54 protein-coding genes and 4 tRNA genes (1 of these 58 only partly in view) are annotated in these 56210 nt (G+C 62.6%); 19 read left to right on the top strand and 39 right to left on the bottom strand.

Translation table 11 applies throughout. The features are described from left to right. The 7 genes from lysS to P5704_021610 form a co-directional block, all read right to left on the bottom strand. Positions 1-406: the 5' end (the start) of a lysine--tRNA ligase gene (gene lysS, locus P5704_021640; GenBank protein WOF78576.1), read on the bottom strand. The gene continues 1097 nt to the left of window position 1, outside the view; only the first 406 of its 1503 coding nucleotides appear in the window; it begins with the start codon at positions 404-406; its stop codon lies beyond the left edge, outside the window. Positions 407-469: 63 nt separating this feature from the next. Next, positions 470-1565 (bottom strand): peptide chain release factor 2 gene (prfB, locus tag P5704_021635; GenBank protein WOF78575.1). Its coding sequence is split into 2 segments (ribosomal slippage): positions 470-1492 and positions 1494-1565, totalling 1095 coding nucleotides; the frame shifts between segments, so codons are not numbered across the junction. A 124-nt stretch (positions 1566-1689) separates the two neighbouring features. Further along, positions 1690-2406, bottom strand: a complete 717-nt coding sequence (locus P5704_021630) for a tellurite resistance TerB family protein (protein ID WOF78574.1) — start codon at positions 2404-2406, stop codon at positions 1690-1692. A 42-nt stretch (positions 2407-2448) separates the two neighbouring features. After that, positions 2449-3558: an NADH:flavin oxidoreductase/NADH oxidase gene (locus tag P5704_021625; protein WOF78573.1), complete on the bottom strand. Its 1110-nt coding sequence runs from the start codon at positions 3556-3558 to the stop codon at positions 2449-2451. A 95-nt stretch (positions 3559-3653) separates the two neighbouring features. Further along, the gene (locus tag P5704_021620; protein ID WOF78572.1) at positions 3654-5747 is read right to left on the bottom strand and encodes a molybdopterin-dependent oxidoreductase; all 2094 of its coding nucleotides are present in this window, start codon (positions 5745-5747) and stop codon (positions 3654-3656) included. Between the two features lie 128 nt (positions 5748-5875). After that, a complete protein-coding gene (gene recJ / locus P5704_021615) occupies positions 5876-7591 on the bottom strand; it encodes a single-stranded-DNA-specific exonuclease RecJ (GenBank protein WOF78571.1) in 1716 nt (571 codons plus the stop codon). Between the two features lie 25 nt (positions 7592-7616). After that, positions 7617-8144, bottom strand: a complete 528-nt coding sequence (locus P5704_021610) for a winged helix DNA-binding protein (GenBank protein ID WOF78570.1) — start codon at positions 8142-8144, stop codon at positions 7617-7619. 190 nt (positions 8145-8334) lie between these two features. Here P5704_021610 and P5704_021605 point away from each other — a divergent pair, with 190 nt between their 5' ends. From P5704_021605 to P5704_021590, 4 genes are all read left to right on the top strand, one after another. Next, positions 8335-9084 (top strand): 5-oxoprolinase subunit PxpA, encoded by a 750-nt coding sequence (locus tag P5704_021605; GenBank protein WOF78569.1) that lies wholly within the window; start codon positions 8335-8337, stop codon positions 9082-9084. Further along, positions 9081-9788, top strand: a complete 708-nt coding sequence (pxpB, locus tag P5704_021600) for a 5-oxoprolinase subunit PxpB (protein WOF78568.1) — start codon at positions 9081-9083, stop codon at positions 9786-9788. Before P5704_021605 ends, pxpB begins: the two co-directional genes overlap by 4 nt. Then, complete coding sequence (locus P5704_021595; GenBank protein ID WOF78567.1) at positions 9785-10699, top strand: biotin-dependent carboxyltransferase family protein; 915 nt, start codon at positions 9785-9787, stop codon at positions 10697-10699. The genes pxpB and P5704_021595 overlap by 4 nt, the downstream gene beginning before the upstream one ends. A gap of 113 nt (positions 10700-10812) precedes the next feature. Beyond that, complete coding sequence (locus P5704_021590; GenBank protein WOF78566.1) at positions 10813-12033, top strand: NRAMP family divalent metal transporter; 1221 nt, start codon at positions 10813-10815, stop codon at positions 12031-12033. Positions 12034-12051: 18 nt separating this feature from the next. On the opposite strand, the gene P5704_021585 is transcribed toward P5704_021590, so the two are convergent. Then, positions 12052-12591, bottom strand: coding sequence for a YaeQ family protein (locus tag P5704_021585; protein WOF78565.1), 540 nt, complete (start codon positions 12589-12591; stop codon positions 12052-12054). A gap of 192 nt (positions 12592-12783) precedes the next feature. On the opposite strand from P5704_021585, the gene P5704_021580 reads away from it, so the two are divergent. Both P5704_021580 and bfr read left to right on the top strand, forming a co-directional pair. Beyond that, the gene (locus P5704_021580) at positions 12784-13002 is read left to right on the top strand and encodes a bacterioferritin-associated ferredoxin (GenBank protein WOF78564.1); all 219 of its coding nucleotides are present in this window, start codon (positions 12784-12786) and stop codon (positions 13000-13002) included. A 191-nt stretch (positions 13003-13193) separates the two neighbouring features. Then, entirely contained in the window at positions 13194-13664 is a 471-nt protein-coding gene (gene bfr, locus P5704_021575) for a bacterioferritin (protein WOF78563.1), read from the top strand. A 71-nt stretch (positions 13665-13735) separates the two neighbouring features. On the opposite strand, the gene P5704_021570 is transcribed toward bfr, so the two are convergent. Continuing rightward, positions 13736-14479: an FKBP-type peptidyl-prolyl cis-trans isomerase gene (locus P5704_021570; GenBank protein ID WOF81299.1), complete on the bottom strand. Its 744-nt coding sequence runs from the start codon at positions 14477-14479 to the stop codon at positions 13736-13738. A 364-nt stretch (positions 14480-14843) separates the two neighbouring features. Here P5704_021570 and P5704_021565 point away from each other — a divergent pair, with 364 nt between their 5' ends. From P5704_021565 to P5704_021555, 3 genes are read left to right on the top strand one after another with little or no spacing between them, the layout of a single operon-like run. Beyond that, positions 14844-15404: a DUF2478 domain-containing protein gene (locus P5704_021565; protein ID WOF78562.1), complete on the top strand. Its 561-nt coding sequence runs from the start codon at positions 14844-14846 to the stop codon at positions 15402-15404. 2 nt (positions 15405-15406) lie between these two features. Further along, positions 15407-16201 (top strand): class I SAM-dependent methyltransferase, encoded by a 795-nt coding sequence (locus tag P5704_021560; GenBank protein ID WOF78561.1) that lies wholly within the window; start codon positions 15407-15409, stop codon positions 16199-16201. After that, complete coding sequence (locus P5704_021555; protein ID WOF78560.1) at positions 16198-16725, top strand: nitrogen fixation protein NifQ; 528 nt, start codon at positions 16198-16200, stop codon at positions 16723-16725. The genes P5704_021560 and P5704_021555 overlap by 4 nt, the downstream gene beginning before the upstream one ends. 232 nt (positions 16726-16957) lie before the next feature. On the opposite strand, the gene P5704_021550 is transcribed toward P5704_021555, so the two are convergent. Together P5704_021550 and P5704_021545 are read right to left on the bottom strand one after the other, a co-directional pair. After that, positions 16958-17034, bottom strand: a tRNA-Asp gene (locus P5704_021550). Between the two features lie 13 nt (positions 17035-17047). Continuing rightward, positions 17048-17123: transfer RNA gene (locus P5704_021545), tRNA-Val, on the bottom strand. A 215-nt stretch (positions 17124-17338) separates the two neighbouring features. Between P5704_021545 and rdgC the strand changes: the two genes are divergently transcribed. Further along, positions 17339-18259, top strand: a complete 921-nt coding sequence (rdgC, locus tag P5704_021540) for a recombination-associated protein RdgC (protein WOF78559.1) — start codon at positions 17339-17341, stop codon at positions 18257-18259. Between the two features lie 36 nt (positions 18260-18295). Here rdgC and P5704_021535 read toward each other — a convergent pair whose 3' ends face one another. From P5704_021535 to P5704_021520, 4 genes are all read right to left on the bottom strand, one after another. Next, positions 18296-19708, bottom strand: coding sequence for an MFS transporter (locus P5704_021535; protein ID WOF78558.1), 1413 nt, complete (start codon positions 19706-19708; stop codon positions 18296-18298). Beyond that, positions 19705-20031: an AzlD domain-containing protein gene (locus P5704_021530; GenBank protein ID WOF78557.1), complete on the bottom strand. Its 327-nt coding sequence runs from the start codon at positions 20029-20031 to the stop codon at positions 19705-19707. Before P5704_021530 ends, P5704_021535 begins: the two co-directional genes overlap by 4 nt. Further along, positions 20028-20744 (bottom strand): AzlC family ABC transporter permease, encoded by a 717-nt coding sequence (locus P5704_021525; protein WOF78556.1) that lies wholly within the window; start codon positions 20742-20744, stop codon positions 20028-20030. The genes P5704_021530 and P5704_021525 overlap by 4 nt, the downstream gene beginning before the upstream one ends. Before the next feature lie 151 nt (positions 20745-20895). After that, complete coding sequence (locus P5704_021520; protein WOF78555.1) at positions 20896-21456, bottom strand: GNAT family protein; 561 nt, start codon at positions 21454-21456, stop codon at positions 20896-20898. 279 nt (positions 21457-21735) lie between these two features. Here P5704_021520 and P5704_021515 point away from each other — a divergent pair, with 279 nt between their 5' ends. Next, positions 21736-25203 carry a PAS domain-containing hybrid sensor histidine kinase/response regulator gene (locus P5704_021515; GenBank protein ID WOF78554.1) on the top strand — a complete coding sequence of 1156 codons (3468 nt, stop codon included), beginning with the start codon at positions 21736-21738 and terminating at the stop codon, positions 25201-25203. Between the two features lie 88 nt (positions 25204-25291). Next, complete coding sequence (locus P5704_021510) at positions 25292-26551, top strand: MgtC/SapB family protein (GenBank protein ID WOF78553.1); 1260 nt, start codon at positions 25292-25294, stop codon at positions 26549-26551. Here P5704_021510 and rmuC read toward each other — a convergent pair. Together rmuC and P5704_021500 are read right to left on the bottom strand one after the other, a co-directional pair. Further along, complete coding sequence (gene rmuC / locus P5704_021505; protein WOF78552.1) at positions 26548-28020, bottom strand: DNA recombination protein RmuC; 1473 nt, start codon at positions 28018-28020, stop codon at positions 26548-26550. The two genes, P5704_021510 and rmuC, sit on opposite strands and share 4 nt — an antisense overlap. Before the next feature lie 65 nt (positions 28021-28085). Continuing rightward, positions 28086-28433: an SEL1-like repeat protein gene (locus P5704_021500; protein WOF81298.1), complete on the bottom strand. Its 348-nt coding sequence runs from the start codon at positions 28431-28433 to the stop codon at positions 28086-28088. A gap of 545 nt (positions 28434-28978) precedes the next feature. Here P5704_021500 and P5704_021495 point away from each other — a divergent pair. The 4 genes from P5704_021495 to P5704_021480 all read left to right on the top strand — a co-directional run bounded on the left by P5704_021495 (position 28979) and on the right by P5704_021480 (position 33775). Further along, a complete protein-coding gene (locus tag P5704_021495; protein ID WOF78551.1) occupies positions 28979-31549 on the top strand; it encodes a YdbH domain-containing protein in 2571 nt (856 codons plus the stop codon). Between the two features lie 37 nt (positions 31550-31586). Continuing rightward, positions 31587-31778 (top strand): YnbE family lipoprotein, encoded by a 192-nt coding sequence (locus P5704_021490; protein ID WOF78550.1) that lies wholly within the window; start codon positions 31587-31589, stop codon positions 31776-31778. Between the two features lie 8 nt (positions 31779-31786). After that, on the top strand, positions 31787-32131 hold the full coding sequence (locus P5704_021485) for a YdbL family protein (GenBank protein WOF78549.1): 345 nt from the start codon (positions 31787-31789) through the stop codon (positions 32129-32131). Between the two features lie 96 nt (positions 32132-32227). Beyond that, a complete protein-coding gene (locus tag P5704_021480; GenBank protein WOF78548.1) occupies positions 32228-33775 on the top strand; it encodes a phospholipase D family protein in 1548 nt (515 codons plus the stop codon). A 112-nt stretch (positions 33776-33887) separates the two neighbouring features. On the opposite strand, the gene P5704_021475 is transcribed toward P5704_021480, so the two are convergent. The 5 genes from P5704_021475 to dapA all read right to left on the bottom strand — a co-directional run bounded on the left by P5704_021475 (position 33888) and on the right by dapA (position 39593). Further along, entirely contained in the window at positions 33888-36254 is a 2367-nt protein-coding gene (locus tag P5704_021475) for a DNA polymerase II (protein WOF78547.1), read from the bottom strand. Between the two features lie 161 nt (positions 36255-36415). Then, positions 36416-36505, bottom strand: a tRNA-Ser gene (locus tag P5704_021470). A gap of 126 nt (positions 36506-36631) precedes the next feature. Next, positions 36632-37501, bottom strand: a complete 870-nt coding sequence (locus P5704_021465; GenBank protein ID WOF78546.1) for a phosphoribosylaminoimidazolesuccinocarboxamide synthase — start codon at positions 37499-37501, stop codon at positions 36632-36634. 93 nt (positions 37502-37594) lie between these two features. Further along, positions 37595-38698, bottom strand: coding sequence for an outer membrane protein assembly factor BamC (gene bamC, locus P5704_021460; protein WOF78545.1), 1104 nt, complete (start codon positions 38696-38698; stop codon positions 37595-37597). 16 nt (positions 38699-38714) lie between these two features. Next, a complete protein-coding gene (gene dapA / locus P5704_021455) occupies positions 38715-39593 on the bottom strand; it encodes a 4-hydroxy-tetrahydrodipicolinate synthase (protein ID WOF78544.1) in 879 nt (292 codons plus the stop codon). A gap of 227 nt (positions 39594-39820) precedes the next feature. Here dapA and P5704_021450 point away from each other — a divergent pair, with 227 nt between their 5' ends. Continuing rightward, positions 39821-40381, top strand: coding sequence for a glycine cleavage system protein R (locus P5704_021450; GenBank protein ID WOF78543.1), 561 nt, complete (start codon positions 39821-39823; stop codon positions 40379-40381). Positions 40382-40402: 21 nt separating this feature from the next. Then, positions 40403-40876: a peroxiredoxin gene (locus P5704_021445; GenBank protein WOF78542.1), complete on the top strand. Its 474-nt coding sequence runs from the start codon at positions 40403-40405 to the stop codon at positions 40874-40876. Between the two features lie 32 nt (positions 40877-40908). On the opposite strand, the gene P5704_021440 is transcribed toward P5704_021445, so the two are convergent. Both P5704_021440 and P5704_021435 read right to left on the bottom strand, forming a co-directional pair. Then, a complete protein-coding gene (locus tag P5704_021440) occupies positions 40909-41985 on the bottom strand; it encodes an AI-2E family transporter (GenBank protein ID WOF78541.1) in 1077 nt (358 codons plus the stop codon). Positions 41986-42006: 21 nt separating this feature from the next. Beyond that, the gene (locus tag P5704_021435) at positions 42007-42258 is read right to left on the bottom strand and encodes a sulfurtransferase TusA family protein (GenBank protein ID WOF78540.1); all 252 of its coding nucleotides are present in this window, start codon (positions 42256-42258) and stop codon (positions 42007-42009) included. Between the two features lie 110 nt (positions 42259-42368). Between P5704_021435 and P5704_021430 the strand changes: the two genes are divergently transcribed. Beyond that, positions 42369-43799: a M48 family metalloprotease gene (locus tag P5704_021430; GenBank protein WOF78539.1), complete on the top strand. Its 1431-nt coding sequence runs from the start codon at positions 42369-42371 to the stop codon at positions 43797-43799. A gap of 40 nt (positions 43800-43839) precedes the next feature. Here the strand turns inward: P5704_021430 and nadA are convergent, their stop codons facing one another. The 15 genes from nadA to ruvC all read right to left on the bottom strand — a co-directional run bounded on the left by nadA (position 43840) and on the right by ruvC (position 56086). Then, positions 43840-44898: a quinolinate synthase NadA gene (gene nadA, locus P5704_021425; GenBank protein ID WOF78538.1), complete on the bottom strand. Its 1059-nt coding sequence runs from the start codon at positions 44896-44898 to the stop codon at positions 43840-43842. Between the two features lie 240 nt (positions 44899-45138). Then, positions 45139-46635 carry an acetyl-CoA hydrolase/transferase family protein gene (locus P5704_021420; protein ID WOF78537.1) on the bottom strand — a complete coding sequence of 499 codons (1497 nt, stop codon included), beginning with the start codon at positions 46633-46635 and terminating at the stop codon, positions 45139-45141. Between the two features lie 202 nt (positions 46636-46837). After that, positions 46838-46913: transfer RNA gene (locus P5704_021415), tRNA-Lys, on the bottom strand. Positions 46914-47022: 109 nt separating this feature from the next. Further along, positions 47023-47697 (bottom strand): 7-cyano-7-deazaguanine synthase QueC, encoded by a 675-nt coding sequence (queC, locus tag P5704_021410; protein ID WOF78536.1) that lies wholly within the window; start codon positions 47695-47697, stop codon positions 47023-47025. 57 nt (positions 47698-47754) lie between these two features. Continuing rightward, a complete protein-coding gene (gene queE / locus P5704_021405) occupies positions 47755-48396 on the bottom strand; it encodes a 7-carboxy-7-deazaguanine synthase QueE (protein ID WOF78535.1) in 642 nt (213 codons plus the stop codon). 120 nt (positions 48397-48516) lie between these two features. Continuing rightward, positions 48517-49329 (bottom strand): tol-pal system protein YbgF, encoded by an 813-nt coding sequence (gene ybgF / locus P5704_021400; protein WOF78534.1) that lies wholly within the window; start codon positions 49327-49329, stop codon positions 48517-48519. Positions 49330-49335: 6 nt separating this feature from the next. After that, a complete protein-coding gene (gene pal / locus P5704_021395; protein WOF78533.1) occupies positions 49336-49839 on the bottom strand; it encodes a peptidoglycan-associated lipoprotein Pal in 504 nt (167 codons plus the stop codon). 46 nt (positions 49840-49885) lie between these two features. Next, positions 49886-51187 (bottom strand): Tol-Pal system beta propeller repeat protein TolB, encoded by a 1302-nt coding sequence (gene tolB / locus P5704_021390; GenBank protein WOF78532.1) that lies wholly within the window; start codon positions 51185-51187, stop codon positions 49886-49888. Continuing rightward, positions 51184-52185: a cell envelope integrity protein TolA gene (gene tolA, locus P5704_021385; GenBank protein ID WOF78531.1), complete on the bottom strand. Its 1002-nt coding sequence runs from the start codon at positions 52183-52185 to the stop codon at positions 51184-51186. The genes tolB and tolA overlap by 4 nt, the downstream gene beginning before the upstream one ends. Further along, the gene (gene tolR, locus P5704_021380) at positions 52185-52625 is read right to left on the bottom strand and encodes a protein TolR (protein ID WOF78530.1); all 441 of its coding nucleotides are present in this window, start codon (positions 52623-52625) and stop codon (positions 52185-52187) included. The genes tolA and tolR overlap by 1 nt, the downstream gene beginning before the upstream one ends. Positions 52626-52636: 11 nt before the next feature. Continuing rightward, entirely contained in the window at positions 52637-53329 is a 693-nt protein-coding gene (gene tolQ, locus P5704_021375; protein WOF78529.1) for a protein TolQ, read from the bottom strand. 2 nt (positions 53330-53331) lie between these two features. Then, complete coding sequence (gene ybgC / locus P5704_021370; protein ID WOF78528.1) at positions 53332-53775, bottom strand: tol-pal system-associated acyl-CoA thioesterase; 444 nt, start codon at positions 53773-53775, stop codon at positions 53332-53334. 51 nt (positions 53776-53826) lie between these two features. After that, positions 53827-54879: a Holliday junction branch migration DNA helicase RuvB gene (gene ruvB, locus P5704_021365; GenBank protein ID WOF78527.1), complete on the bottom strand. Its 1053-nt coding sequence runs from the start codon at positions 54877-54879 to the stop codon at positions 53827-53829. 3 nt (positions 54880-54882) lie between these two features. Further along, entirely contained in the window at positions 54883-55488 is a 606-nt protein-coding gene (gene ruvA / locus P5704_021360) for a Holliday junction branch migration protein RuvA (GenBank protein WOF78526.1), read from the bottom strand. A 73-nt stretch (positions 55489-55561) separates the two neighbouring features. Beyond that, on the bottom strand, positions 55562-56086 hold the full coding sequence (gene ruvC / locus P5704_021355; GenBank protein WOF78525.1) for a crossover junction endodeoxyribonuclease RuvC: 525 nt from the start codon (positions 56084-56086) through the stop codon (positions 55562-55564). Between the last annotated feature and the right edge of the window lie 124 nt (positions 56087-56210).

The following is a 56210-nucleotide window of genomic DNA, read 5'->3' as shown; positions in this document are numbered from 1 at the left end:
TCATGTAGACGTACAGGTCGCCCTTGCCCGAGCGTGCCAGCGTGCCCTCGGCAGCGATGATGTCGCCCAGGTCGAAGTGTTTGACCGCCTCGACCTGCTCGGCCGGCAGGGTCTTGCGATCGACGTAGACCTGGATGCGCCCGCTCATGTCCTGCAGCACCATGAACGGCCCGCGGTTGAGCATGATGCGCCCGGCGACCTTGACCGGAATGGCCGCCGTTTCCAGCTCTTCCTTGGTCTTCTCGGCGTACTGTTTCTGCAGGTCGCCTGCATAGCGGTCGCGACGGAAGTCGTTGGGGAAGGCATTGCCCTGCTCGCGCACGGCAGCAAGCTTTTCCTTGCGCTGGGCGATCAGCTTGTTTTCTTCCTCTTGGATGGCGTGCTGGTTCAGCGGTTGTTCGCTCATTGCGGGTCGTCCCGGTCAAATCGTTTCAATGGGGTGCTTGCGGCTTGAGGCGTGCGGCTGCGCTCAGAGCCCCTGTTTGAGGCTGGCTTCGAGGTACCCGTCGAGGTCGCCGTCGAGCACCTTCTGGCAATCGCTGCGTTCCACGCCGGTACGCAGATCCTTGATGCGCGAGTCGTCGAGCACGTAGGAACGGATCTGGTGGCCCCAGCCGATGTCCGACTTGCTGTCTTCCAGCGCCTGAGAGGCGGCGTTGCGCTTCTGCATTTCCAGCTCGTACAACTTGGCCCGCAGCATCTTCATGGCGGTGTCCTTGTTGGCGTGCTGGGAACGTTCGTTCTGGCAGGCCACCACGGTATTGGTCGGCACGTGGGTGATACGCACTGCCGAATCGGTGGTGTTGACGTGCTGACCACCGGCACCAGAGGAGCGGTAGGTGTCGATGCGCAGGTCGGCCGGGTTGATCTCGATCTCCACCTTGTCGTCGATCTCGGGCGATACGAATACCGCCGAGAACGAGGTGTGGCGACGGGCGCCGGAGTCGAACGGGCTCTTGCGCACCAGGCGGTGCACGCCGATCTCGGTACGCAGCCAGCCGAAGGCATATTCGCCCTTGATGTGTACGGTAGCGCCCTTGATGCCGGCGACCTCGCCCTCGGACAGCTCGACGATCTCGGCGCTGAAGCCGCGCTTGTCGGCCCAGCGCAGGTACATGCGCAGCAGGATGTTGGCCCAGTCCTGGGCCTCGGTACCGCCGGAGCCAGCCTGGATATCGAGGTAGCAGCTGTTGGGGTCCATCTCGTGGCTGAACATGCGGCGGAACTCGAGCTTCTCGAGAATTTCGCGCAGGCGCTCGACTTCGGCCACGATATCGTCCACGGCGCCTTCGTCGTTTTCTTCGGCGGCCATTTCCAGCAGGTCGCGCGAATCGGCCAGGCTACCGGTCAGGTCGTCGATGGTTTCGACGATCTGCGCCAGCGTGGCGCGTTCACGGCCCAGGCTCTGGGCGTATTCGGGCTTGTTCCAGACGTTCGGGTCTTCGAGCTCTCGGTTTACTTCGACGAGACGATCATGCTTCTGATCGTAGTCAAAGATACCCCCGAATTGACAGGGTGCGCTCGGACAGGTCCTTGATGCTGTTGAGGATCGGGTTGATTTCCATAGGTAGGCAGCTCTCAATCGGACGGTGCAAAAGCCGGCGATTATAACTCAGCCAACCCGTGCTGACAGCCCGCTGGGCGTGCCGGTGGACTGTCAGGAAACGGATTTGCCCTCATGATGGCTGGTCAGGCACTGACACCACGTACCTGGCTTTCCAGCTCGCCTTTGAGTTGGGGATCGAGCCGCAGGCAGCGAGCCAGTTCGTCGAGGTAGGCACGCTCCATGAAATGCTCCTCGTCGACCATCAACACGCTGGCCAGGTACATTTCCGCAGCCATCTCCGGGGTGCTGGCGGCACTGGCCACGTCGGCCGGGTCCAGCGGCTTGTTCAGTTCGGCCTCCAGCCAGTGCTGCAGATCCGCATCGGCGAGCTTGCCCAGTTCCGCCTCGATCAGCTGACGCTCTCGGGCATCGACATGGCCGTCGGCCTTGGCCGCTGCCACCAGTGCCTTGAGAATGCCCTGGCTGTGGACCTCGACCTCTGCCGGCGGCAGGCGATCGATGGTCTGTGGCGTCTGCTGCTGCGTCCCGCCCTGCTGTGCCTGCCAGTTGCTGTAGGCCTTGTAGGCGAGCACCCCGAGTGCCGCCAGACCGCCGTAGGTCACCGCCTTGCCGCCCATCTTGCGTACCTTGCGGTTGCCCAGCAGCAGGCCCATGGCACCGGCTGCCAGCGCGCCACCACCGGTGCCCGACAGGGCATTGCCGAGCGAACCGGCGCCAACGCCGGAAAGCAGATCGCTCAAACCACCCTTGCCAGGTTTGCCACCTGCACTGGATTGCTGCTTCTGCAGCAGGTCCTGCCCGGACCTGAGCAGTTGATCGAGAAGGCCACTGGTTTTCATCGAAGTCCCCAAACGGATTGAATCAGGATTGAACAGCCATGCTCAGTCGAACGACTCGGGCACCTGACGGATCGGCGTTTCGCGATGGGCGGCACGCACGTACTGCGCCGGCCAGGCTACGGAGTTGTCGCGCAGGTATTCGGCGGCATGCAGCGGCCAGTACGGATCACGCAGCAGTTCGCGGGCGAGCAGGATCAGGTCGGCCTGGCCGGTGCGCAGGATGTGTTCGGCCTGCACCGCTTCGGTGATCATGCCGACCGTGCCGGTGGCGATGCCCGCCTCCTTGCGCACGCGTTCGGCGAACTGGGTCTGGTAGCCCGGCCCGACTGGAATATCGGCGTTGGCCGCGGTGCCGCCCGACGACACGTCGATCAGGTCGACGCCAATCTCTCTGAGCCGCCGTGCGAGCTCGACGGTTTCGTCTGCATTCCAGCCGTCATCGACCCAGTCGGTCGCCGAGAGACGGACGAACAGCGGCAACTCCTCGGGCCAGACCTGGCGAACAGCCGCCGTAACCTCCAGCAACAGGCGGATACGGTTGTCGAACGAGCCGCCGTAACGGTCCTGGCGCTGATTGGACAGCGGCGAAAGGAACTGATGCAGCAGGTAGCCATGGGCCGCATGCACCTCGGCGACCTTGAAGCCGGCTGCCAATGAGCGCTCGGCCGCCTCGACGAAGGCCTGCACGATGCCCGCGATACCGGCGTCATCCAGCGCCGTCGGCACGGCATGTTCAGGCGAGAAGGCAATGGTCGAAGGGCCAACCGGGGTCCAGCCGCCAGCGGCGATCGGCACGCTGCCATGCTTGCCGAGCCAGGGCCGCCAGGTGCTCGCCTTGCGCCCGGCATGGGCCAGCTGCACGCCGGCGAATGCGCCCTGCGTCTCGATGAAGCGGGTGATCCGCCGCAATGGCTCGACATGCTCGTCGGACCAGATACCCAGGTCGTCCGGCGAGATTCGTCCCTCAGGGCTGACCGCCGTCGCCTCGACGATCACCAGCCCGGCGCCACCGACGGCGCGACTGCCTAGATGCACCAGATGCCAGTCGTTGGCCATCCCGGCCTTGGCCGAGTACTGGCACATCGGCGACACGACGATGCGGTTGGGCAGCTTGAGCTGGCGCAAGGTAAACGGCTGGAAGAGCTGGGACATATCGGCCTCTACTGTCGTGGATGCGGATTGGACACCCGTCAGTAGAGACCGTTTCCGCGCCCATGCCCAGCCCGACGCCGGCGGAACTGTCAGCCTCAGGCGGCGCTGACCTGCACCGGCACACCGTTGAGCGCGGCATTGCCAGAAACGTCCAACTGGCGCTCGTCAGTCAGGTCGTTACTGCTGGCGCCAGCCTGCTGCCGGGCGATATCCATTTGCACGCCAGGACGGGCGTGCCCCCAACCATGTGGCAGGCTGACCACGCCAGGCATCATTTCCTCGCTGGCCAGCGCCTCCACCTCGACCACGCCGACCCGCGAATGTACGCGCACCCGCTGGCCATCCTGCAACGTCCGAGCAGCCATGTCCGCGGGGTTCATCAGCAGCTGATGACGCGGTTTGCCCTTCACCAGCCTCTGGTAGTTGTGCATCCAGGAATTGTTGCTGCGCACGTGGCGGCGGCCGATCAGCAACAGCTCGTCGGCGCCTGCCTGCGGCTGCGCGGCGAAGCGCTGCAGGTCGTCCAGCATGAGCGCCGGCGCGGCCTGGATGCGTTGGTTCGGCGTTTTCAGGCGCCGCGCCAGATTCGGTTTGAGCGGCCCGAGATCCAGCCCGTGGGGGTAATCCTCCAGTGCTGCCAGGCTCAACTTGTGCTCGGACTTGTCGCCATAAGGCCCGTGACGCAGCGCCAGGTCCATCATCTGCTGCGGCGGCATGGTGGGCTTGAGCTCGGCACCCACCCGCGCCGCGTAGGCCCTGGCCAGCCCGATGAAGATTTCCCAGTCGTGCAGTGCACCCTCGGGCTTGGGCAGTACCGGCTGGTTGAAGCGGGTGACGTTGCGCACCGCGAGCAGATTGAATGTCGCGTCGTAATGGTCGTGCTCCAGCGGTGCGGTCGGCGGCAGGATCACGTCGGCATAGCGGGTGGTTTCGTTGATGTAGAAGTCCACGCTAAGCATGAACTCCAGGCCATCCAGCGCCTGCTCCAGCTTGCGGCCGTTGGGCGTGGAGAGCACCGGGTTGCCGGCCACGGTGATCAGCGCACGTACCTGCCCTTCCCCAGGCTCGAGCATCTCCTCGGCCAATGCCGCTACCGGTAGTTCACCGCCGTACTCGGGCAGTTGCGAAACCCGACTACGCCAGGCGGCAAAATGGCCGCCCTTGGTGGTTTCCACCAGATCCACCGCAGGCTCGGTGCACAGCGCGCCGCCGACCCGGTCGAGATTACCGGTGACCAGGTTGATCAGCTGCACCAGCCACTGGCAGAGCGTGCCGAAGGCCTGGGTCGAAACGCCCATGCGTCCGTAGCAAACCGCCTTGTCCGCCGCCGCGAAGTCCCGCGCCAGCTGGCGGATCTGCTCGGCCGGAACCCCGCAACGGGCGCTCATCGCTTCAGCGCTGAAGGCGGCGATCGCCGTGCGCACCTCCTCGATGCCGTCCAGCGGAAGCTCGCTGGTACGCGTCAGGCCCTCTTCAAAAAGGGTGTTGAGCAGGCCGAACAGCAGCGCGGCGTCCTGTCCGGGGCGCACGAACAGGTGTTGATCGGCGATGGCCGCGGTCTCGCTGCGCCGCGGGTCGACCACCACCAGCTTGCCACCGCGGGCGCGGATCGCCTTCAGCCGCTTCTCCACGTCGGGCACGGTCATGATGCTGCCGTTGGAGGCCAGCGGGTTGCCGCCGAGGATCAGCATGAAATCGGTGTGATCGATATCCGGCACCGGCAGCAACAGGCCGTGGCCGTACATCAGGTGGCTGGACAGGTGGTGCGGCAGCTGGTCGACCGAGGTCGCCGAGAAACGATTGCGCGTTTTCAGCAGGCCGAGGAAATAGTTACTGTGGGTCGTCAACCCGTAGTTATGCACGCTCGGGTTGCCTTGGTAGATGGCTACGGCATTGCTACCGTGGTGTTCACGGATCTCAGCCAGGCGCTCGGCAACCAGTTCGTAGGCCTCGTCCCAGCCGATGGCCTGCCACTCGTCGCCGCAGCGGCGCATCGGGTGGCGCAGGCGGTCGGGGTCGTTCTGAATGTCCTGCAGCGCCACCGCCTTCGGACAGATATGGCCGCGGCTGAAGCTGTCGAGGGGGTCGCCCTTGATCGAAAGGATGCGCTCGCCTTCGGTCTGGATGGTCAGACCGCAGATGGCTTCGCACAGATGACAGGCACGGTGATGGACGCTGATGTCGCTCATTTCGGGTTCCCGCATGGCGCTGTTGTTGTCTCGCCACTCTAGGCGCGGCGGCGGCAGGCAACAATCGAACGTTCCGGCGGGGAATGCCAGCCGATTCAGCCAGCCTATCGTCGGCTGGCATGCATCGGTCAGCGCGGGGCGATATGCGCCACCATCAGCTGCACGCTTTCCTGGCCGCGATACTCGTTGACGTCGAGCTTGTAGGCCAGCTCCGCCCAGCGCACCGTCGGGTTCGGCCAGGTTTCGCGGTCGACGTTGAAGGCGATACCGTCCAGCGTCAGCGAGCCGCATTCGCTCTTCAGCACGAGTTTCAGATGGCGCTCGCCGACGATGCGCTGCTGTACCAGCTGGAACACGCCATGGAACATCGGTTCAGGGAAATGCTGACCCCAGGGCCCGGCGTTGCGCAACGCACGCGCCAGTTCCAGGTGGAACTCCTCGACGCTGAGCTGGCCGTCGGTGAGCAGCCGGCCGGTGAGATCGTCCTCGCACAACTGGCGGCGCACCTCGGCGTCGAAGGCGGCGGCGAAAGCGCCGAAGTTGGCTTGCGGCAACGACAGCCCGGCCGCCATGGCGTGCCCGCCGAACTTGCTGATCAAGCCGGGATGCTTGGCGGCGACCGCATCCAGCGCATCGCGGATATGAAAGCCCGGCACCGAGCGCGCCGAGCCCTTGAGCAGCCCGTCGCCAGCATCGGCGAAAGCGATGGTCGGGCGGTGATAGCGCTCCTTGAGGCGCGAGGCGAGGATGCCGATCACGCCCTGGTGCCAGTCCATCTCGAACAGGCACAGGCCGAACGGCAGATCCTCCAGCGGCAGGTCCTTGAGCTGCGCCAGCGCCTCGCGCTGCATGCCCTGCTCGATGGCCTTGCGATCCTTGTTCAACTCGTCGAGTTGAGCCGCCATGTCGCGCGCCAGCGCCTCGTCCTCGCAGAGCAGGCATTCGATGCCCAGCGACATGTCATCCAGCCGACCGGCCGCGTTCAATCGCGGGCCGAGGATGAAGCCCAGGTCGGTAGAAGTGATACGCCGATGATCGCGTCCCGCCACCTCGAGAATCGCCCGCAAGCCCGGCCGAGCCCGCCCCGCGCGAATTCGCGCCAGGCCCTGATGAACCAGAATGCGGTTGTTGGCGTCCAGCGGCACCACGTCGGCGACACTGCCCAGCGCCACCAGATCGAGCAGCTCGGCCAGGTTCGGCTCCGCCCTGCCCTGACGGACGAACCAGTCCAGCTCACGCAGGCGCGCGCGCAGGGCCAGCAGCACATAGAAGATGACGCCGACCCCGGCGATGCACTTGCTAGGGAAAGTACATTCCGGCTGGTTGGGATTGACGATGGCATCGGCCGCCGGCAGTTCGTGGCCCGGCAGGTGATGATCGGTAACCAGCACCTTGAGCCCTGCCGCCTTGGCCGCCGCCACACCGTCGACGCTGGAGATGCCGTTGTCCACGGTCACCAGCAGGTCGGGTTCGCGCTGCAAGGCGACGGCGACGATTTCCGGGGTCAGACCGTAGCCATATTCGAAACGATTGGGCACCAGGTAATCGACATGGGCAGCCCCCAACTGGCGCAAACCGAGCACGCCGACCGTGCTGGCCGTGGCGCCATCGGCATCGAAATCGCCGACGAAGAGGATGCGTTGACGCTTTTCCAGTGCCTCGACCAGCAGCTCGACTGCCGCATCGATGCCCTTGAGCTGTTTATAAGGAATCAGCCGTGCCAGCCCCTTATCCAGCTCCGCTGCGCAGGTCACACCACGCGCCGCGTAGAGGCGCTGCAGCAGCAGCGGTAGCTCGCCAAGATCAGGCAGCTGCTCGGGCAAGGGGCGGGGTTCGATACGCATGGATTCCGGGCTCGGTAAAGGTCGTTTACAGGGAAGTGGCGGCGCGGGCGGCCTGGTCGTACAGCCCCGACATGGCACGCAGCATGCCAGCCAGGCGATGAATATCCTCGGGATCGATATTGAGGTTCTCGAACGAGGCAATCAGGCATTCGCGGCGGATGTCGGCGTATTCCTGGCAGAGGGCACGACCCTTGTCGGTGGTGCGATAAAACATTTCCTTGCCCTGCTTCGCACCTTCCACCAGGCCGAGTTTGCCGAGCTTCTTCAGCGCGTAGGTCACGGTGTGCGTGTCTTCCACGTTGAGCAGCAGACAGATGTCCGCCTGTCGCTTGGCGCGGCCGCGACTGGTGAGGTTGTGCAGCACCATGACGTCCAGCGCGTTCATCTCCACCGTGCCGCAAGCCTGCATGCAACGCTCCATCCAGCGCATCAGCGCGGCGCTGGCGACGATGATGCCGTACTCCAGTTCGGACAGTTCCTGGGACTGCTCGGCGAGGTGCGCCGAAGCGACGATCGAAGATCGCAACGGGCGAGGGCTTTTGGCGTCAACCATCTTGAGTTCCTGATTGATGAAGCGGCAGCGCCGTTCGTATCGATGTGGCGGGCAAGGATACAGCAATGTCCGTTCAGGTACTTCAGGCGGCCTACGGAAAAAATACGTTGATAATTTATCGATACTTTATCAGTGTATCGTTCTTCGACACCGCCGCAGATGACCAGCCCACTCGAAAGGAGCAGCCAACGTGAGTCGTCTCTTACTCAATTGCGACATAGGGGAAAGCTTCGGCGCCTGGACCATGGGCCTGGATGCCGAGGTGATGCCGTTCATCGACTGTGCCAATGTCGCCTGCGGCTTCCATGCATCCGATCCGCAGATCATGCGCCGCACGGTCGCGTTGGCACGCGAGCATGATGTGCGCATCGGCGCTCATCCGGCCTATCCGGATCTGGTCGGCTTCGGCCGGCGCTCCATGGCCTGCAGCCCGGCCGAAGTGGAGAACATGTTCCTCTACCAGATCGGCGCGCTCGACGGCATCTGCCGCGCCGAAGGCACTCAGGTTCGCTACGTCAAACCACACGGTGCGCTATACAACGACATGATGCGCCAGCCCGACCTACTGCGCGCGGTGATGCGTGCCATCAAGGCCTACGGTGCCAACCTGCCGCTGATGCTGATGTCCATCCGCGACAACAGCGCGAGCCAGGCGCTGGCGACGGAAATGGGCATCACCCTGTGGTTCGAGGTGTTCGCCGACCGCGCCTATGACGCCGCCGGCATGCTGGTGTCGCGCAGCCAGCCGGGCGCCGTCCACCACGATGCAGACATCGTCGCCGACCAGGCCCTGCGCCTGGCCAAGGGCGAGGCGCTGACCGCGAGCGATGGCAGTGCGTTGAGTCTGCAGGCCGACACCCTTTGCGTGCACGGCGACAACGCCGGTTCCATCGCCGCCGTCCAGCGCATCCGCCAGACGCTGCAGGCGCTTCCCGCATGAAGCCGCGGATCGAAGTGGTCGGCGTCGACAGTCTGTTGCTGCGCCTGTTCGATCAGATCGACGAAGACAACATGCCCTGGATGCTCGCCGCCAGTCAGCGTGTGCGCGAAACCTTCGGTGCAGCGCTGATCGATCTGGTGCCCTCCTACACCACCCTGCTGGTGCATTACGACCTGAACCGACTGGACGATCTGCAGGCACGTCAACTCCTTCACCAAGCGCTCGAAGGTCTGCAGCCGGTCGCCGCCGAAACTGCGCGCCAGCACGAAATACCGGTGTGGTACGACGCCAGCGTCGGTCCCGAGCTGCAAGCGCTGGGCAAGCACAGCGGGCTCGGTGTCGCCGGCGTGATCGAGCAACACAGCGCGCATATCTATCAGGTATTCGCCCTGGGTTTTGCACCGGGCTTCGCCTTTCTCGGACTGGTGGACGAGCGTCTGGCCAGCCCGCGCCTGGCCACACCGCGCAAGCAGGTGCCGGCCGGCAGCCTGGGCATCGCCGATCGGCAGACAGCGGTCTACCCGCTGGTTTCGCCGGGCGGCTGGAATCTGATCGGACGCAGCCCGGTTCGTCTGTTCGATCGCGAACTCGACGGCTACAGCCTCTGGCAACCAGGCGACCGGGTGCGCTTCGTACCCATCGAGCGCGCCGAATTCATCCGTCTGGGCGGCGACGACAGCCCTTTTCAGGAGACAACCGCATGAGCCTGCTTGTCGAACGAGCCGGCGCACTGGCCAGCTTGCAGGACGGCGGCCGCATGGGCGTCCGCCACCTCGGCGTTACCCAGGGCGGCCCTGTGGACTGGGTGTCTCACGGCTGGGCCAACTGGCTGCTTGGAAACCCTGTGCAGGCCGCAACGGTGGAAATCACGTTGGGCAATTTCAGCCTGCGCGCGGAAACCGACGCCTGCCTGGCGATCTGCGGCGCCGATCTTGGCGCCACGCTCGATGACGAGGCCATCGCGCCGGGGCACAGCTTCGAGGTCCGCAAGGGTCAGCTGCTTACCTTCGCGCACCCAAAGCGAGGCGCTCGTGCCTATCTCGCGGCGCCTGGCGGCTTCCAGGCGACACCGGTGTTGGGGAGCTGCGCCACGGTCCGACGCGAGCAGCTCGGCGGCCTGGACGGTAGCGGCCAAGCGCTGTTCGAGGGCGACCGCTTGCACTGGCTCGACGGTGTTTCTGCCGCTCCCCGGGAGCTGCCCGCGCAAACCGCCACCTCGCTCTCGAGCCCGACCTTGGCGGTCGTGCTCGGTGCGCAGATTGGTGATTTCAGCGGCCAGAGCCTGTTCGACACCTTCAACAGCGACTGGACCGTCGATCAACGGGCTGACCGCATGGGCGTCCGCTTGCGTGGCCCCGTACTGCACAGCGCACGTTCATCGATGATTTCCGAGGGCGTCCCGCTCGGTGCGATCCAGGTTCCAGCCGATGGACAGCCGATCATCCTGCTCAACGACCGCCAGACCATCGGCGGCTATCCGCGCCTCGGCGCGCTGACACCCGCGGCGGTGGCCCAGCTGGCGCAGTGCCTGCCCGGCACCTCGCTAAGACTCAAACCGATTGCACTGGAGGCCGCGCAACGGGCGCATCGCGAACTGCTCGCACAGTGGCGGTAGTCGCTCATAGAAACCGCTGACCAGCAGCTCGTTACTCCTACAAGAACAACATGCCGGGTATGACCCGGGCGCATTCCTACCTGCCCCAACGCCAAGAAAAAAGAAGGTATCCAATGCAAACCACACAAGCCGAACGCGGCACCCCTGCTCAGCGCAACGTCCTGCGCGGCGCTATTTTCATCATGGCGACCTCCTCCATCGGGCCCGCGTTCCTGACCCAGACGTCGCTGTTCACCGAAAAATATCTGGCGAGCTTCGCCTTCGCGATCCTTATCTCGTTGCTCATCGACATCGGTGCACAGCTCAACATCTGGAGGGTGATCACCGTCGCCAACCTGCGTGGGCAGGACGTCGCCAACCGCGTGATACCCGGCGTCGGCCATCTGATATCCGCATTCATCGTCCTTGGCGGCATCGCCTTCAACATCGGCAATATCGGTGGCGCCGGATTGGCGATGAACGTGATCTTCGGCGTCCCGCCGTTAATCGGCTCGCTGATCGCTGCCGTGCTGATCATTGGCATCTTCCTGCTACGCAACGCCAAGGGCGTGATGGATTCGGTGATGCAGGTGCTCGGCCTGGTGATGCTGTGCATGATCGGCTACGCCATGCTGCAGTCGAATCCACCGCTGCTCGAGGCGATGAGTCGCAGCTTCAATCCGGACGACCCATTGATCCTGCTGCTGCCGATCGTGACCTTGGTGGGCGGCACGGTCGGCGGTTACATTTCGTTTTCCGGTGGCCATCGCCTGGTGGAAGCCGGCATCACCGGCGTCGAGAATGTCAGGCTGGTAACCCGCGCGGCCGTGATCGGCATCGCCACCACCGGCGTCGTGCGCATCTGTCTGTTCCTCGCCGCGCTCGGTGTCGTCAGCCAGGGGTTGAGTCTCGATCCGAGCAACCCCGCTGCGTCGGTGTTCTCCCATTCGATGGGCACCATCGGCTACAAGATTTTTGGCGTAGTGCTGCTGGCCGCTTCGGTTTCATCGGTGATCGGCGCCGCTTATACCAGTGTGACCTTCATGTACTCGCTGCATGACAGCATCCGCCGGCATAACCAGCGAGTCGTGATCGCCTTTATTGCCTGCTCGACGCTCATCTACAGCCTGGTCGGCCAGCCCGTGAAGGTTCTGGTGGTAGCGGGCACGCTGAATGCCCTGGTGCTGCCGCTGGCACTCGGCTGCATACTGCTCGCATCGCGCAAAACGAACATCGTCGGCGACGCCTACCGTCACCCAACCTGGATGCTGTTGTTCGGACTGCTGGCGATGCTGGCTACGGCGGTTGGGGTGGTGATGTCGTTCAATGCACTGCTGGAGTTCTGGCGTTCGTGAACGATGCGGCGGGCGCGCTCAGCGCTCGCCGAGCAACCAGCCCAGCTTCACTTCGAACTGGCCTCGTTCGTCGGTGATGAACAACGTACCGTCACTGATCATCACGCCCCACTGCAGACTACGCGGCAGATCCTTGACCAACGCGGCGAGTGACTCGGAGTCGATGGTGGCAATGGACAGATTCTTCAATCCTTTCACCGCATCGATCACCTTGCCCTGCCAGACGCGCAGATTGCCATAGGCCACCAGGCTGACGCGCTCTGCCCGTCGCGAACACCAGGTCAAGCGCTCCGCGTCCGGCTGCCCCACTTCGATCCAATGAAGAACGCGGCCATCCAGACTCTTTTCCCAGAGCGCGGGCTCATCCACATCGGACAGGCCCCGGCCAAAGGCCAGCTGCTCGCTATACCAGAGCGCATAGGCGATCAATCGCACGCCGAGGCGCTCTTCGGTTTCCGACGGGTGTTTGGCGACGGTAAAGCGCAAATTCTCGTAAACCCCACGGTCCAGATCCGTGAGATTCAGCTCGACTTTATAGGGTGTGGCTTGCAGGGCCATGAACGGCCTCCGTGGCGAAAAGGCGCGCAGTCTACCGCAAAGCGGTCAAAACCGATCTTGGCTGCATACTTCGGCGCCATCGGTACGAACGAAAGATACGCTCATCGGGAGAACCCCGACGAACGCACTTTGACAATTATTCTCATTCTGATTAGCATCCCAACCGTCAACGAATTCAACGGGTAGTGCTTTATGTACGTCTGTCTTTGCCAAGGTGTCACCGACGGCCAGATTCGCGATGCCATCTACGAAGGCTGCTGCAGTTACCGTGAAGTACGTGAAACGACCGGCGTCGCCACCCAGTGCGGCAAGTGCGCCTGCGTCGCCAAGCAGGTCGTTCGCGAGACGCTCAGCAACGTGCAAAACGCCCAGGCCTCCCTCGCCTACCCTGCCAGTTTTGTTCAGGCGTGACAGACTGAAGCCATAAAGCCGGGCTATGCCCGGCTTTTTTTTGCCTGCAAATCAGCAAGTTGCTCAGCCGAATGCGGAACGCAACTATTCTCGCTAGGGTTTAGCTTTTGCATTCAATGACTTAGGTTTGACAGGTCGCCCGACCGTGGCCAGACTGCTTGCATTCCCACCGCGTCAGGCAGGCTAACTACATGAAAGGCGACAAGCTGGTCATCCAGCACCTCAACAAAATCCTCGGCAATGAGCTGGTAGCCATCAACCAGTATTTCCTGCACGCGCGCATGTATGAGGACTGGGGTCTCGGCAAGCTCGGCAAGCATGAGTACGAAGAATCCATCGACGAGATGAAGCATGCGGACAAGCTGATCAAGCGCATCCTGTTCCTGGAAGGCCTGCCGAATCTGCAGGACCTGGGCAAATTGCTGATCGGTGAGAACACTCGCGAGATGCTCGAGTGCGACCTCAGGCTGGAGCAAGGTGGCGTGCAGGACCTGAAGGTCGCCATCGCCTACTGCGAAAGTGTCGGCGACTACGGCAGTCGCGAGCTGCTGGAAGATATCCTCGAATCCGAGGAGGAGCACATCGACTGGCTGGAGACGCAACTGAGCCTGATCGACAAGGTGGGCATGGAAAACTATCTGCAGTCGCAGATGGACGACTGATTGGGTATCACGCCCATATAAAAACGCCCCGACAAGATCGGGGCGTTTTCGTTTGCAGCGAAGAGAACCGCTTATTCCTGCTCGACTGCTTCAGCAGGCTGCTCGGCTGCGGGCTGCTCGGCCTCGTCACCCTTGATATCCAGCAGCTCGAGATCGAAAACCAGCACCGAATTGGCCGGGATCAGCGGGCTCGGACTCTGCTCGCCATAGGCCAGCTCGCTCGGGATGTAGAGCTTGTACTTCTCGCCCACATGCATCAGCTGCAGACCTTCGACCCAACCTGGAATCACGCCACCGACCGGCAGATCGATCGGGCTGCCGCGCTTGATCGAGCTGTCGAAGACGGTGCCGTCGGTCAGGCTGCCCTCGTAGTGCACGGTCACCACATCGCTCTCGGTCGGCTGACGGCCTTCGGCGGACTTGATGACTTCGTACTGCAGACCGGATTCGGTGGTCTTCACACCTTCGCGCTTGGCGTTGTCTTCGAGAAACTTCTTGCCGGCCTCGACCGCTTTGGCGTTCATCTCGGCCATGCGCTCTTCGGCACGGGTCTGCAGGAAGGTGAAGGCTTCCATCAGTTGCTCATCGGTGAGCTTCTGCTCCTTCTTGCCGATGGCATCTTCGATACCCTGCGCAACAGCCTGGGAGTCGAGATCATCCATACCCTCCTGCGCAAGGCTCTTGCCCATGTTCAGGCCGATGCCGTAGGACGCCTTCTGCGCCGGAGTTTCCAGCTTGACGCTCGTCTGCGAGTCGCAGCCGGCCAGTACCAGGCCAACCAGAGCGACTGCCGATGCCAAGCGATGATGTCTCAGTCTCATGCTGTTTCCCTTATATAGGTCGTAGGACGCATCCAAATCGGTGCCGGAGCTTAACAGGCGCGCATGACCGCTGGCTACGACCCCGCATCATGCACAGGAAGACAGCCGTTACAACAAGAAGTGCATCATGTAGATGCTGGCGATTGACCGAGGTCAAGGCGCAAGCGCTATATAGAAATGAATATAGCGGTGGTGAATGATCCTGTTCTCCACTTGCCGGCATCCTGTCGAAGCGCAGCGAATGACACCCGGCCCAGGCCGAGCGGGCCGAAGGCATGAAGCGGATATCGGTCATTCCACCGCCCTTCCGGCTTCGGCCCGCCAGGATCGACTTCGGCGTCCGCACGGAGGACTCGACATGAACGACATGCCCTTTGCAGCCGTATTGCATGCCGGTGGGGGCGAAGGCGACGCCCTGTTGCTGGGGCTCGCCAGAACGCTGAAACGGCAGGGCTGGCGGGTACGCGGACTGATCAGCGTACGCGGCAAGGACCCCAGCGGCCGACTGCCGATGCAGATCGCCGATCTGCGCGACGGACGCATCTTCGATATCTCCCAGGCTCTCGGCCCGGGCTCGCATGCTTGCAGCCTCGATCCCGGCGGCCTGGCCCAGGCCAGCACGGTGTTGCGCGAAGCCCTGACCGAACGACCCAACCTGGTGCTGGTCAACCGCTTCGGCATGCAGGAAGCCAGTGGCCGGGGCTTCGCCCAGGAAATGCTCGCACTGATGAGCGAAGCCATCCCGCTCCTGACCCTGGTCAGCCCGCAATACCAGGCCGACTGGCAGCGTTTTACTGGCCACCCGGACTGCCTCCTGCCGCAGCGGAAAAGCGCCCTGCTCGCCTGGGCCCACAGCCTGCCCGCGCGGATGCCCGCTCTCGTCCCGACAGAAGCTGACGACCGAATCCGAGAAGGATGACCATGAGCCTCGATGATATCGATTTCGCCGAACGCTACCGCCAGCACCTGCGACGCAGCGAGCGCCCGCCGAAGCCGGCCAGCGACTGGGACAAGCGCGCCGCCGCCATAAGCCACAGCGCCCTCGGCGGGGCCTATGCCGAGGCCTTCGTCCACCGCATGAATCTCGACGGTGCCCGCAGCCTGCTGGACGTCGGCTGCGGTCCCGGCACCATCTGCCTGCCCCTGGCCCCGCGCCTGGAGCGGGTCTACGGCCTCGACTACAGCCCGGCCATGCTCGCCTGCCTGCGGGACAACGCCCACCGACTCGGGCTGGACAACGTGCAACCCATCCAGCGCGCCTGGGAAGACGACTGGAGCGACGTGCCGGTGTGCGACATCCTGGTGGCCTCGCGCTCGGGCATCGTCGCCGATCTGGACGCGGCGCTGGAGAAGATCAACCACCATGCCCGCCTGCGCGCCTACCTGACCCAACTGGTCGGCGGCCGTTTCGTCGACGGCGAAATCGCCACGCTGTTGGGACGCGAGCGACCGGCCCTGCCGGACTACATCTACACCCTCAACCTGCTGCACAGGCGCGGCATCCACCCGCGCCTGGACTATATCGAGACGCCCAGCCGGCTGGCCGGCTGCAGCCGCTTCGAGGACTTCGCCGACAAGGTCGCCTGGTCGTTCGGCGAACTGGCTGGCGAAGAGCGGGCAGCGCTGCGCGACTGGTTCGAGGCCGATCCGGAACATGCGCGGCGCGGCGGCGCGCCGATGCGCTGGGCCTTCCTCGCCTGGGAGATACCGAGATGAACAGCGAAAACCCCGAACCCTGCCGGCGCGACGAACCGAACGAGCAACTGCCGCGATTGCTGCACACCGCGATAACGGCCACCTGCCTCAAGGCCGAGCAGGGCGAACTGCCGTTGTTCGCCTGGACGCTCGGACTGCCCCGCGAGGAACATCGCCGCATGCACCTGCATTGCCTGCCTTCGCAGCCGCTGCCGGACAGCATCGAGCGGCATTACCCGCACCTGGCGAACGACCCGCCGCCGGGCTTCGCCCCCATGCTGCATCTGTTGCAGGACGCCCGCCCAGCGAACCCCGACGCCCGATCCGACTGGCTGGCGCGCTGCCTGGCGATTGCCTGCTGCGACGAAAGCCCCCTCTGGCAAACCCTCGGGATGGACGAGCCGCAGCAGGTGGACCTGCTCATGGCCCACTATTTCCCTCGCCTGCCCACACCGGCCAGCCACGCATTCGAGGATTGGCAGCAATTGCTCGCCCATCTGCTGCAGCGAAGCCTGACCGAGCACGGACGTCACGATACAGCCTGACAGCCAGCCGCAGGGTGCGCTCCGCGCACCGCGAGCCCGTACAACCCCATTGGCGCGCGGAGCGCACCTACGCAACGGCAGCCAGCCAGCGGCGCAGCAACGCGGGCGCAAAGAGACTGGCTCGAGCGCTAGGACCATGAAAGTGAAGAAGAGAAATGCCGAAAACGAAAAAAGCGGCCATAGGCCGCTTTCTCGTTGCTTCAGGGCGTTCAGTGGACCCGTGAAGCGAATATGGCGCAGCGGACGGGACTCGAACCCGCGACCCCCGGCGTGACAGGCCGGTATTCTAACCGACTGAACTACCGCTGCGCTAAACCTCGAGTGGTGGGTGATGACGGGATCGAACCGCCGACCCTCTGCTTGTAAGGCAGATGCTCTCCCAGCTGAGCTAATCACCCGTTTGCTCTCGAAGTGGGGCGCATTCTAGAGAGGGTTCCGCACCTTGGCAACCCCCTTTTGAAAAAAAAATTGCAGAAGTTCCAAAGACTTAGGAAAACCCTCGATTTACCAGCCAATTTTTCCCGTCCGCCGCGCATTAACCTCCCGCAGGGTTGGCCTGAACTGGCCAGGCAGGAATAATGCTCCCCTTTGCTTTCCGGAGATCTACCTCGCCATGTGGTTTCGTAACCTGCTCGTTTACCGTCTCACCCAGAACGTCGCTCTAGATGCCGAGACACTCGAAGCTGCACTGGCCGCCAAACCTGCCCGCCCCTGCGCCAGCCAGGAGCTGAGCACCTACGGTTTTGTCGCGCCCTTCGGCAAAGGCGAAGACGCCCCGCTGGTACACGTCAGCCAAGGCTTCCTGCTGATCGCCACGCGCAAGGAAGAACGCATTCTTCCGGGCAGCGTGGTCAAGGACGCGCTGAAGGAAAAGGTCGACGAGATCGAAGCCGAACAGATGCGCAAGGTCTACAAGAAGGAGCGCGACCAGATAAAGGACGAGATCATCCAGGCCTTTCTGCCGCGCGCCTTCATCCGCAAATCCGGCACCTTCGCCGCGATCGACGCCGAGCGCGGGCTGATTCTGGTGAACTCGGCCAGTCCCAAGAAGGCCGAGGACCTGCTGTCCACCCTGCGTGAAGCGATCGGCTCGCTGCCGGTGCGCCCGCTGACGGTGAAGATCGCGCCAAGCGCCACCCTGACCGATTGGGTCAAGACGCAAAAGTCCGCAGACGATTTCTTCGTGCTCGACGAATGCGAGCTGCGCGATACCCACGAGGACGGCGGCGTGGTGCGCTGCAAACGCCAGGACCTGACCAGCGACGAGATCCAGCAGCACATGGAAGCCGGCAAGCAGGTCACCCAGCTGTCGCTGGCCTGGCAGGACAAGCTGTCCTTCGTGCTGGACGACAAGTTGATCATCAAGCGCCTGCGCTTCGAGGAGTTGCTACAGGACCAGGCCGAGCAGGACGGTGGTGAAGACGCCCTTGCCCAGCAAGACGCCAGTTTCCTGCTGATGATGATGACCTTCCGCGAGTTCCTGCCTGCGCTGTTCGAGGCGTTCGGTGGCGAAGAAGTCCCCCAGGGCCTCTGACACCCGCTCGGGGCGCCGATCGGCGCCCCGCTCCCCTCAACGCACCTTCAGCTGCAACGCCAGCGACCCGCCTAATCGCTCCCCCAGCGACCAGATCAGAAAACGCTCGATGAACTCCGGCGCATCGATGAAAAGCGCGCCGCAGACCAGCACGCTGAGCAACGAAACCGTCAGGAAAAGCTGCGGTATCGAGAGCTTCAGCAGCACCAGCAGGACAATTGCGATAATCGCCGATGCGACCATGAACAGCGCATTGAGAATGTTGTTCGCTGCCACCACTCGCGAGCGCTCGTGAACCACACTGCGTGACTGGATCAGCGCATACAGCGGGACGATGTACAACCCGCCGAAAATCCCCAGCCCAAGGATATCCATCAGCACCCACCAGGCAGCAGGCTCGCCGAGCAGCGCAAGCCAGCCGACCGTACCCACAGGCGCCACATGCCCGCTCGCATGCCACCACAACAGCACTCCGCAGAGGCTCAGACCAATGGCTCCGAACGGGACCAGGCCGATCTCCACATGGTGCCGCGACAGGCGCTCGCAAAGCAGCGAACCCAGGGCGATGCCGACCGAGAACAGCGTCAGGATCAACGTCACCACGCTTTCATCGCCGCCGAGATAGTCCTTGGCGAACGCCGGGATCTGCGTCAGGTAGGTCGCACCGAGAAACCAGAACCAGGAATTGCCCAGCATGGCCCGGGAAACGGCCCGCTGCTGACCGAACCCCAGCCGCAGAATGCGCCATGACTGACGCAGCACATGCCAGTCCATGTGCAGGGTCGGCAGCGCTGCCGTGCCGACTGGAATGGCCAGACTGGCGAGATAACCGACCAGCGCGATCAACACCACGCCGATCGCCACCAACTCGGCGTAGCCCTCGCTCGCCATCAACACACCCGCACCGATGGTGCCGCCGAGAATCGCCAGGAACGTTCCCATCTCCACCAGTGCATTGCCCCCTACCAGCTCATCCTCGGCGAGCTGCTGCGGCAGGATCGAGTACTTGACCGGACCGAACAGCGCCGACTGGGTGCCCATACAGAAAAGCACCGCAAGCAATACCGGCAGGTTGCCGAGCAGCATGCCGAACGCACCGACAAGCATGATCAGGATCTCGGCGAACTTGATCCGACGAATCAACCAGGCTTTCTCGAAGCGCTCGCCGAACTGGCCACCCAGCGCGGAGAACAGAAAGAACGGCAGGATGAACAGCAACGCGCAAAGATTGATCAATAGACTCTTGTCGGCGGCCGTGCCGATCTTGAACAGAATCGCCAGGATCAGCGCCTGCTTGAACACGTTGTCGTTGAATGCACCGAGCAGTTGCGTGCAGAAGAAAGGCAGGAAGCGACGCTTGCCGAGCAGGCGAAACTGCGAATGCGAGGTCGCCGGCCCGCCAGCTGGTACAGGCCTTGTCGAGCTGGCCCTGGTTGATTCCCGCTTCATATCGGCAACTGCCCAAGCGCCCAGCGCAGCAGAAAGAAGCTCAGCAGGCCGCCAGCGATAGTGGCCAGCAGGTTGCGGGTAAATGCAGCTATGAGGATCGCCAACAGCCCCGCGAGCAGATAGGCATTGTCCGGGCGCAACGCCCACTGCCCTTCAGGCATCAGCATTCCCGGCACCACGATGGCAGTCAGTACCGCCACCGGCACGTAATGCAGCCCCTGCTCGATAGCGCGGGGAAAGCGCAGGTTGGGCCAGGCGAAAAAGCTGTAGCGGATCACGAAGGTGATCGCCAGCATGCCGAAGATCAGCAACCAGGTCGTCATAGCGCCCCCTGCATGCGCGCGACCGCTTCGGCACGACGTTCCAGCCAGACGCCAACGACGATACCGGCCATGGCAGCGGCGATCAGCCCAAGTTTGTAAGGCAGCTCCCAGGTCAGCAAGGCCACCGCGCCCGCCACCAGCGCCGAGGCCACCTGCGGACGCGTGCGCATCATCGGTACAGCGATGCCGATGAACGTGGCAATCATGGCGAAGTCCAGTCCCCAGCTGGCGATATCCGGAACCGCCTGACCGAAGGCGACGCCCACCAGTGTCGACAGCTGCCAGTTGATGTACATGGTCAGTGCGGCACCGAGAAAGAACCAATGCTTGTACGGCGACTCATCGCCGTGGGCATAGCGGTTCTGCACCACGGCGAAGGCCTCGTCCGTGAGCCAGAACGCCAAAGGGGCGCGCCAGCGGCCCGGAAGATGACGAACGAATGGCTGCAGCGCAGCGCTGTACAAGGCATGCCGCAGATTGACCACGAAGGTGGTCAGCAGCACCACGGCGGCGCCTACGCCGCCGGTTATCAGCGTGATCGCGATGAACTGCGCGGAACCGGCGAAGACCAGCGAAGACATGCCCATGGTCTGCCAGGGCGTCAATCCGGCGCCGACCGCCAGCGTGCCGAAAATGACGCCGAACGGAATCGCACCGAGGATCAACGGCAGAATGTCACGGCATCCGTGAACGAACTCTTGCGAGCGGGACATTGGAACTCCTGTAACCAATTTCGCACCGAAGCTTGCGCCGTCGATCGGCCTCGCAACGAAAGTAGGGTGGCGGCCGGAGCGATGCGAAACGTGCGGCAAAGCACCGCACGATAACCGAACTGGGACGCCCAGGCGATGCGTTATAGAGCAGTCAGTCGGCCGCGAGCCGCTGCTTGACCTGCGGCCAGTCACGGTCAGTGATGCTGTAGAGCACGGTATCGTCCAGACGGCCGTCCGCCAGGCGCCGATGGTTACGCAACAATCCTTCGCGTAGCGCACCAAGCTTTTCGATGGCCCGCTGCGAGCGCAGGTTGCTGGCGGCAGTCTTCAGCTGCAGGCGTACCAGCTGCCACTCTTCGAACGCGTGACGCAGCAGCAGGTACTTGATCGAGGCATTCAGCCCGGTGCCATGCTCCGCCTGATCCAGCCAGGTCCAGCCCAGTTCGGCTGCCGGCAGGCTCAGGTTGAAGTCGGCGAAACGCGTGGTGCCGACCAGCTGCTCGGCCATGCGCACACTGAAGACTACCGCGCGTCCCTCGCGCTGTTCCGCCAGAGCATGGCGATACCAGTCCGGCCGTAGCGGCCCGCTCATATAGGTCAGCTCGGCGCGGTTCCGCTCTGCCAGGGCAACCAGCTCCGGGATATCCGCCTCCATCAGCGGTTCCAGGCGCAGCGCCCCGCGTTGCAGGGTTACCGGATGAGGGCTGAGCATGACATTCTCCTGTTGTTGCATTCGGGCGAATCGGCGCTTACCAGACAGTAACCCATGACGCAGGAAACGCCGTACTTCACGGACGACCGGCAATACTGCTGACGGGCCCGCGCTAGACGCATGCGACCTTGGTCGCAACCCTGCACACGGGGATGAACATTGCTGCGAAACTTCGCGAACTCAGCATATTAACGAGTCACCAGGGCTGATTGAATTCGGCAACCGTTGCCGGCCTGCCGAAGCCTACCTGGCACTTACCTTTCGTTTTCTGGAGTTTGCATGACGCTGTCAGGCGGGCTGATCGCTGCGGTCGCCCTCGTCTATATGGCCATTCTGTTCGCCATCGCCTTCTACGGCGACCGCAACAGCGCTTCCATGTCGCCGCGTCTGCGGCCCTGGGTATACAGCCTTTCGCTGGCGGTGTACTGCACCAGCTGGACCTTCTTCGGCGCCGTCGGCCAATCCGCCGAGCAGCTCTGGGCATTCCTGCCGATCTATCTGGGCCCGATCCTGCTGATGCTGTTCGCACCGCATGTGATCCAGAAGATGATCATGATCAGCAAGCAGGAGAACATCACCTCCATTGCCGACTTCATCGCCGCCCGCTATGGCAAGTCGCAACTGCTGGCGGTGGTCGTCACGCTGATCTGCCTGGTCGGTGTGCTGCCGTACATCGCGCTGCAGCTCAAGGGCATCGTGCTCGGCGTCAACCTGTTGAGCGGCATCAACATCGAGACAGCCGGCACCGGCACGCGCGACACAGCACTGATCGTCTCGATTGTGCTGGCGCTGTTCACCATCCTGTTCGGCACACGCAACCTCGATGTCACCGAGCATCACCGCGGCATGGTCCTGGCGATCGCTTTCGAATCGCTGATCAAGCTGCTGGCGTTCCTGGCGGTGGGCGCCTTCGTCACCTTCGGCCTGTTCGACGGCTTTGGCGATCTGTTCAATCAGGCCTATGACTCGCCGGACCTCGCCGGATTCTGGAGCGAAGGCGTCAACTGGTCAGCCATGCTGGTGCAGACCACCGTCGCGATGATGGCGATCGTCTGCCTGCCGCGGCAGTTTCACGTTTCGGTGGTGGAAAACATCGAACCGCGCGACTTCCGCCTGGCGCGCTGGGTGTTTCCGCTCTATCTGGTGCTGGCCGCGGTGTTCGTCATCCCGATCGCGCTGGCCGGACAGATGCTGCTGCCCCCAGGCGTAACGCCGGACTCCTTCGTCATCAGCCTGCCGCTGGCCGAACTGCATCCGTGGCTCGCCCTGCTTGCCTTCATCGGCGGCGCCTCGGCGGCGACCGGCATGGTGATCGTCGCCAGCGTCGCGCTTTCGACCATGGTCTCCAATGACATGCTGCTGCCCTGGCTGCTGCGCCGCCAGGAAGCCGAGCGCCCGTTCGAGGCCTTCCGTCACTGGATGCTCTCGGTTCGCCGCATCAGCATCGTCGTGATCCTGCTGCTGGCCTATGTCAGCTATCGCCTGCTCGGTTCCACGGCATCGCTGGCCACCATCGGCCAGATCGCCTTCGCCGCCATCACCCAGCTGGCCCCGGCGATGGTCGGCGCGCTGTATTGGAAGCAAGCCAACCGCCGCGGCGTGTTCGCCGGCCTGACCGCCGGTGCGGCGATCTGGTTCTACACCCTGATTCTGCCGCTGCTGGGCTGGCCGCTGGACATGTTCCCGGGCCTGAGCTGGATGTACAACGGCGGCCTCGGTTTCGGCCTTAGCGGACTGACCCTGGGCGTAACCCTGTCCCTGATCGGTAACGCAACGCTGTTCTTCTGGGTATCCATCCTCACCCAGACTCATGTGGCGGAGCACTGGCAGGCCAGCCGTTTCATCGGTCAGGAGATCGCCTCGCCAACTGGTGCCCGCCGCCTGCTCGCCGTACGCGTCGAAGACCTGCTGGTCCTGGCATCCCGCTTCGTCGGCGCCGAGCGCGCCGAGCAGAGCTTCCAGCGCTTCGCCCGTCGCCACGGCCAGGATTTCTCGCCCAAGCTGCAGGCCGACGGTCAGTGGATCGCGCATACCGAACGCCTGCTCGCCGGTGTACTCGGCGCGTCGTCCACCCGCGCGGTGGTCAAGGCGGCGCTGGAGGGCCGCGACATGCAGGTCGACGATGTGGTGCGCATCGTCGGCGAAGCCTCGGAAGTGCTGCAGTTCAACCGCGCACTGCTGCAAGGCGCGATCGAGAACATCACCCAGGGCATCAGCGTGGTCGACCAGTCGCTGCGTCTGGTGGCCTGGAACCATCGCTATCTCGAGCTGTTCGAGTACCCGGACGGCCTGGTCTACATCGGCCGCCCGATCGCCGACATCATCCGCTACAACGCCGAACGCGGCCTGTGCGGCCCCGGCGATCCCGATACCCACGTGGCCAAGCGCCTGTACTGGATGCGCCAGGGTCGCGCGCATACGTCCGAGCGGCTATTCCCCAACGGCCGCGTCGTCGAGCTGATCGGCAACCCGATGCCGGGCGGCGGTTTCGTCATGAGTTTCAGTGACATCACCGCCTACCGCGAAGCCGAACGCGCATTGAAAGACGCCAACGAAGGCCTCGAGCAGCGCGTCAGCGAGCGAACCCAGGAGCTTTCCCAGCTCAACCAGGCGCTGATCGAAGCCAAGAGCACGGCGGAAGCCGCCAACCAGTCGAAGACCCGCTTCCTCGCCGCGGTCAGCCACGACCTGATGCAGCCGCTGAATGCCGCACGACTGTTCTCCGCCGCGTTGTCGCATCAGCAGAGCGCCCTGCCCAGCGAGGCCCAGGAACTGGTGCAGCATCTGGACAGCTCGCTGCGTTCGGCCGAAGACCTGATCACCGACCTGTTGGATATTTCACGCCTGGAAAGCGGTCGGGTGGCCCCGGATCGCAACGCTTTCCCGCTGGCCACGCTGTTCGACACGCTGGGCACGGAGTTCACCGCACTGGCCCGCGAACAGGGCGTCAACTTCCGTGTGCACGGCAGCAAGTTGCGCGTCGACAGTGACATCCGACTGCTCCGCCGCGTGTTGCAGAATTTCCTCACCAATGCCTTCCGTTATGCCAAGGGCCGCGTGGTGCTCGGCGTGCGCCGGCAAGGTGCGTCGCTGCGGCTCGAAGTCTGGGACCGCGGCCCGGGCATTGCGCATGACAAGCTGAAGGTGATCTTCGAGGAGTTCAAACGCCTGGACAGCCACCAGACCCGCGCGGAGAAAGGTCTGGGCCTGGGCCTGGCCATCGCCGACGGTCTCTGTCATGTGCTCGAACACCCACTGGAAGTGCGTTCCTGGCCGGGCAAGGGCAGCGTGTTCAGCGTCACCGTACCGGTCGCTCGCGCGTTGAGCCAGCCGCGCCCGGCAGCCAAGCGCGGCGAGCCGCAGCACACCGCGCTGACCGGCACCCAGGTGCTTTGCATCGATAACGAAGACAGCATTCTGGTCGGCATGAACAGTCTGCTCACCCGCTGGGGTTGCCAGGTATGGACCGCCAGCAACCGCGCCGAGTGCGAAGCGCTGCTGGCCGAGGACATTCGCCCGCAACTGGTGCTGGTCGACTATCACCTCGACGAGGGCCAGACCGGCACCGAGCTGATGGCCTGGTTGCGCACCCGCCTGGGCGAGCCGGTGCCCGGCGTGGTGATCAGTGCCGACGGCCGCCCGGAACTGGTGGCGGCAGTTCACGCAAGCGGTTTGGATTTCCTCGCCAAGCCGGTCAAGCCTGCGGCGTTGCGCGCACTGATGAGCCGGCACCTGACGTTGCAGTAGGCACGCGACCTCGGCCTGCGGGTGAAACAACCGCGGCCGAGGCCGGTTACACTGCTGGCAATTTGCACACTTGGCAGCAAGGTGGCCGATGACGCTCGAGCTTTTTCTCAACCTCGCCACGGCGCTTGCCGTCGGCCTGCTGATCGGCACCGAACGCAGCTGGAGCGGCAGAGACGGCCCGGGCCAGGAAATGGTCGCCGGAGTCCGCACGTTCGGCCTGTCGGGCCTGTTCGGCGGGCTTGCGGCGGTTAGCGTCACGCATCTTGGCGGGCTTGCCTGGGTGGCGATGTTCGCCATGCTCGCGTTGCTGGTCATTGCCGGCTATCTGATCGACGCACGGCGCAGCGGCGACCATGGCATGACCACCGAGGTCGCCATGCTGCTGACCTTTGTTCTCGGCAGCCTGGCGGTCGCGGAAAGCCGGCAGCTCGCCGCCGCATGCGCCATCGTCGTAGCGCTGCTGCTGAGCCTGAAAGCCCCGCTGCATCGGGCGCTCACGCGACTCAGCGAGGCGGAACTGGGTGGCGCGCTGAAGATGCTGTTCATCTCCGTGGTGCTGCTGCCCACGCTGCCGAACCAGGGCTATGGCCCCTGGCAGGCACTCAATCCCTACACGACCTGGATGATGGTGGTACTGATCGCCGGGATCGGTTTCGCCGCATACGTGGCGATCCGCATCCTCGGTACCCGCCACGGTCTTTTCGTCACGGCGCTGCTTGGCGGCATCGTCTCCTCCACCGCAATGACCATCACGCTGGCCCGGCTGAATGCGCCGAACCTGCGTGCGGCGCTCGCAGCCGGCCTGCTGGCGACGTCGGCGCTCATGTTTCCACGGGTGCTACTGGAAGTGGGGCTGGTCAACCCCGCCTTGCTTCCCGGCCTGATCCTGCCGCTGGCGTGCGCCGGCGCCATCTATACAGCGGGGGCAATCTTCTATTACCTGCTGGCGGCCAAAGCGCCCAATGACACCGCCGAGCCGCTGCTGAAGAACCCGTTCGAGCTTGGACCGGCGCTACGCTTCGCCGCCTTGCTGGTGTTGATTCTGCTGCTGGTCGAAGGTGCACGACGCTGGCTGGGCGATGCCGGCATCTACATGGTTTCGCTGCTCGCAGGTCTGACCGATGTGGATGCCATCACGCTCTCGCTGGCCAACAATGCCCGCGACGGGCTCAGCCACGAGGTCGCGGCGCGCGGCATCGTATTCGCCGCGCTGAGCAACAGCCTGGTCAAGGCCATGCTAATCGCCTTCATCGGTGGCCGTGAACTGGCTATCCGCACCCTGCCGATCATGTTCGCCGGGCTGCTGACCGCGCTCGCGCTGCTGCTGTTGCGTAACGCCGCGACCTAGTCGCCCGCCTCGCTGAGTTCCTCGGCACCGGCACGCTCCAGCCAGTCGCCCGGCAGGCGCTTGCTGGCCCGTGCACCGAGCGACTTCAACTGCTCGGCGCGGCCAACGAGGTTGCCGCGACCATCGCTGAGCTTGTTGCGCGCGGCCAGGTAAGCACGATCCACCTGCTGCAGGCGGCTACCGATCTCATCGATATCCTGGATGAAGGCGACGAACTTGTCGTAAAGCCCGCCGGCCTTCTCGGCAATTTCCCGGGCGTTCTGGCTTTGCCGTTCCTGCCGCCAGAGGCTGTCGATGACCCGCAGGGTGGCGAGCAGGGTCGTCGGACTGACGATCACGATGTGCCGCCCATAGGCTTCCTGGAACAGATCGGGATCTGCCTGCAGCGCGGCCGCGAAGGCCGCCTCGATCGGCACGAACAGCAGCACGAAGTCCAGGCTCTGCAAGCCATCGAGGCGCTGGTAATCCTTCAACGAGAGCCCCTTGAGATGGCTGCGCAAGGATTGCACATGCTGCTTGAGCGCCAGCGCTCGGCTGCCCTCATCTCCGGCACAGGTCAGCGCCTGATAGGCGGTCAGACTGACCTTGGCATCCACGACCACCTGCTTGTCGCCGGGCAGATGGATCAGCACATCCGGCTGAAAACGCTCGCCGTCCGGGCTCTTCAGGCTGACCTGCGTATGGTATTCGCGGCCCTTCTCCAGCCCGGCGTGCTCCAGCACCTTTTCCAGCACCAGCTCGCCCCAGTTGCCCTGCGTCTTCTGCCCTTGCAAGGCCCGAGTCAGGTTGGTGGCTTCATCGCCAAGGCGCTGGTTCAGCTGCTGCAGGCGTTCCAGCTCGCGAGCCAGGGAAAAGCGCTCGCGCGCCTCGTTCTGGTAGCTCTCCTCGACTCGCTTCTCGAATGACTGGATGCGCTCCTTCAGCGGTTCGAGCAGTTGCCCCAGGCGCTCGTGGCTGGACTCGCTGAAACGCTGCTCACGTTCGTCGAAGATCTTGCCGGCCAGCTCGGCGAACTGCGCCCGCAGCTCGTCACGCGCTGCCTGCAGGTCTGCCAGCCGTTGCTGATGGGCGTTGTGCTGTTCGCGCAGTTCGGCTTCGAGCGCGGCGTGGGTCGCGCTCAACCGACGCAGCTCACCTTGCTGGGCGTCGCGCTCGGCTTGCAGGTCGGCAATGGTTTCATCATGGCCGTCACGCTGCGTGCGCAACAGTTCCGCTTCGCGGCGCAGCGCAGCCAGCTCGGCCTGCTGCTCGGATTTGATGCCACTCAACTCGGCCAGCTCGATCCGACACCCCTCCAGCTGCGCCGTCAGCCCCTCCTGAGCCAGGGTGGCCTGTCGGAGCCGCTCATCGAGCAACGCCTGCTCGGACTCGCTGGCGGACAGGCGGCGCTGCAGATAAAGGCTCAGCCCAGCCAGGGCAGCCAGGCCGAGCGCCAGACCGATCAATAGATGAAGAGGATCAAAGGACATGAAGGGCTCCGGCAAAAGTGCCGGGCAGTATAGCGAGCCGTAGGTGGGCGGTCAGGCGTGCGCCGTCAGCCCTTGATCCGCTGAAGGAAGCTCGCAGCCTCCTGGGAACCCTGTGCGGCGGCCTGCTCGAGCCACTGGCGCGCCTTGGCAGGTTCGCTGTGGTCGGGCTGGCAATAAAGGCGGCCCAATTCCAGCTGTGCCTGGCAGTCGCCCGCACGAGCCGCCTGACGCAGCAACTCGAAACCGATACGGCGGTCGCGCTGGCCATCGCACTCGCAGCACAGCAGACGTCCCAGACGGCTCTGTGCCTCCACCACACCCTCACGCGCCGGCTGCTTGAGCAGGCGGCCCGCGATCCGCTTGACCCCCTGATTGCGGCCCAGGTGCTGACTGTCGAGCAACCACAGCGCCATACGCAGTGGCAAACGTGCCGTTGGAGTGGAGGTAGCGAAGGAGGCGGAGGAGGCAGTACGCGTTCTCATGCACATCAGGGGGCTGGATGGATAAGGTCGCGCACTCTACTCCTTTTTTCCGAGAGTTAAAGTCTTGTCAAAAGCGAAAAAATTAGATCCGGATCACACTAGAAATTAATCCACAGAAGCTGTGGATAAGTCAGTGGACAAACAGAAGACAAATCTATGAATGCCACGTCTCATGGGGGCTGCGCTTAAACTGACGTTTTTTTCGCCAATGAAAAAAATGCTTATTTTTCAATTGGTTATTAACGATCTATGCGTTCAGGCGATTTGCGACAGTTTGTCATAAGGCCTTGACAGGCGTGCCTCGCAAATGTGCACAAGTTCAGCGCACCGGCCGCGAAGCGGCTTGCCACAAGGGCTGCAGCGGCACAAGAGCGAACTTTCACACCAACCTGGTGTCCAGCCGCGCACCTTGCCGGAGCACGGTCGTTACGCTTGTTCTGCGGCTATGCTGTCTGCCTCGCATTCTGGAACTGGTCATGACGAAACCGTCGAGAATACTGCTCTGGCTGCTGGCTGGCCTGCTGCTTTCGCTGCTTGCCGGCGGTGTCACCTGGTATCAATGGACCGCGTTCAAGCGCGAACAGGGCATCGTCGAACTCGACTGGCAAGGGCTGCGTATCTCTTTCAGAGGCATATCGATCCGCCAGTTCAGCTATGGACAACTGACCGAAAGCGGCCTGAACCTGACCCTCCAGGCTGAAAATATCGCGCTGCAAATCCCCAGCCTTTTCCAGCCGTTTCCGCCTCATTCACTGCAAATAGATCGCCTCAGCGCAACTTTGCTCTCGCTACCGGAAGTAGAGAAAGGGGACTCGTCTGCGCGCGACGCTGAGCAATACGCACGCTGGGGGGCGTGGCTGCCGCAGCGAATGACCATCGCCGATCTGAGGATGGACCTCCCCTGCGCGAAGGGTCGTTGCGACGAACGGGGCAGCCTGTGGCTGGAGCACGCCGGCGAAACCCTGCTGCCTGTCGATGCCCGGCTGGACCTGCGACGCAACGAACACCGTGTTTCGCTGATCATCAGTGCGCAGGGACCGGAGCCCATGCACAGCATGATCGAAGCCAAGCTGCTGATCGACGAGCAGTCACGCCTGGAGGGCCGTAACCAGTTCAACCCGCTGGACGATACCCTACAATCCACTGGCACTCTTGCCATGGGCAGCTTGCCGGAAGCGCCCTGGCTGTTAGGCTGGCTGAGCGAATGGACCGGCTACGAACCCACCCCGCTGCCAGACATGCCGGCTGACATGCGGCTTGGCGCAGGTTGGGTACTCAGCATGCCGCGCTCGACAGACGGCACGCTCGAGTGGCGCAGTGCGGGCGGGGATCTGCGGCTCTCCGGCCACCTGCCAGCGCCCTGGCCGGTCATCGGGCTTGGCGAGCTGCAAGGCGATATCGACCTCGCGGCCAAAGGCCAGACCGGTGTGTGGCTGCCTACGGAGCTGAAAGGCAACATGCAGCTACGCCCCGAACCTGAGCTGGTCGCCGACCTTCCCGCGAACCTTCGACCTGAGCGACTGGGCATCCACATCGAGCCCTTCGATGCCGAAGCCGATCAGGACGAACTGCCACTACAGGTCAAGCTGGAAGCCCAGGGCGGCACACCGGCGAACCTGCAGGCGCGGGTGCGACTGAATACCGCACCGCCTTATGCGCTGCAGATCGAGCAGGCGCAACTGCAACTGCGCAGTAGCAATCTGACACTGGATGCGCTTTCGCTGGGAGGCCTGGAGGCCACGCTGGACTTCTCGGGGCGGGCGGACCTCGAGCAGATCGATCTGCGCCTGCATAAGAGCTCACGGGCCACCCTCGCCGACCTGGCCACTGGAGAGCTTGCCGCCAGCCGACTGCAGGCCCAGCTGCCCCAACCGCTCAGCCTGCATCTCGACCGCAGCGATTCTGAGTCGCCGAGCTGGCGCGTACAGGGGCCGCTGGAGCTGCGCCTTGGCCGACTGGAGCATCCGCAACTGATTTCCCAGGGCTGGCGCTGGAGCGGTCAGCTAGACGCTGATGCCACACGCCTGTCAACAACTGGCCCATTGAGCAACGACGCCGGGCTGACACTGGCAGCAAATCTGAACAAGCGCTGGAACGGCCCGCTACAGGCAAGCGGCAAGCTACAGGAAATCTTCCTGCGCGCTGGTAACCCGCTTGCCCGCAGCCTCACAGCCTGGCCGGCGATGATCGAGTTGAACAGCGGGCGCCTGCTGGGCGATGGCACGCTCTCTTTGCCAGCCGGCAGTGCACCGCCTTCAGCCCGGCTCACGCTGGAGGCCCGAGGACTGGCCGGCATCATCGACCGTGCCGAGATATCCGGGCTCGACGCGAGACTCGCTGCGAGCCTCGAGCGCAACCGCCTGGAACTGGATATAACCGAGTTGCGACTCGCTCAGCTCAATCCTGGATTCACCTTTGGCCCGCTGCTGCTGCGCGGAAACTACAGCACCGATCTCGACCATCCGGCGCAAGGGCAGCTGCGCTGGGCGACCGCCGAAACCCGTATCTTCGGCGGCAGGTTCTGGCTCGATCCCGCCACGCTCGACCTCGCCGCACCACAGCAACAACTGAGCGCACAGCTGCAAGGACTGCAACTGAGCGACATGCTCGCCGCCTACCCGACCGAGGGGCTCGATGGCAGCGGTCTGGTCGACGGCAGCTTCGACATTCGCCGCAGCGCACAGGGGCTGAGCGTCGACCAGGGCGAGCTGGCCGCACGCGCGCCCGGCGGCGTGCTGCGTTTTCGTTCGCCGAAGATCGAAGCCCTTGGCCAATCGAATCCGGCCATGAAAATCGTCACCGAAGCCCTGCACGATTTTCATTATGATCGGCTGAGCAGTGACGTCCGCTATGATGAGAGCGGCAAACTGAACCTCGCGCTGCGCCTGAACGGCCGCAATCCGGCCCTGGAAGGTGGTCGCCCGATCAATTTTTCGATCAATCTGGAAGAGGACATTCCGGCGCTGCTGACCAGCCTGCAACTGAGCGACCGGGTAAGCGAAACCATCCAACGACGGGTGCAGGAACATCTTCAACGCCTTCAATGAGGCCCTGCAGCCACTAGCCGACACAGGAGAGACCGCCATGCGGTTGCGCCAATCGCTGACCATTCTGTTGCTGGCCGTGCTCGCCAGCGCCTGTACGCCGCGGGTGGAACTGGCCGTACCGAACGAACCGATCAACATCAACCTGAACGTGAAGATCGAACACGAGATTTACATCCGGGTGGACAAGCAGCTCGACTCGATCATCAACCAAGACAGCGGATTGTTCTGAGGACGACGATGAAAACCTATCTGAAATTGGTAAGCCTGCTGTTGGCACTCATGCTCAGCCTGTCCGCAGCAGCCATGACACTCAACGAAGCCATGTCCGCGCTGGGCGACGCCAAGGCCAGCGGCCTGCTTGGCGAGAAGCCTGACGGCTATCTCGGCGTGGTGCGTTCCAGCCAGAACGCCGAGGACATCGCCAGCCAGATCAACCAGGCGCGCCGCGCCGAGTACCACCGCGTCGCCAAGCAGAACGGTATCAGCGTCAGTGACGTGGAAGCCATCGCTGGCAAGAAGGCCATCGAGAAGACGCCCTCCGGGCAGATCATCCAGCTGAACGGCAACTGGGTCAGGAAGTGATGCGATCCGGCGAGCGACCGTCCACCAGTGGAGCCCCGGTCGCTCGCGTCGCCGACGACCGGCCCGGCGTATCACCGATCGAGCACATTCCGCCCCATGACGCCTGATCGTCCCACGACACGCTGGCTCGCCGCGCTCTGCGCCGCCCTGCTGTCCGGCTGCAGCCTGCCCCCGCTGGAGGGCCGCACGCCCTCCAGCGCGCCCAGCTCTTCCGAAACCGCCGGTACGCCGCTGGGCCGGGCAATCGCGCCGCAGGTCGAGGCGCATCCGGGTCGCAGCGGCATCCATCCGCTGGCCGACCCGCACGACGCCTTCGCCGCCCGGGCCCTGCTGGCCCAGGCCGCGCAACGCACCCTGGACGTGCAGTACTACATCTGGCGCAACGACCTCACCGGCACCCTGCTGCTCGAAGCGCTGCACGATGCCGCTGATCGCGGCGTCAGGGTCCGCCTGCTGCTGGACGACAACGGCACCGCCGGCCTCGACCGCAAGCTGGCGACGCTCGACACCCACCCGCTGATCGAAGTGCGCCTGTTCAACCCCTTCGTGGTGCGCCGGCCGAAGGCCATCGGCTACCTCAGCGACTTCTCCCGCGCCAACCGGCGCATGCACAACAAGTCGTTCACCGCCGACAACCAGGCCACCATCATCGGCGGACGCAATGTCGGCGACGAGTACTTCGCCGCCGGCGAGGGCGTGCTCTTCGCCGACCTCGACGTGCTGGCCGTGGGCCCGGTGGTCGAGGACGTCTCCCACGACTTCGATCGCTACTGGGCCAGCGACTCCGCCTATCCGCTGGCCGGCATCCTGCCCGAGGCGGGCCCGGCGGCGCTGGACGAACTGTCGGCCGAGGCCTCGATCATCGAAAGCGACCCGGCCGCCAGCCGCTACGTCGCCGCGCTGCGCGAATCGGCCTTCATCCGCGCCCTGCTCGCCGGCGACCTGGGGTTCGACTGGGCGGCCACGCGGATGGTCAGCGACGACCCGGCCAAGGGCCTCGGCCGCGCCGATGGCGACGGCCTGCTGACCCACCAGTTGGGCAAGATCCTCGGCGAACCAAGCAGCGACGTCGAACTGGTTTCGCCCTACTTCGTGCCCACCGCCACCGGCACCGCCGCGTTCGCCGCGCTGGCGGACAGCGGCGTGAAAGTGCGCATCCTGACCAATTCGCTGGACGCCACCGACGTCGCCGCGGTGCACGCCGGCTACGCCAAGCGGCGCAAGGCCCTGCTGCGCGCCGGCGTCGCCCTCTACGAGCTGCGCCGGCTGGCCGAGAACGGACCGAAGGACAGGGCCGGGCCGTTCGGCAGCTCCGGTTCCAGCCTGCACGCCAAGACCTTCGCCGTGGACCGCGAGCGGGTCTTCGTCGGCTCGTTCAACTTCGATCCGCGCTCGGCGAACCTGAACACCGAACTGGGCTTCATCATCGACAGCCCGCAGCTCGCCGCCCGGATCGAGGCGATATTCGACGAGCAGATCCCCGCCGCCGCCTACGAGGTCCGCCTGTCCGAACAGGGCCGGCTCTACTGGCTGGAACGACGCGACGGCAGCACCGTCCGCCACGACAATGAGCCCGAAGTCGGCTTCTGGAAACGCGCGAGCGTGACGCTGCTCTCCTGGCTGCCGATCGAATGGCTGCTGTAAGCGAATGCCGCATGGGGCCGATTGCGAGCAAGCTCGCTCCACACAAGAGCCCGCGCCAACACGCCTCCTCGTAGGAGCCGGCTTGTCGGCGATCGCCTCCGCCCGAGCCCGTTCAGAACAACCCCAGCTGCCCATCGACCAGCGATGAGAAATCGTCGCCCACGAACGGCAGGATCGCGTCCGCCACCGGCTGCAGCTGCCGGCTCACGTAGTGATCGTAGTCGATCGCAGCCCGCCGGTTCTCCAGCGGCTCAGGCCCGGCGACGGTGATCAGGTAGCTGATCCAGCCGCCATTCTGGTACTGCCGTGGCCGGCCCTGGCGGTCGTTGTAGTCGTCGGCCAGGCGCGCCGCGCGCACGTGTGGCGGGACGTTGCGCTGGTAGTCGGCAAGCCGGCGGCGCAGGCGCTTGCGAAAGACCAGCAGCTCGTCGAGCTCGCCCGCCAGGGTGCGGCGCACGTAGTCGCGCACGTAATCCTGGTACGGCTGGCGGTGGAAGATGCGCTGGTAGAGCTCCTGCTGGAAGCGCTGGGCCAACGGCGACCAGTCGGTACGTACGGTTTCCAGTCCCTTGAAGACCATGCCGTCGCTGCCGTCCGGCAGGGTGACCAGCCCCGCGTAACGCTTCTTGCTGCCCTCCTCCGCACCACGAATGGTGGGCATCAGAAAGCGCCGAAAATGGGTTTCGTATTGCAGCTCCAACGCGCTGACCAGCCCGTACTCGGCCTGCAGATGCACTCGCCACCAATCATTGATGTGCTGTACCAGCTGACAGCCGATCAGCGCCGCCTCGTCATCCGAATGCGCTTTGCGCAGCCAGACGAACGTGGAATCGGTATCGCCATAGATGACGGCATGCCCCTGCGCCTCGATCAGTTCGCGGGTGCGCCGCATGATTTCGTGACCGCGCAGGGTGATGGACGAGGCCAGGCGCGTATCGAAGAAGCGGCAGCCACTGGAACCGAGCACGCCGTAGAAGGCGTTCATGATGATTTTCAGCGCCTGCGACAACGGCTTGTTGTGCTCGCGTTTCGCCGTTTCGCGCCCCTCCCAGACGCGTTCCACGATTGCGGGCAGGCAGTGCCTAGTCCGCGAGAAGCGCGCACCGCGGAAACTGGGAATCGATTGTTCGTCATCCGGCTGGCGCAGCCCTTCGATCAACCCCACCGGATCGATGAGAAAGGTGCGGATGATCGACGGATAGAGGCTCTTGTAATCGAGCACCAGCACCGACTCGTAAAGCCCCGGCTGCGAACTCATCACGAAGCCACCCGGGCTGGCCTCCGGCTGCCGCTCGCCAAGATTCGGCGCGACAAAACCCTGGCGATGCATCAGCGGCAGGTACAGGTGCTCGAAGGCGGCGACCGATCCGCCACTGCGATCCGCGGCCAGCCCGGTCACCGTGGCGCGCTCGAGAAGGAAGGTCAGCAGTTCGGTGCGGGCGAAGATGCGCGTCACCAACTCGCAATCCTTGAGGTTGTAGCGCGCCAGAGCCGGCTTGTCCTCGGCGAACATGCGCTCGATTTCCGCCATGCGCTGGTAGGGATTGTCGATGGCTTTGCCTTCACCCAGAAGGGTCTGAGCGACGTTCTCCAGGCTGAAGGAGGGGAAGCTCCAGGTCGCCGAGCGAAGCGACTCGATACCATCGATGATCAGCCGCCCAGCGGCCGCGGCGAAATAATGATTACCGCGACCACCGTGCTCGCGCCACTCCATCTCCGCACCACCGCGTCCCAGGCGCAACGGCACCTGCAGGCGCTGCGAATGATCGCGCAGCACACGCAGATCGAACTGCACCAGATTCCAGCCGATGATCGCATCCGGGTCGTGCTCGGCGAACCAGAGGTTCAGCCGCTCGAGCAACTCGCACCGGCTTTCGCAATACTTCAGCGAAAAATCGATGGTCGTGCCCTGCCCGTTCTCCGGTCCGAGCATGTAGACCTGGCGCTGGCCACAGCCCTCCAGGGCGATGGAATAGAGGTCGCCACGGGCGGTGGTTTCGATATCCAGCGAAACCAGCTTGAGCCTCGGTCGATAGTCAGGTGCCGGTTTGAGCTGCGCATCGATCGACGCGCCATCTTCGCCAGACGTGTCCGGGAAGGACACCGGCGCGCTGATGAAACGCTCCATCAGGTAGCGCTCGGGCGGACGGATATCGGACTCGTAGACATCGACTCCAGCCTCACGCAGCAACCGCGTGCAATCCAGCAAACGACGATATGAACGGCAGTACACCCCCATCACCGGACGATGGCGGAAGTCGCACAAGGCCAGCGACCGCAGTTCCACATCGCGCTCGCGACGTAGCAGCGCTTCAGCGCGAGGACGTTGCTCTTCGGGGATGAAGGCGACTGAATCTTGCTGCGGGACACGGACCTGCCGTGCGCCAGCGTCGGTGGCCAGCCAGAAACTGATCTCCGTACCCTCAGCCGTATCACGCCAGTGCCGGGTGAGGATAAAGCCCCGCCGTAGCTGCGACATCACCCTCCCCTCGCTTCGCACAACACTGTGTTGGCCAGGCAGACTGCACCTGCCGTTGAAGCGTAGCCATCATCAGACAAACCCGGCTGCCGCATTCTGAGGACCGCAAAAGCAAAAGCCCCCGAAACTCTATGAATTTCAGGGGCTTAGGCTATATGTAATGGCGGAGAGATAGGGATTTGAACCCTAGGTACCCGCGAAGGTACAACGGATTTCGAATCCGTCCCGTTCGGCCACTCCGGCATCTCTCCAGCGGCGCGCATCATAGCAGCTGGAGCAGGTTTGTCGAACCCCAACTGCATAGATTTTTTTACCGTATTCAGTCTCTTGCGTCCCACCATGCGCTGACGCAGGGCGAGTCTGCTCATACCGTTCGATCAGGCCGTCAGACGGGTCAGCGCCTCGCGGTACTTGTCGGCGGTTTTCTGCGCAACGTCCGCTGGAACCGCTGGGGGCGGCGGCTGCTTGTTCCAGCCGGTGGATTCGAGCCAGTCACGGACGAACTGCTTGTCAAAGCTCGGCGGGTTCTTGCCTTCCTCGTAGCTGTCGGCTGGCCAGAAGCGGCTGGAGTCGGGGGTGAGCACTTCGTCCATCAGGGTCAGCGTGCCGTCTTCGTCGAGCCCGAACTCAAATTTGGTATCGGCGATGATGATGCCGCGCGTGGCTGCGTATTCGACCGCCGCGCTATACAGCGCGATGGAAACGTCACGCACCTTGGCCGCCAGTTCCTTGCCGATGATGGCCTCGCACTGCTCGAACGAGATGTTCTCGTCATGATCGCCCACTGCCGCCTTGGTCGAGGGCGTGAAGATCGGTTGCGGCAGTTTGGCAGCTTCTTTCAGGCCGGCTGGCAGCTGGATACCGCAGACGGTGCCGCTCTTCTGGTACTCCTTCCAGCCGGAGCCGACGATGTAGCCACGCACGATGGCTTCCACTGCAACCGGCTTGAGACGCTTGGCGACTACCGCACGCCCCTCCACCAGCGGCAATTCGGCGGCCGGCACCACGTCTTCGACCTGATCACCAGTGAAGTGGTTGGGGATCAGCCCCTTGAGCTTGTCGAACCAAAAGTTGGAGATTGCGGTGAGGATCTTGCCTTTCTCCGGAATCGGCTCGGCGAGAATCACGTCGAACGCCGATAGACGATCGGTGGCGACCATGAGCATGCGTTTGTCGTCGATCTCGTAGAGATCACGAACCTTGCCCGAATAGATCTTCTTCAGGCTGAGGGCGGTGGGAGTGGTCATACGAAAACTTCCGCGGTTGGCAGGTCGGCAGAAACGAAACAGGCGAAACCGAGGGTTTCGCCTATCCGTGTCGTGTTGCAGGGCAGCTCTCGCTTAGCCCAGGTTGTCCTTGAGCAGACTGAGCACCCGGCGTGCGACATCGGCCGGTGCGACGGTGTCGACGCTCTTGTCGAGCGAGACCTGAACACCATTGCCGACGCGGGTCAGACGTACTTGATAACGCTCAGCCCGCGCCTCGATCTCATCCTTGTCCGGTGCACCACCGAACAGGCGACTGAAGAAGCCAGGCTTGTCATCCGGATCATCGGCACGCTCGCTCAGATTCACGTAATACACGCCGAGGCTTCGGTCCAGATCGTCCACACGCACATCGGCGGATTGAAGGGCTCGACCGACGCTGGACCAGGCACGATCGAAATCGCTATCCAGCTGCAGCACAGGACTGCCGCTGCCGTCTTCGGTCAGATTCACCCGACTTGGCGCATCGAAGTCACGCTCGGCCAGCAGCGATACGGAACCGCCTTGCTTGGCGCTCCGGGTAAGGCTGGCTTGCAACTCGTCGAGCAGGACCCGATCGAGCTCCTTGTTGCTGGAGGTCTCCGGCCAGGCCACCTCGGCGGTGCTGCCGGCAGGACGCTTGACGCTGACCACGAAGATCTCGCTGGTATTGCGCTGCACACCTGGCTCGACACGAACACGTACCCGCGTTTCGCCATCTTGAATGCCCAGATTGCGTACCAAGGCGTCGTTCAGTCCCGCGGCGCTTTGCCAGGCCGTAGTGAACTCACCGGTCTGGCGGCGCTCTTCAGCAATGCTGAAACCGTTGTCGGTGAAGAACTGCCGCGCGGCGGTCCAGACCTGTGATGGTGTGTATTGCGCCACCAGCCAGCGAGAATCCTCGGACGACTGCACGCTGAAATCACTGAGCTCTGCCGCCACCTGCAAACGCTGCGGGCGCGGCACTTCATACTCGCCTGGAACGCCAGTGCTGTCAGCAATCTGCTGCGGAATGGGCAGCAACGGGTCGAGCGGGCGGGTCTCGCCGTCGACTGCGACCTGCATCGGTGCGGTCTGACGCGCCGATAGGTAGTCGCTACCGCGGTCACGGAAATATCCATCATCGCCCCACAGCCAGCCGCAGCCACTGGTTGCAGAGATGATCAGGGCAAGGGTCGAAAGTCCGGCCAGTCGCTTCATGCGTATTCCTTTGTTATTAAGCCAGTACGCCGGTTTGGCGCATTGCCTGGCGTAGCGGTTCCTGGAAGCTCTGACTCAGCCAGGTCAGCGGCAGACGGATGCCATTACCCATCAGGCCCATCTCGTGCAGTGCCCACTTGACCGGAATCGGGTTGGCTTCCAGGAACAGAGCGCGATGCAACGGCATCAAACGCTCGTTGATTGCGCGAGCAGTGGTGGCCTCACCGGCCATCGCAGCGGCGCAGAGATCGCTCATGGCGCGCGGCGCGACGTTTGCGGTCACGGAGATATTGCCCTTGCCGCCCAACAGCATCAGTTCGACAGCAGTGGGATCATCGCCCGAGTACACGAGAAAGTCCTTGCTGACGCGATCCAGCACTTCCTGGCCGCGATTGAGGTCACCCGTGGCCTCCTTGATACCGATGATGTTGGATATCTTGGACAGACGCTCGACGGTATCCGGCAGCATGTCGCAAACGGTACGACCGGGCACGTTGTAGAGAATCTGCGGAATCGCCACGGCCTCGGCGATGTGCTTGAAGTGCAGGTACAGGCCTTCCTGGGTCGGCTTGTTGTAGTACGGGGTCACCAGCAGACAGGCATCGGCGCCAGCGGACTTGGCGTTCTCGGTCAGCTCGACGGCTTCGCTGGTAGAGTTGGCGCCGGTGCCGGCAATGACCGGAATCCGGCCGTTGACCTGGTCGACGACACGCCGGATCACTTCGATGTGCTCGGCGACGCTAAGCGTGGCCGACTCACCGGTAGTCCCGACAGCGACGATTGCATTGGTGCCTTCCTGCAAGTGGAAGTCCACCAGTTTGCTCAGGCTGTCCCAGTCCAGACCGCCCTGCGCATCCATGGGCGTGACCAGCGCCACCATACTGCCCGCAATCATGCAACCACTCCTGCCGGAATAATAAAAAGAGGCGTAATGGTACAAGGCTCCCCAGCGCTTTGCGAGTAGCCTGAAGCAGGCCGCACAAAGCCAAAGGGCACCAGGCGCCGAGCACCTCGACACAGGCGCCATTTGGCAGTGCGCATTCCCTCTGCCCTCGGTTTTCGCTACTCTTAGCCGTTTTCGGCTTGGCTGGCCGACCGATTCACCACCGCCAGGAATGCTGCATGTCCACCCCCCCTGTACCCCGCGAACAATTTCTCGTCATCAGTGCGCTCGGCGCCAACCCGATGGAGCTGACCAACGTACTCTGCCGGGCCGCCAACGAGAATCGCTGCGCGGTTGTCAGCACACGACTGACCCGCCACGGCGAATGCAGTGCGCTGGTTCTGGAAGTCACTGGCAGCTGGGACGCATTGGCCCGGATGGAAACGACGCTGCCGGGACTTGCGAAGAAGCACGCCTTCACCGCCAACGTAGTGCGCAGCGAGGCGCTGGAAAACCGTCCACAGGCACTGCCGTACGTGGCTTATGTGAGCGCGGTCTTTCGCCCCGACATCCTCAATGAGCTCTGTCAGTTCTTCATCGACCATCGCGTCGAACTGGAAAGCCTGACCTGCGACACCTACCAGGCCCCGCAAACCGGCGGCACCATGCTCAACGCCACACTGACCGTCACGCTTCCGGCGGGTACGCAGATCAGCTGGCTGCGCGACCAGTTCCTCGACTTTGCCGACGCACTGAACCTCGACGCACTGATCGAGCCCTGGCGTCCACAGAACCCTTGAGATTAGTAATCAGGAGCCCACATGGCCGTTGAAATCGACCGTCCCGTCCCGCCCTTCCAGGCTCAAGCCACGAGCGGCCAGCTGATCGAACTCGAGTCGCTGGCCGGCAAGCAGGTCGTGTTGTACTTCTACCCTAAGGACAACACACCCGGCTGCACGACGGAAGGCCAGGGCTTTCGTGATCATCACCAGGCTTTTCTGGCGGCGAACACCCTGGTATTCGGCGTTTCCCGCGACAGCCTGAGGACCCATGAGAACTTTCGCGCCAAGCAGGGCTTCCCGTTCGAACTGATCAGCGACAAAGAAGAGCAGCTCTGCCAGCTGTTCGATGTGATCAAACTGAAAAAGCTCTATGGCAAGGAGTACCTCGGCGTGGATCGCAGCACCTTCCTCATCGACCGCAACGGCATACTGCGCAAGGAATGGCGCACGGTCAAGGTACCGGGCCACGTTGAGGCAGTCCTTCAAGCCGCGCAAGCACTGAACGCCGAATGAAAAAGGCTGGCCACTGCGCCAGCCCTTTCGCGTCACTCGACCGTTTCGACCAAACCCGCCTTCGGCTCGCCTGGCCACGCATTGAGAACGGCCTTGAACAAGGTCGCCAGGGGAATGGCAAAGAACACGCCCCAAAAGCCCCACAACCCTCCGAACAGCAGTACCGCGCAGATGATCGCGACCGGGTGCAAGTTCACCGCCTCGGAGAACAACAAGGGTACCAGCACGTTGCCATCCAGCGTCTGGATGATTGCGTAAGCCACCATAAGGTAGAAGAACTGGTCGCCCAGCCCCCACTGGAATATCCCGATCAGCGCGATCGGAATGGTAACCACCGTCGCGCCGATATAGGGCACCACGACCGAAACGCCGACCAGCATCGCCATCAGCGCGGCATAGTTGAGCCCCAGCGCAGCGAAGACCGCATACGACACCACGGCACAGATCAGAATTTCGATGGCTTTGCCACGGATGTAGTTGGCGATCTGCAGGTTCATTTCCTGCGAGACCTGAGTGATCAGTCCACGTTCACGTGGCAGATAGCCCTTGATCCAGTCGCTGATCTGCTGCCGGTCCTTGAGGAAAAAGAACACCAGGATCGGCACCAGCACCAGATAGATCATCAGCCCGATCAGCAGTGGTAGGCTGGACAGCGAAGAGGTCAGCACCAACTGGCCATAGCGGCCGATCTCGCTCCGAATGAAGTCGATGCCGCGCAGCACCTGCTCCTCGGTCACCAGCTGCGGATAGCGCTCCGGCAGCAACAGCAACAACGACTGCCACTCGACCAGCATGCGCGGCAACTCGTTGAACAAGGTCAGTACCTGCTGCCACAGCAAGGGCACGATGAACAGCGTGCAGACCACCATCACCCCGATGAACATTAGAAATACCAGCCACACCGCGAGCAGATGCGGCACTCGCAGCCGCTCCAGCGCACCCACCAGCCCCTGCATCAAAAAGGCCAGCACCAATCCCGCCAGTACCGGCGCCAGCATCCGGCCAAAAATCAGGACGGCGGCGAAAGCCAGAAACAATAGGACCGCAAGAACCACCGCCTCCTCATGGGAGAAGTAACGCTGCATCCAGCCGCGTAATACCTTGAGCATTTTATTCCTCGAAGCGAATCGTCAGGCCTTGCGCAGCCAGTAGCGATAAAGACCATCTTCGACCTCTTCATGCAGCAATGCATGACCGGCCAGTTTGGCGAAGCTGCGGAAGTCCCGTTGCGAACCCGGATCGCTGGCAATGACCTTGAGCACAGCGCCGCTGGACATCCGGTTCAGTTCCAGCTTGGCCTTAAGCAAAGGCATGGGGCAGTCGAGCCCAACGGCATCCAGTTCGGCATCGCATTCGGGCGATTGCGGTCGAGCTTCGGTCATGGTTCGCCTCCACAGAAAAGCCTCGCAGCATACCTAGCACTGCGGGGCTCTGGCCAGCCGGCCAAGGTCAAGGCTACAGTAGCCGTTCTCACTTCAACGAGCCTGTCTGGATGAAATTGCTGCGCCCTGCCCTGCTCACGCTCGCCTGCCTGACCGCCCAGCCGGCGCTGGCCAATGACCTGCCCTCACTAGGCGACGCCAGTTCCGCCATCGTTTCCCCTGAACAGGAGCACCAGCTCGGTCGGGCATGGCTCAGCCTGCTACGCGGACAGGTGAGCCAGCTCTCGGACCCGCAGCTCAAGGACTATGTCGAAAGCAGCGTCTATCGCCTGGCCGAGACCAGTCAGCTGCAGGATCGCCGCCTTGAGTTCGTCCTGCTGGACAGCCCCCAGCTGAATGCCTTCGCTGCTCCCGGCGGAATCATAGGCGTCAACGGCGGCCTGTTCATCTATGCCCAGACCGAAGCCGAATATGCATCGGTAATGGCACACGAACTGGCGCACCTGTCGCAGCGCCATTTCGCCCGCGGCCTGGAAGCGCAGCAGCGCATGCAGCTGCCTCTGATGGCCGCCATGCTCGCCGGCGTCGTCGCAGCCGCTGCCGGCGCAGGTGATGCCGGCATCGCCGCCATCGTGTCCACCCAGGCCGCAGCCATCCAGGCCCAGCGCCGCTTTTCCCGGCAGAACGAACAGGAGGCCGATCGCATCGGCATCGTCAACCTCGAGCGGGCCGGCTACGACCCGCGTGCGATGCCATCGATGTTTGGCCGCCTCATGCGCCAGTATCGTTACGACCAGAAGCCGCCGGAATTCCTGCTGACACACCCGGTCAGCGAATCACGCATCGCTGATACCACCAACCGGGCGGAACAGTATCCCGAGGGTGGCGCACAGGACAGCCTGCGCTATCAGCTGATGCGCGCTCGAACGCAACTGAAGTTCGAAAGAACACCGGGCGTCGAGGCCAAGCGATTCCGCGCCATGCTCAGCGAAAATCCACAAATGGATGCCGCACGCTATGGCCTTGCGCTCGCGCAAGTCAAAGCTGGGCAGCTCGACGAAGCGAACAGCAGCCTTGCTCCGTTGCTAGCCAAGGCACCGGACGACATCACCTACAACCTCGCGCAGATCGAACTCGACATCACCGCCAACCGGTTGCAGCAGGCGCAGACCCGCTTGCAGCGCTTGCTGCAGCTGTATCCGGGCAACTATCCGGTGCGCCAGATGCACATCGACCTTCTGATGGAAAGGGGCGAGACGCAGCAAGCCGAGCGCGAACTGGACAAGCTGGTGGCGCAGCGCCGCCAGGATCCCGATATCTGGTATCAGGTCGCCGAAGTGCGTGGGCTGAGCGGTAACATTGTTGGCCTGCATCAGGCACGCGCGGAGTATTTCGCTCTGGTAGGCGACTATGACCAGGGCATCGAGCAGCTCGACCTGGCTAAGCGTCGCGCCAGCAACTTCCAGATCGCATCACGGATCGACGCACGCCAGAAACAGCTGATCGAAGAGAAGCGCATGGTCGAGGGCATGCTGCGCTAAATTGAAAACGGCGCTGAACGCTCAGCGCCGATGCTAAGGATCAGGCGTTGCCAGCCTGCTTCAGCCGCGCGGCCTGGGTGAAATCGAGCATTCGCTTGAGTGGCTTCACCGCGCGCGGAATGATCGCCGGATCGACGAAGATTTCATTGCTGCCAGCGCGCAGGCATTCCAGGGTCCGCTCTAGCGTGTTCATCGCCATCCAGGGGCAATGCGCACAGCTTCGGCAGGCTGCACCCTGACCGGCGGTTGGCGCTTCGATGAATGTTTTTTCTGGGCACAACTGCTGCATTTTGTAGAAGATGCCACGATCCGTAGCGACGATGAGCGTCTGCTGCGGCAAGGTCTGCGCGGCCTTGATCAGCTGACTGGTCGAACCTACCGCATCGGCGAGTTCGACCACGGCCTGCGGGGACTCAGGATGAACCAGAATCGCGGCATCCGGGTATAGCGCCTTCATGTCAGCCAACTGCTTGGCCTTGAACTCTTCATGGACGATACAAGCGCCATCCCAGAGCAGGATGTCGGCACCGGTCTCGCGCTGTACGTAGTTGCCCAGATGCTTGTCCGGTGCCCAGATGATCTTTTCGCCGTTATCCATCAGGCTTTCGACGATTTCAAGCGCACAACTGGATGTCACCACCCAGTCAGCGCGCGCCTTCACCGCCGCCGACGTGTTGGCATAGACCACCACGGTGCGCTCTGGATGCTGATCGCAGAAAGCCGAAAACTCTTCGACAGGGCAACCCAGATCGAGGGAACAGGTCGCCTCGAGCGTGGGCATGAGCACACGCTTCTCCGGATTGAGAATCTTCGCCGTCTCGCCCATGAACTTGACGCCGGCGACCAATACGGTCTGGGCCGGATGCTCGTTGCCGAAGCGCGCCATTTCCAGTGAGTCGGAGACGCAGCCACCGGTTTCCTCGGCCAATGCCTGGATCACCGGATCGGTGTAGTAATGCGCCACCAGCACCGCATTCTGGCGCTTCAACTCGGCAGCTATCTCACTGCGCAGCTGCGCTTCCTGCTCAGGCGTAAGCGGCCTGGGCTGCTTGGCTGCCAGGTGAGCCTGCACGAGGATGCGTTCGGGTATCTGCGTCATGGACGGGTCCTGCCAGCACGGGATTGCACGAAGCGCCAAGTATAACGGCCTAGACCGGGCATTCGGGCTTCTCGGTAGAGACGAGGCGCGCAGGGTTCAGACACGCCTCCTGCCTTTCAACGGGGCAGGAATACTAGCCGAAGCCTCCACAAAAGGGAAAGCACGGTAAACGCCGTAAAAAGCAGGGCATTGCACCCTGCCAAACGAAAACCGCCGGCATCAGCCGGCGGTTCTTTTGGATCACTCGCCCTTGAGCATGTGTCCGCGTTCTTCCAGGTTGATGTGCCACTGCATCGCCTCGCCCAGCAGGTGCGGGGTCTGACCGCCCTTCTTGCAGGCATCGTCGAAGTACTTGTTCAGCGCATCACGGTAGGACGGATGTACACAGTTGTCGATGATCACGCGGGCGCGCTCGCGCGGAGCGAGGCCACGCAGATCAGCCAGGCCTTGCTCGGTCACCAGGATCTCGACGTCATGCTCGGTGTGGTCGACATGAGCAACCATCGGCACGACGCTGGAGATGTTGCCGCCCTTGGCAATCGACTTGGTCACGAAGATAGCCAGGTGCGCGTTACGTGCGAAATCGCCCGAACCGCCGATGCCGTTCATCATCTTGGTGCCACCCACGTGAGTGGAGTTGACATTGCCATAGATGTCGAACTCGAGCGCGGTGTTGATGCCGATGATGCCAAGACGACGCACCAGCTCAGGATGGTTGGAGATTTCCTGCGGACGCAGAATCAGCTTTTCCTTGTACTTTTCCAGGTTGCCGAACACGCGATCATTGCAGCGCTCGGACAGGGTGATGGAGCAACCGGAAGCAAAGGTCATCTTGCCCGCATCGATGAGCTCGAAGGTGCAGTCCTGCAGCACTTCGGAGTACATCACCAGGTCTTCGAACGGCGAATCGATCAGACCGCACATCACGGCGTTGGCGATGTTGCCGATACCGACCTGCATCGGGCCGAGGTTCTTCGCCATACGGCCGGCTTCGACTTCGCTCTTGAAGAACTCGACCAGATGGTTGGCGATGGCCTGGGTTTCTTCGTCCGGCGGAGTGACGGTGGAGTAGGAGTCCGGCTGATTGGTGATGACGATGGCGGCGATCTTGGCCGGATCGACCGGAATCGAGGTCACGCCAAGACGATCGGCGACGTTGGTCAAAGGAATCGGACCGCGGTTTGGACGCTCACCCGGGAAGTAGATGTCGTGCAGACCTTCCAAGTTCAGGTTGTGGGCAAGGTTCAGCTCAATGATTACCTGATCGGCAAACATGGCCAGATTCGCCGAGTTACCCACGGAAGTGGTCGGGACAATGTGGCCCTCCTCGGTGATGCACAGCGCCTCGACGATGGTGACGTCGGGGCGCTTGATCTGATGATTACGCATCTGCTCGACGGTGTGCGACAGATGCTGGTCGATGAACATGACCTCACCTGCGTTAATCGCCTTGCGCAGTGCCGGATCGGCCTGGAACGGCATGCGACGGGCCAGCAGCCCTGCAGAAGCCATCTTGCCATCGAGATCGTTACCCAGGCTGGCACCAGTGACCAGGCTGATCTGCAGCTTCTCGTCCTTGGCACGGTCGATCAGCGCGAGGGGTACGGCCTTGGCTTCGCCCGCACGGGTGAAGCCGCTCATGCCAACGGTCATGCCGTCGCGAATAAGGGAAGCAGCCTCTTGGGCGCTCATGACCTTGTTCTGCAGAGAGGACAAGCGGATGCGATCAGAATACATTTGAGCCTCGAACCAACGGACAATCAGGAAGGTCGCAGTCTATTACGTTTAAAAACGCTTGAGTCACCTACTAAGGTCGTAGAGCAAAACTCCACTTATGGCCAAACGTGGCAGTCAAGTAATGCGATACGAAATAGCTGGCATAAAAAAACCGGAGCGCCTGAAAGGCCTCCGGTTTATTCGCTCCAAGCGGAGCTGCGTCTGGTGGGTCGTGTAGGATTCGAACCTACGACCAATTGGTTAAAAGCCAACTGCTCTACCAACTGAGCTAACGACCCAATGCGGGGCGCATGATACTGATTTGATTGATGAAAACAAACTTTTTTTTGAAAAAAATTCGCGAGCGCTTGGCTTGACGATACCCCACCCAGCGCTGGCGCAGGGAGGTCAGAAGTAGCGAGTGGGATCAACCAACCCCGCCTCGGCAAAACCAGCAGCGCGCAACCGACAACTGTCGCACTTACCACAAGCACGCCCATCCGCGTCGGCCTGATAGCAGGAAACCGTAGCTGCATAGTCCACGCCCAGACGAGCCCCCTCCTGCACGATCCGCGCCTTGCTCATCTCCTGTAGTGGCGCCTGAATGCGAAACCCCAGCCCTTCCACGCCAGCCTTGGTGGCCAAATTGGCCATTCGCTCGAATGCGGCAACGAACTCCGGCCGACAATCCGGGTAGCCCGAGTAGTCGACAGCATTGACGCCAATGAAAATATCTCGAGCACCCAGCACCTCGGCCCAGCCAAGGGCCAATGAGAGAAACACGGTATTGCGCGCCGGGACGTATGTGACCGGAATACCTTCACCCGGCGCCTCAGGCACATCGATGCTTTCGTCGGTCAACGCCGAGCCGCCGATGCCGTTGAGACTCAGACCGATCACCTTGTGCTCGACCACACCAAGTTGCCGGGCAACACGTTCGGCTGCCTGCAGTTCGGCGCGATGACGCTGGCCGTAGTCAAAGCTCATGGTGTAACAGGCGTAGCCCTGAGCACGGGCCATGGCGACCACCGTGGCCGAATCAAGCCCGCCGGACAGCAGGATGACTGCTTTCTTCTCGTTCATTTCGCGATACCTTCAAAACTGTGGTCACGACCCGGGGCGGGCCGCCATGCCAGCGATTCAGTGGCCGGGCGCGTCGTTCCAGATAATCTTGTGCAGCTGAAGCTGCAAGCGCACCGGCAGATTGTCGGCGACGATCCAGTCCGCAAGCGCACGAACATCAACCTGGCCGTGACTCGGTGAGAACAACACTTCTCCGGCACGCCGATCCAGTCCGTACTCGATCAGCTTGCTGACAGCCCAGTCATAATCCTCGCGAGAACAGATGACGAACTTGACCTGATCGTTGCGTGTAAGGCAGGCGATGTTCTCGTAGCGATTACGCGCCACCTCGGCGGAACCCGGTGTTTTCAGGTCCACTACACGACTGACGCGCTCATCCACCGCGGAGATGTCGAGTGCACCACTGGTCTCCAGTGAAACCTCATATCCCGCATCGCACAGTCGCTGCAGCAAAGGCACACAGTTGGGCTGCGCCAGCGGCTCGCCACCGGTCACGCAGACGTAACGAGGGCTGTAGGAGGCAACCCGCTCGACGATCGCATCGAGCGTCATAAGCTCTCCGCCGCTGAACGCGTAGGCGGTATCGCAATATTGACAGCGCAGGGGACAGCCGGTCAGGCGAACGAACACAGTAGGCAATCCACTGGTCCGCGTCTCCCCCTGCAGCGAGTAGAAAATCTCGGTGATTCGCAGGGTCATATCAGCCACGGGCGTGACGGCTAAACAGGCCATCCGCCTCCGTTGCGGGAAATAGGGGCGGCGATTCTAACGAAAAAACCCGCGCGATGGGCGGGTTTCGTTCAGTGTCGCCAGCGTGATTCAGCGATTGAGCTGACGCTGAGCCAATTGTGCAGCCGATGTATTCGGATACCGGGCGATGACCTCACGCAGAATGCCCTGCGCCTTGTCCCGGTTACCCAGACGGATTTCCACATCTGCCAGCTTGTAGAGCGAATCCGGCACCTTGTTGTGCTGCGGATATGCCTGGCTCACTCGAGCAAATGCCTGGCCGGCCCCTTGCAGATCACCCTTTGCCAGGTTGACCTCGCCAAGCCAGTACTGGGCGTTGCCAGCGTACTGACTGTCAGGGTACTTGCGCAGGAACGCCGCGAAAGCCTGGCTGGCCTTGTCGAAATCCTTCGCCTTGATCAGGTCGAAAGCCGCATCGTAATAGAGCTTTTCCTTTGCAGGATCGGCCGATGCGCTTTGCGACTGCCCCTGGCTGGCACTGGCAGGTGCCGAACTTCCAGCCGACGCAGCCGTATTGCCGGACGAAGCAGGCTGATTGCCTGACGCGGCCCCGCTCGATAGACGGCGGTCCAGATCCTGGTAGCGCTCCAGCCCCTCTTGTTGCAGGCGCTGGAGCTGATTCTGTTGTTCCTCGAGCATGCCGCGCAGTTGCGCGATCTCTTCCTGCATCTGCTGCAGCTGCATGAAGAGCATGCCCTGCGCCGAAGATGGAGCGGTGGCTCCACCTCCGGCATAGGCACCGTCACCGCTCGGCGCGGCGGTGGAGTAACCCGAGTTGCCGCCAGCGGCACCCTCTTCGTAATCCACCACCGGCACTTGAGCTGCCGCCATCAGCGGCAGCGCGAGCACTGTAAAAGTCAGAGCATGACGGTACTTACGCATGACGAATTACTTACGCAGTTCGACGCGACGGTTCTGAGCCCAGGACTGCTCGTCGTTACCCATGGCAACCGGACGCTCTTCGCCGTAGGAAACCAGTTCCAGCTGAGCCGGGGAAACGCCCTGCAGGACCAGGTAACGCTGTACGGCCTTGGAGCGACGCTCGCCCAGAGCCATGTTGTACTCACGGGTACCACGCTCGTCAGTGTGGCCTTCCAGTACGACGCGAGCGCCGTTGCCTTTCAGATCCTTGGCGTGAACGTCCAGAGCGCGCATGGCTTCCGGCTTCAGGTCGGAACTGTCGTACTCGAAGTAGAAGGTGGTGATGGCGCGCAGAGCGGCTTCTTCGCTCATGCTGCTATCGACGGAGCCGGAATCAGCACCGTAACCAGCATTCGGATCGATCGCGCCCGAACCTTCGCCCGAATCGTCGCCGCCCTTGGAGGAACAACCGACAGCAACAGCCATGGCCAGAGCCAGAGCGGTGAACTTACCGAATTTCAGCATTTCCATTTGTAACAACCCCAGGTGTGTTTTGATTAAAAGCGTTGATACCGCATCAGTTCAGGTAAGGGGACCAGGACGGCTCTCGGACTTCGCCTTGAGCTGTAGGAAGCGGGAGCCTAACGCGCCCATTGATGGACACGAGCATCAAGACTCCCCGGCCCTGCTGGCGGGTGGCGTAGATTAGCATGGTGCCATTAGGCGCAACAGTGGGCGATTCATCCAGACTGGTATCCGAGAGTATTCGCAGATTGCCGCGCTGCAAGTCCTGCGCAGCAACCTTAAAGTTGGTGTAGCCGTCCTGGCGATGGATCATGACCAGTGTTTTCTCGTCAGCCGACAATTTCGGGTTGGCGTTGTAGTTGCCAACGAACGTCACACGCTCAGCCGAATTGCTGCCCAGCCGTTGCTTGTAGACCTGAGGCTTGCCAGCACGGTCAGAGGTGTAATAGATGGTCTGACCATCAGCTCCCCAGAAGGGTTCGGTATCGATCGCGTAGTGATTGGTCAGGCGCTGCAACTGCCGCGAGCCGAGGTCCATCACATAGATTTCCGGATTGCCATCTTTCGACAGTACGAATGCCAGGCGATTGCCATCTGGCGAGAATGCCGGCGCACCGTTCAAACCTTCGAAGTTGGTGACCTGTTCACGGCGACCTGTATCGATGTGCTGAATGAAAATACGTGGCCGCTTCTGCTCGAAGGACACATAGGCAATACGACGTCCGTCCGGTGAATAACGCGGGGAGAGGATGGGTTCGCGCGATTGCAGCAGAGTCACCGCCCGCGCACCGTCATAATCCGAACGCTGCAGGGTGTAGCGCGTGTTCGCGCCGCCCAGCCGCTCGACCGTTACATACAGCAGGCGAGTGGAAAATGCGCCCTTGATACCAGTGAGCTTCTCGAAGGATTGGTCCGCCGCATGGTGCGCCATGTCGCGCAACTGATCCGGGGAGCCGCCGACGGTTCCTGTCATTACCTGCTGCTCGGTCGTTACGTTGAACACTTCGTAACGGACCTGAAGGCGGCCACCGGCCGGCTCGATGTTGCCGACCATCACGTACTGGGCGCCCAGCGCCTTCCAGTCGCGATAGATGATCTCGCTGCCGCGGGTCGGCATGCTGATCATGTTCTGCCGCGGAATGGGCTGGAAAATACCGGAATTGCGCAAGTCGTTGCCGACGATTTCCGCCATGTCTTCAGGCAGGACGGTGCCACCCTGCCAGCCGAATGGAACGACCGCGATAGGAATCGCACGGTCTGCACCACTGGTCACGACAATGTTTTTTTCCTGCGCCACCGCTATCCCCGCCAGGCAGCAAAGCAGAACAAGTAGACCTCGAAGGTAGTTGATCACAACGCAAGATCCTCAGGCGTGAATGTCATTTTGAATGATCGGTAAGGCTGGAATTCCTGCGGGCTCAGGCCCTGCATTTCCGTCAACCGACCGATGTTCTTCACTGCGGCAACCGCAGAGTTGTCGAATGGCACGTCACCGCTCGACCTGGAGACACTGACGTTGGTGATGGTGCCATCCGGAAGCATGTTTACCTGGAGCTGCACGGTCATGTTGTTGCGCGCCGACGGTGGACGTGTCCAGCCTTCTGCAGCGCGTAGCCGAATCAGGTCGTCAAAGTTACCGGCGACCTGATCGCCTTGCGTGTCAGCCAGTGCCTGCTGGCGCTCAGTGGTATCCGACAGCAGCTCGGCAAGCGCCTGAGCCTTCTTGTCTTCTGCCGCTTTGCGCGCGGCTTCCGCCGCAGCCTTCTTCTTGGCATCTTCAGCAGCTTTTTTCTTGGCTGCTTCGGCGGCGGCCTTCTTCTTCGCCTCCTCTGCCGCCTTGCGCTTGGCTTCTTCAGCGGCCTTCTTCTTGGCCTCCTCGGCTGCCTTTTTCTTGGCCAGTTCTTCAGCAGCCTTTTTCTTGGCGATGTCAGCCTGCTTCTGCTGCTCGACCTTCTTGGCTTCCTCGGCTTTTTTCGCCGCAGCCGCTTTATCGGCTGCGGCTTTTGCCGCATCGGCCTTTCGAGCCTCTTCCGCCTTCTTTTGTTCCGCAGCGCGGGCTGCAGCGGCCTGCTTCTCCTGCTCGACCTTGCGCTGCTCCATCTGTTCGCTTTCGAACTGCTTGGCAGCAGTCTTCTTCGCTTCGCCGGCAATCTTCTGATTGGTCTGAGTCGTCGCCTGGCTCTGCGACTTCAACTGATACAAGGTGGCCTGGACGATCGGCTTGGACGGCGGCAGCTCGGGCGTCATCGAAAAACTGACGAACAGCATGCCGAAAATGATGACGTGCAGCCCAACCGCCAGCACGGTTGGCCAGAAGTAGCTCTGCGAAGGCGATGACTCACGCTGCTGCATCAAGGCACCTCGGTGATCAGACCGACATTACCTACGCCGGCTTCCTGCAGACCACCCATGGCCTCCATCACCGAGCCGTAATCCACCGCGCGGTCGCCACGGATGAACACCTGGGTATCCGGGCGCTGTCGCATGATGGCGACGACAGCCTGCGTCATGTCTGCCAATGCGACGGCCTCGTTGCCCTTGCTGTCGGTATCGACCTCGCTACCGACGTTCCAGTAATAGGTCTTGTCAGCCTTGATGGATATGGTCAGCACCTGCTTGTCGTTATCCTGCGGCAAGGCTTCGCTGCTGACCTTGGGCAGATCGACCTTGACGCCCTGATTGAGCATCGGCGCCGTGACCATGAAGATGACCAGCAGCACCAGCATCACATCGATGTAAGGCACCACGTTCATCTCGGCGACGGGCTTGCGTCTGTTGCGGATTCTGGCCATGGCCGTGGGCCTCAGTCTTCGGTGGTGTGAACTTTGCGGTGGAGGATGGCCTGGAACTCATCGGCGAAGGTGTAATAACGACCGATGAGCATCTCGCCCCGCGCAGCGAAACGGTTGTAGGCGATCACCGCTGGAATCGCGGCAAACAAACCGATTGCCGTAGCGATCAGCGCTTCGGCGATGCCTGGCGCCACAGTCGCTAGCGTTGCCTGCTGGACCTGAGCCAGACCGCGGAAGGAATTCATGATCCCCCAGACGGTACCGAACAGGCCGATGTAAGGGCTGGTGGAGCCAACAGTGGCCAGGAATGGCAAGCTCTGCTCGAGCTTTTCCTCTTCACGGGAAATCGCCACGCGCATGGCGCGGTTGACTCCATCCATGACCGCATCGGGATCGACACCCTGCTGCTGACGCAGACGGGAAAATTCCTTGAAGCCGGCACGAAAGATCTGCTCGACACCGGAATCCGGATCCGGGTTACTACCTGCCTGGCGATACAGCTTGGACAGGTCGATACCGGACCAGAAGCGCTCTTCGAAGGTATCGAGTGCTCGCTTTGCAGCACGCAGCATACTGCCGCGCTGGAAAATCAGAATCCATGAGGTGACCGATGCGGCCACCAGAATCAGCATGACCAGCTGCACCACGAAGCTGGCGTTGCTGATCAGGCTCCACATGGACATGTGATCGACGTTGGCTTCCACGCTTACTCTCCTGCAGGGGATAGACCCGAGCCGGCGAAGGCGACACGCAGCGCTTCGGGGATGGCTCGGGGTTTCAAACTTTCGGCACGCACGCAGGCAACCAGCACCTGCCCCTCACAAAGCAGAACATCATCCAGTGCGCGTCGGACCTGCTGACGAAACCGCAGACTGGCGCGATTCAACTCAACCACCTCGGCCGTCACCAGCAATTCATCGTCCAGGCGAGCCGGCGCGCGGTAGCGGGCTTCGACCGAATGCACGACGAACAGCAAGTCCTCACCGGCCAGCTGCGACTGGGCGAATCCCAGGCTGCGCAACCGCTCGGTACGAGCTCGCTCCATGAATTTGAGGTAATTGACGTAGTAGACAATGCCGCCCGCATCGGTGTCCTCGTAATAGACTCGACAGCGGTGGGTGAAGATTTCAGCTCCGACTTGCGCGCGCATACTAGTGCTCGGCCCTGTAAATGCCAATCGGGTAACAGAACAATATTTTCTTCAAACTATGTCGCCATCGAACAGATCCGGCGTCGGCGCATCACTCATGCGCTTGGGCAGATTGAGGCCGAAATGGAGGTAGGCATGACGCGTCACGACCCGGCCGCGCGGCGTGCGCATGATATAGCCCTGCTGGATGAGGTACGGCTCGAGCACATCCTCGATGGTATGCCGCTCTTCACTGATCGCGGCAGCCAGGCTGTCGATGCCCACCGGACCACCATCGAACTTCTCGATAAGCGTCAACAGCAACCGGCGATCCTGATGATCGAAGCCTCGTTCATCGACGTCGAGCATATTCAAGGCGAGATCGGCAATCTGCCGGGTGATCTCGCCACGACCCCGCACTTCGGCGAAATCTCGTACACGGCGTAGCAGGCGGTTAGCGATGCGCGGCGTCCCTCGCGCCCGACGGGCAATCTCGAACGCCCCCTCAGGCTCGGTCGGCAGGCCGAGGATACCGGCGGAACGGCTGACGATGGTCGCCAGATCCTCGGTGGAATAGAACTCCAGGCGCTGGACGATACCGAATCGATCACGCAACGGATTGGTCAGCATGCCGGCCCGCGTAGTGGCGCCCACGAGGGTGAACGGCGGCAGATCCAGCTTGATCGAGCGAGCCGCAGGCCCCTCGCCGATCATGATGTCCAGCTGGAAATCCTCCATCGCCGGATACAGCACTTCCTCGACGATGGGCGAAAGACGGTGGATCTCATCAACGAACAGGACGTCGCCGGCCTCCAGATTGGTCAGCAACGCGGCCAGGTCACCCGGCCGCTCAAGCACCGGCCCGGACGTGCTCTTGATCGACACCCCCATCTCTTCCGCGATGATGTTCGCCAGCGTGGTCTTGCCCAGCCCCGGCGGACCGAAGATGAGCGTGTGATCGAGCGCTTCCTGGCGGCCCTTGGCCGCGCGAATGAACAGATCCATCTGCTCGCGCACGACGGGCTGACCGATATACTCGGCCAGCTTGAGTGGCCGAATGGCACGATCCAGTTGTTCGTCGCGATCGCGACTGCCTGCCGTGACGATACGATCCGCTTCGATCATGGCTTACACCATGCCCTTGAGGGCGCGACGGATCATTTCTTCACTGCTCAAATCATCTTCCTGTATGGCGGATACTGCACGGCTGGCTTCCTGCGGTTTGAAGCCCAGGGAGATCAATGCGCTGACCGCATCATTCTCGGCGCTTGTGACTGCCGTTTTGCTCCCGGGTTCAACAACGAAGGTCGCGATCGCGGGCATGCTCTCCCACGCCTTGAAGCGATCCTTCAACTCCACCAGAAGCCGCTCGGCGGTCTTCTTGCCGACACCCGGTATGCGCACCAATACCGAAGTGTCCTGCGCCTGCACACATCGCACCAGCTCATCGACTTCCAGCCCGGACATCAATGCAAGTGCCAGCTTGGGCCCCACGCCGTTCAAACGGATCAGTTCGCGAAACAGCTCGCGCTCGCGTTTCTCGGCGAAGCCATAAAGCAGTTGAGCGTCTTCACGCACAACGAGGTGCGTATGCAGGGTCACCGGCTCGCCGACCGTAGGCAGGCGATACAACGTCGTCATCGGCACCTCGACCTCATAGCCGATGCCGTTCACATCGAGAATCAGATGCGGCGGTTGTTTTTCCGCCAGCGTACCGCGCAAACGTCCGATCAATCCTGAATCCTCCATGGCCAGCGCGCATGCGACGACCAATCGCTTATTCGCCAAATAGAAATGTTTGCGTCGGCTACAGACGCAGCCGCCCGCCTCGCCGTTTGGCTCCGACCAGGCCGTGCGGAATCAGGCTCTGCCGGTGGTGCGCATGGCACAACGCAATGGCCAGCGCGTCAGAGGCATCGATCTGCGGCTTTTCCAGCAGCTTGAGCAGGTGCATGACCATCATCTGCACCTGTTGCTTGTCAGCCCCGCCTGTTCCGGCGATGGCCTGTTTGACCTGCGTCGCGGTGTACTCCGCGATCTGCAGGCCCGCCTCGGCGCCTGCAACAATGGCCGCGCCCCGGGCCTGCCCAAGCTTGAGTGCCGAATCGGCGTTGCGCGCCATGAAGACCTGCTCGATACCCATCGTCACCGGGCCGTAGGTTCGAATGACCTCGCTCACACCACTGAAAACGGCACGCAAGCGATCAGGCAACTCACCGGTGCCGGTACGTATGCAGCCAGAGGCAACGTATTCACAACCGCGACCGGTGTCCCGTACGACGCCGTAGCCGGTGACTCGAGAGCCGGGATCGATACCCAAAATCAACGTCATGCCGTGCCGTGCTGTCTATTTATCCAGTGGCGAGTATACGGAGGCCCTGCCGGCTCCGCCACCGACAACAATATGCGCCCAGATAGTCACTAGGCTGCCAGCAATGCACCGCCTATAAAAAAGC

The organism is Pseudomonas sp. FeN3W, assembly GCA_030263805.2.
Lineage (GTDB): Bacteria > Pseudomonadota > Gammaproteobacteria > Pseudomonadales > Pseudomonadaceae > Stutzerimonas > Stutzerimonas stutzeri_G.
Note: the sequence above shows the minus strand (reverse complement) of the source record. Positions and strands in the feature narration are given on the sequence as shown.

What these genes read in the sequence shown, in the direction of transcription:
- P5704_021630 (WOF78574.1), bottom strand. Translation starts at nt 2,406, where the DNA reads ATGAAAACCAGTGGCCTTCTCGATCAACTGCTCAGGTCCGGGCAGGAC.
- P5704_021625 (WOF78573.1), bottom strand. Translation starts at nt 3,558, where the DNA reads ATGTCCCAGCTCTTCCAGCCGTTTACCTTGCGCCAGCTCAAGCTGCCC.
- P5704_021620 (WOF78572.1), bottom strand. Translation starts at nt 5,747, where the DNA reads ATGAGCGACATCAGCGTCCATCACCGTGCCTGTCATCTGTGCGAAGCC.
- recJ (WOF78571.1), bottom strand. Translation starts at nt 7,591, where the DNA reads ATGCGTATCGAACCCCGCCCCTTGCCCGAGCAGCTGCCTGATCTTGGC.
- P5704_021610 (WOF78570.1), bottom strand. Translation starts at nt 8,144, where the DNA reads ATGGTTGACGCCAAAAGCCCTCGCCCGTTGCGATCTTCGATCGTCGCT.
- pxpB (WOF78568.1), top strand. Translation starts at nt 9,081, where the DNA reads ATGAAGCCGCGGATCGAAGTGGTCGGCGTCGACAGTCTGTTGCTGCGC.
- P5704_021595 (WOF78567.1), top strand. Translation starts at nt 9,785, where the DNA reads ATGAGCCTGCTTGTCGAACGAGCCGGCGCACTGGCCAGCTTGCAGGAC.
- P5704_021590 (WOF78566.1), top strand. Translation starts at nt 10,813, where the DNA reads ATGCAAACCACACAAGCCGAACGCGGCACCCCTGCTCAGCGCAACGTC.
- P5704_021585 (WOF78565.1), bottom strand. Translation starts at nt 12,591, where the DNA reads ATGGCCCTGCAAGCCACACCCTATAAAGTCGAGCTGAATCTCACGGAT.
- P5704_021580 (WOF78564.1), top strand. Translation starts at nt 12,784, where the DNA reads ATGTACGTCTGTCTTTGCCAAGGTGTCACCGACGGCCAGATTCGCGAT.
- bfr (WOF78563.1), top strand. Translation starts at nt 13,194, where the DNA reads ATGAAAGGCGACAAGCTGGTCATCCAGCACCTCAACAAAATCCTCGGC.
- P5704_021565 (WOF78562.1), top strand. Translation starts at nt 14,844, where the DNA reads ATGAACGACATGCCCTTTGCAGCCGTATTGCATGCCGGTGGGGGCGAA.
- P5704_021560 (WOF78561.1), top strand. Translation starts at nt 15,407, where the DNA reads ATGAGCCTCGATGATATCGATTTCGCCGAACGCTACCGCCAGCACCTG.
- P5704_021555 (WOF78560.1), top strand. Translation starts at nt 16,198, where the DNA reads ATGAACAGCGAAAACCCCGAACCCTGCCGGCGCGACGAACCGAACGAG.
- rdgC (WOF78559.1), top strand. Translation starts at nt 17,339, where the DNA reads ATGTGGTTTCGTAACCTGCTCGTTTACCGTCTCACCCAGAACGTCGCT.
- P5704_021535 (WOF78558.1), bottom strand. Translation starts at nt 19,708, where the DNA reads ATGAAGCGGGAATCAACCAGGGCCAGCTCGACAAGGCCTGTACCAGCT.
- P5704_021530 (WOF78557.1), bottom strand. Translation starts at nt 20,031, where the DNA reads ATGACGACCTGGTTGCTGATCTTCGGCATGCTGGCGATCACCTTCGTG.
- P5704_021525 (WOF78556.1), bottom strand. Translation starts at nt 20,744, where the DNA reads ATGTCCCGCTCGCAAGAGTTCGTTCACGGATGCCGTGACATTCTGCCG.
- P5704_021520 (WOF78555.1), bottom strand. Translation starts at nt 21,456, where the DNA reads ATGCTCAGCCCTCATCCGGTAACCCTGCAACGCGGGGCGCTGCGCCTG.
- P5704_021515 (WOF78554.1), top strand. Translation starts at nt 21,736, where the DNA reads ATGACGCTGTCAGGCGGGCTGATCGCTGCGGTCGCCCTCGTCTATATG.
- P5704_021510 (WOF78553.1), top strand. Translation starts at nt 25,292, where the DNA reads ATGACGCTCGAGCTTTTTCTCAACCTCGCCACGGCGCTTGCCGTCGGC.
- rmuC (WOF78552.1), bottom strand. Translation starts at nt 28,020, where the DNA reads ATGTCCTTTGATCCTCTTCATCTATTGATCGGTCTGGCGCTCGGCCTG.
- P5704_021500 (WOF81298.1), bottom strand. Translation starts at nt 28,433, where the DNA reads ATGGCGCTGTGGTTGCTCGACAGTCAGCACCTGGGCCGCAATCAGGGG.
- P5704_021495 (WOF78551.1), top strand. Translation starts at nt 28,979, where the DNA reads ATGACGAAACCGTCGAGAATACTGCTCTGGCTGCTGGCTGGCCTGCTG.
- P5704_021490 (WOF78550.1), top strand. Translation starts at nt 31,587, where the DNA reads ATGCGGTTGCGCCAATCGCTGACCATTCTGTTGCTGGCCGTGCTCGCC.
- P5704_021485 (WOF78549.1), top strand. Translation starts at nt 31,787, where the DNA reads ATGAAAACCTATCTGAAATTGGTAAGCCTGCTGTTGGCACTCATGCTC.
- P5704_021480 (WOF78548.1), top strand. Translation starts at nt 32,228, where the DNA reads ATGACGCCTGATCGTCCCACGACACGCTGGCTCGCCGCGCTCTGCGCC.
- P5704_021475 (WOF78547.1), bottom strand. Translation starts at nt 36,254, where the DNA reads ATGTCGCAGCTACGGCGGGGCTTTATCCTCACCCGGCACTGGCGTGAT.
- P5704_021465 (WOF78546.1), bottom strand. Translation starts at nt 37,501, where the DNA reads ATGACCACTCCCACCGCCCTCAGCCTGAAGAAGATCTATTCGGGCAAG.
- bamC (WOF78545.1), bottom strand. Translation starts at nt 38,698, where the DNA reads ATGAAGCGACTGGCCGGACTTTCGACCCTTGCCCTGATCATCTCTGCA.
- dapA (WOF78544.1), bottom strand. Translation starts at nt 39,593, where the DNA reads ATGATTGCGGGCAGTATGGTGGCGCTGGTCACGCCCATGGATGCGCAG.
- P5704_021450 (WOF78543.1), top strand. Translation starts at nt 39,821, where the DNA reads ATGTCCACCCCCCCTGTACCCCGCGAACAATTTCTCGTCATCAGTGCG.
- P5704_021445 (WOF78542.1), top strand. Translation starts at nt 40,403, where the DNA reads ATGGCCGTTGAAATCGACCGTCCCGTCCCGCCCTTCCAGGCTCAAGCC.
- P5704_021440 (WOF78541.1), bottom strand. Translation starts at nt 41,985, where the DNA reads ATGCTCAAGGTATTACGCGGCTGGATGCAGCGTTACTTCTCCCATGAG.
- P5704_021435 (WOF78540.1), bottom strand. Translation starts at nt 42,258, where the DNA reads ATGACCGAAGCTCGACCGCAATCGCCCGAATGCGATGCCGAACTGGAT.
- P5704_021430 (WOF78539.1), top strand. Translation starts at nt 42,369, where the DNA reads ATGAAATTGCTGCGCCCTGCCCTGCTCACGCTCGCCTGCCTGACCGCC.
- nadA (WOF78538.1), bottom strand. Translation starts at nt 44,898, where the DNA reads ATGACGCAGATACCCGAACGCATCCTCGTGCAGGCTCACCTGGCAGCC.
- P5704_021420 (WOF78537.1), bottom strand. Translation starts at nt 46,635, where the DNA reads ATGTATTCTGATCGCATCCGCTTGTCCTCTCTGCAGAACAAGGTCATG.
- queC (WOF78536.1), bottom strand. Translation starts at nt 47,697, where the DNA reads ATGAACGAGAAGAAAGCAGTCATCCTGCTGTCCGGCGGGCTTGATTCG.
- queE (WOF78535.1), bottom strand. Translation starts at nt 48,396, where the DNA reads ATGACCCTGCGAATCACCGAGATTTTCTACTCGCTGCAGGGGGAGACG.
- ybgF (WOF78534.1), bottom strand. Translation starts at nt 49,329, where the DNA reads ATGCGTAAGTACCGTCATGCTCTGACTTTTACAGTGCTCGCGCTGCCG.
- pal (WOF78533.1), bottom strand. Translation starts at nt 49,839, where the DNA reads ATGGAAATGCTGAAATTCGGTAAGTTCACCGCTCTGGCTCTGGCCATG.
- tolA (WOF78531.1), bottom strand. Translation starts at nt 52,185, where the DNA reads ATGCAGCAGCGTGAGTCATCGCCTTCGCAGAGCTACTTCTGGCCAACC.
- tolR (WOF78530.1), bottom strand. Translation starts at nt 52,625, where the DNA reads ATGGCCAGAATCCGCAACAGACGCAAGCCCGTCGCCGAGATGAACGTG.
- ybgC (WOF78528.1), bottom strand. Translation starts at nt 53,775, where the DNA reads ATGCGCGCGCAAGTCGGAGCTGAAATCTTCACCCACCGCTGTCGAGTC.
- ruvB (WOF78527.1), bottom strand. Translation starts at nt 54,879, where the DNA reads ATGATCGAAGCGGATCGTATCGTCACGGCAGGCAGTCGCGATCGCGAC.
- ruvC (WOF78525.1), bottom strand. Translation starts at nt 56,086, where the DNA reads ATGACGTTGATTTTGGGTATCGATCCCGGCTCTCGAGTCACCGGCTAC.